This window comes from Pseudomonas sp. NPDC088368 (genome assembly GCF_044753445.1).
GTDB lineage: Bacteria > Pseudomonadota > Gammaproteobacteria > Pseudomonadales > Pseudomonadaceae > Aquipseudomonas > Aquipseudomonas bambusae.
This window is the reverse complement of record NZ_JBIVNG010000020.1, coordinates 1-56990: the sequence shown is the minus strand read 5'-3', so window position 1 is coordinate 56990 and position 56990 is coordinate 1. Positions and strand designations below refer to the sequence as shown.

Here is a 56990-nt window from a genome sequence, read left to right as displayed (position 1 = left end):
ACGTTGCTTACGGTGATGACGACTTTGCCGATCTGCGGCGTCGCACCACCAGGGGCATCGCTGTCAGCGATAGAAATGGTCTTGATCAGGCTGACGGCAGCGCCGCCTTCCACGAACGCGCCGGGCGTGAACTCGATGGTAGGTGCTGCGTTGGTGTCAACGGGACTGGTCGGCCCGCCATTCAGCGTCACCTCAGTCTGTGCGGTGTTGGACGAGTGCTTGTCTTCATCAGTCGCGACGACACTGATCGTCCGGGTGCTTCCGGTCGTATCGGAGCTGCTGAAGGTGATGGAGTTGACTGCGTCTTGAAAGGCGGCTTTGGTCGCCGGCCCAACCAGGATGATGTGTGTATCGGTGCTGGCGGGGTCGAGGGTAATACCCGACGGCAGTGCGCCATGGCTAAGCAGGTCGCCTGCCTGGCTGCCTTTGCTGATGGTGATCTCGACACGCGAGAGATTGTCGCTGTCGGAGTCGACAATCGTCGCGCCTTTGGCGATCGCTACGGCAGGGTCGCTTCCGGTGTAGCTGAACGAATAGTTGTCGCCGGCCGAGGTGCCGTCCAGGTCAACATGCGGGGCAACCGGGTCCGGCGGAATAATGACCGGCGCATCATTATCCAGAATCGACGTAGTGACGCTGCCAGCGCTGCCGCTGACTGCCAGATTTTCAAAGTTGCCACCGGTGGCCGAGACGATCTTCACGATCACGTCGCGAGCGCCGTCCTCGATACCGTTCTCAAGCGTGGTCAGTGCGAAATTGGCGCTGCTGGCGTTCGCCGGAATGGTCACGGTTTTGACAGCGGTAAAATCTGTGCCGTCTTTGGCGGTGCCGGTGTAGCTGAGCGTCACATTGACGGTGGCGTGCGCCGGGTTGTCCAGCGAAAGGGTGTAAACCGCGGTGCCACCTTCAGTGACCGCCGAAGGGCCGGAAATGCTGATCGACGTGGTGTCGCGCACGTCGGTGACAGCGGTGCTGACCGGGGTGTTGCTGAAGGCCAGGTTTTCGTAGTTGCCGCCGCTGACGCCAGTGATTGCAGCTGTCACCGCGGGATGACCGACGTACACATCATTGGTGGCGACGGCGGTGGTGCTACCGCTGCTCTGGCCGACGCCGATGGTGATGGTTTTGCCGTTGTCCAGCGTGACGCTCACGGGGGAGCCGGTAACTGGGTTGGAAACGCTGGCGGTGTACGTGATGGTGCCGTTTTCAGCCACAGTGCTGGAAGCGGTCAGGGTCACGCGGGTGGTGTCGATGGAGTCGGCAATGGTGGTCGATGCGGCTTTGCCGTCGATTGCCAGTTGTTCGAAGTTGCCGCCCGACGCGCCGGTGATGGTCGCGTTGACCGTGGCGCTGGTCTTATAGACGTCGTTGGCCGGGGCATCGACTTTGATGGTGCCCACGGACTGGCCAGCAGCGATGTTGATGATCGCGCCGTTGGACAGGGTCACGGTGACGGCGGTCTGCGCGGCATTGGTCAGCGTCGCGGTGTAGGTGATCTGGCCGCCTTCAGTGGCAGCTGCGTCCGCAGAGAGGCTGACGGTGGTGGTGTCAATCGTGTCCGTGACCTGGGTGTTGGCCGGTTGCGGATCAATGGTGATTGCAATGCCGTCGCCGCCCGTGGTGCCGGTGACCGTGGTGCTGATCTGGCTCGGGTTGAGGTAGACGTCGTTGATGCTGTTCATCGGCACGTTGACGCTGCCGCTCAACTGGCCGGCGTCGATATTGATGATCGCGCCATTGGACAGAGTGACGGTGATGGCCGACTGCGCCGCGACGGTCAGGGTCGCGGTGTAAACGAGTACGCCACCGGCTTCGGTAATGGTCGGCGTGCCAGTCAGGGAGAGCGTGGACGGTGTCCGGGTGTTGGACGGGTCATCGAGCGCGGTACGTTGTGTGTCGGTGGCGGCTCCCGAGCCGATAGGGCCGGTAGGGTAACCAATGGTGGGATCTACCACGCCTGCCGTTTCAGTCAGCATGACGACGCTGTGCCCGCCGCCCGCGTTGCCGCCGTCGGTGCTGCCGGTGGTCTGGCCCGCAGCGGTGGCTTCAAGGTCTTGCGTCGGGTCAGCGCCCGCAGCGATGGCTTGTTGCAATTCGGCGACCGACGGTGCGGCCTGCGCGGTGGCTTCTGCCAGGTCAGTAGTAGAGCTGGACGCCGGAGTGTCTGCACTCCATTGCGTGTCACGGCCCAGGTCGAGGTGACGACCGTCCGCCAGTTCAAGCGTGACCGCGCCTCCCGGGCCTGTCAGGACCTGTTCACCGGCCAGCAGCCGGTCACCCTCGATGAGTACACGGCGAATCCCTTCAGCGGAGACTGCGACTACTTGGCCAACAATGCTTTTGACGATGGCAACAACACTGCTCATGGGGTGACTCTCCGGATCTACGTCTGTGGACTCCTTCATCGGCCATCTGGCGCTGGAATGAAGGGTCCGAATGTTTGATTTTTTTTACTTAAACACTAACTACTTGATTTTCTTGATGCTGGTTATTTGACGCCAATTTCAAAACTGCTACTTATCCGGTTTTGAATTAACTTTACGCCAAACTATTGACCTATTTCGCGCCATCCTAAACAATCGCACCCGTAATGTCACATTGATATTTTAAGAGATCGACAAATTCTGCTGTACGGCCTCAAGCGTGCTCAGAACACTCCGATAACCCACACATCAATGGTCATTTTCTACGACGCGGCAGTGCCCCTTTTGCCGCGTTTGAACCCAGTCCGTTTTCGGGAAGTCACGAGCATGCGCCTGCCTTTTTACACCGCTGTACCTTTCGCTCTTTCAATCGGTTTCGTACAGGCACAAACCTTGCCAGAAGCCATGCAGAAGGCCATGGACGTGCATCCCGAGGTACAGGCAGGCGTCAACGCCCGTATCGCGCAGGACTACAACGTTCGGGCTGCGAAGGGTGGCTACCTGCCACGTGTCGACGTTCTGGCGGGGTATGGCCGCGAAGGCTCCGACAACCCGACCACGCGTGCCTCTGGCCGCAATAACGACTGGCAAACTTCGAACCGCGGCGAGTCCAGTGTTCGTTTGCGCCAAATGCTGTTTGATGGTTTTCAAACAACTAACGAAGTTGGGCGTCAACAAGCCACCGCCAATTCTCGGGCGTATTCTTTGTTGAATACTTCAGAGCGAACTGCGCTGACAGTTGCGCAGGTATATATCGATGTAATGACGCAACGTGAAATGGTCCGTCTGGCCGAGGAAAACCTCAAAAGCCACGAACGCATTTACGACCAGATCAAACTGCGCACCAGCCGGGGTGTGGGTCGCATGGCCGACATGGACCAGGCCGATGCCCGTCTGGCCCAGGCGCGCAACAACCTGATCACGGAACAGACCAACCTGGCCGATGCCCAGACCAACTTCCTCAGCGCCGTCGGCGACATGCCCGATCAGCTGGAAAGACCTGCTCCGTTCGCGCTGATGCCGGCCACGCTGGACGAAGCTCGGCGCCAGATGCTGGACAACAGCCCGGTGCTGCGTTCGGCCGAGTCGGACATCGCCGCTGCCGAGAAGCAGTACGAGACCGCCAAGTCCACCTTCTACCCGCGCTTCGATGCCGAGCTGGGCCGCAACGCCGACAACAACGTCGGTGGCGACCAAGGCCACAACAATGGCTGGGAAGCGATGGTGCGCATGCAGTTCAACCTGTACGCCGGTGGCAGCAACAAGGCTGACCTGAGCTCCAAGTCCTATCAGACCTCGCAGGCACTGGACATCCGCAACAACGCCCTGCGTCAACTGAATGAAGAGCTGGGCCTGGCCTGGAACGCCTATAACAACGCCACCGCCCAGGTGCCTATCGCGCAGCAATACGTTGATCGGGCCACCAGTGTCCGTACGTCGTATCAGCAGCAATTCAGTCTGGGAGAGCGTACTCTGCTCGACCTTCTCGACAGTGAGAACGAGCTGTTCACCGCGCAACAGCGTCTGGTGCAGCTGCAGAGCCTGAAAACCTACACCCAATACCGGATTCAGTCCGACATGGGCACCCTGCTGAAAAGTCAGGGCGTCGTGGCGCCGCTGGCATCAGTTGTGCAAAACGATATAAAGCCGTCGGTCAAACTGCCGGGTATGAACTGATTCTTGACGGAGCAAGCTTCCGTTAGGGCCCAGCTTCTTTTAACTGCTTAACGAAAGAGAGTGTCAGCGTGGATTTGGAATTACCTTCGGCTCAATTAGGTCATGATCCCCGCAGCCAGCATGATGACCCGTTGCTGGACGGCCTGCTGACACTCTGCGCCCTGCATCACAAACCGGCGAGCCGGGCGATGCTGACCACCGGCTTGCCCTTGCCGGACCAGCGCCTCAGCCCGGATTTGCTGCCCCGCGCGGCAGCCCGGGCCGGTTTGCAGGGGCGTCTGCTGGTGCGCAGGCTCGACCAGATTCCGACCATCGCGCTGCCTGCGATGGTGCTGCTCAAGGAAGGCCGCAGCGCTGTGTTGCTCGGTTGGGAAGGCGACCTCGCGCGTCTGTTGATCAGCGAAAGCGACGGCGGCGAAGTCCGCGTCGAGCGCGACGTGCTGGCAAAGGATTACGGCGGCAAGGTGTTCTTCGCACAGCCGCAACATAAATTTGACGTAACCAAAGGCTCGCTCATCCCACGGGCGCGCTCCTGGTTCAAAGACACCCTCAAGCTGTCGCGCTGGCTGTATGCCGATGCGATTGCCGCCAGTTTCGTGATCAACCTGATCGCGCTGGCCGCTCCACTGTTCGTGATGAACGTCTACGACCGCGTCGTGCCGAACCAGGCCACCGCGACCCTTTGGGTGCTGGCGACCGGTATTTGTGGCGCGTACCTGTTCGACCTGTTGCTCAAGGGCCTGCGCAGTCTGTGTCTGGACCTTGCCGGCAAAAAAACCGACCTGATCATCTCCGCCACGCTGTTCGAACGCATCGTCGGCATGGCGATGAAGTTTCGCCCGGCGCGGGTCGGCAGTTTCGCCCAGAACATTCATGAGTTTCAGGGCATGCGCGACTTTTTGACGTCGCTGACCCTGACCAGCCTGATCGATCTGCCATTCACCCTCATCATTCTGTTGGTGATCGCGCTGTTGGGTGGGCATCTGGTGTGGATTCCCGTCGTGGCGTTCCCGTTGGCACTGGGCATCGGTCACTTCCTGCAAAAGCCGCTGACCGCGACCCTCGAACGCACCATGGCGCTGGGTGCCGAGCGTCAGTCGAGCCTGATCGAAACCCTCTCCGGGCTGGACGCGGTGAAGGTGAACAACGCCGAGAGCGAGCGTCAATACCACTGGGAACACACCATCGGCACCCTCAGCCGTCTCGAATTGCGGGTCAAGATTCTCTCCGGTCTGGCCATGAACATCACGTTGCTGATCCAGCAACTGGCGGGCGTGGCGATGATCTGCTTTGGCGTGTACATGATCATCGACGGCAACCTCAGCATGGGTGGCCTGGTGGCGTGCTACATGCTCAGCGGCCGAGCGCTGGGCCCATTGGCCGCGCTATCCGGTCTGTTGACCCGTTATCAACAGGCGAAGGTCACCATGGTGTCCGTGGATCAAATGATGGAGCTGCCGCAGGAGCGCAACTTCGACGAGCGCCCGCTTAGCCGTCAGGTGCTGCAGGGCGCCATGGAGTTCCGCAATCTGGAATTCACGTACCCGAATCAACAGAACCTCGCGCTGAAGAACATCAATCTGGTGGTCCGCCCTGGCGAGAAGATCGGCATCATTGGCCGCAGTGGCTCGGGCAAAAGCTCGCTGGCCAAGTTGCTGGTGGGGTTGTATCAACCGGATGAAGGTTCGTTGCTGGTGGATGGCGTGGACATTCGCCAGATCGACGTGAGCGAGCTGCGCCACAACATCGGTTACGTCGCACAAGACATTCAACTGTTGGCGGGCACACTCCGTGACAACCTCGTGTCCGGCGCGCGGTACGTCGATGACGAAATGGTCCTTCAAGCCGCCGAGCTGGCAGGCGTTCACGAGTTTGCCCGTCTTCACCCTCAAGGCTACGAGCTGCAGGTGGGCGAGCGCGGGCAGAACCTGTCGGGCGGCCAGCGTCAGAACGTGGCACTGGCCCGGGCCTTGTTGCTCGACCCGCCGATTCTGCTGCTCGACGAACCCACCAGCGCCATGGACAACACCGGCGAAGAGCGCTTGAAGCAGCGCCTGCAAGCCGTTATCGAGAAAAAGACAGTGATTCTTGTGACACACCGGGCCTCGCTGCTCTCTCTGGTCGACCGCCTGCTGGTGATCGACCGTGGCCAGATTCTTGCCGACGGCCCGAAAGCCGCCGTGATGGAAGCGTTGAAGAAGGGGCAGATCAGTGTTGCTTAAATCGGGTCCAAATTCCGGCGGTGGTCTGTTCGGCTATTTCAAAGGTTCGCCTTCCCTGGAAGGGCAGCCGATGCCCGAGGTGGAAAAGGCGCTGGTCGATGACGCGCCGCGCATCGTTCGGCTGACCATCTGGGCCGTCATCCTGTTCTTCACCTTTCTTGTGCTGTGGGCCAACTTCGCGGTCATCGACGAAGTGACCAAGGGTGAGGGCAAGGCGATCCCTTCGACCAAAATTCAGAAAATCCAGAACCTGGAAGGCGGCATCGTCGCGCAGATCTACGCCCGCGATGGGCAGATCGTGGACGCCGGTGCGCCGCTGATACGTCTGGACGACACCCGCTTTGCCTCCAACGTCGGGGAAACCGAGGCGGATCGCGTGGCGATGGAACTGCGTGTCGAACGTTTGAGCGCAGAGGTCGATGATCGCCCGCTGAACCTCAGCCCTGAAGCACGCAAGTCGGCTGCCAATCAGGCCGCCAACGAAGAGTCTCTTTATAAGAGTCGTCGTCAGCAATTGGCGGATGAAATTGGCGGGTTGCAACAGCAGTTGATTCAGCGTCAGCAAGAACTGCGGGAGTTCGGTTCCAAGCAGGAGCAGTACCGCAACAGCTTGAACCTGCTGCGTCAGGAGATCGGCATGTCCGAGCCGCTGGTGGCGCAGGGCGCCGTTTCGCCGGTGGACATCCTCCGCTTGAAACGCTCCGAAGTTGAAACACGCGGTCAACTGGACGGCACCAGCCTGGCGATTCCTCGCGCTCAGGCCGCCATTGCCGAAGTGCAACGCAAGATCGACGAGACCCGCGGCAAATTCCGCAGCGACGCGTTGACTCAATTGAACGAGGCGCGGACCAATCTCTCAAAGGCGCAGTCCACCGCCAAAGGCCTGGAAGACCGGGTCAACCGCACCATGGTCACCTCGCCGGTGCGCGGCGTCGTCAAGCAGATGCTGGTGAACACCGTGGGTGGCGTGATTCAACCGGGCAGCGACATCGCTGAAATCGTGCCCCTGGATGACACGCTGTTGGTGGAAGCGCGGATTCGTCCGCAAGACATCGCGTTCCTGCATCCGGGTCAGGAAGCCATGATCAAATTCACGGCCTATGACTACACCATTTACGGTGGCCTCAAGGGCAAGCTGGAACAGATCGGTGCCGACACCATTCAGGACGAAGAAAAGAAGAACACCTTCTATGTGATCAAGCTGCGCACCGACCGCAGCCATCTGGGCACCGATGAGCACCCACTGTTGATCATCCCCGGCATGGTGGCCTCCGTGGACATCATCACCGGCAAGAAGAGCATTCTCAGCTACTTGCTCAAGCCTGTGCTCAAGGCTCGCGCCGAGGCGTTGCACGAGCGTTGATCTAAACAGCCGGCCCCATCGTTTCGGGTCGGCTCTCTAATCCTGCGCCGTTCTTTGAGAGATGCGGCGGGTCAGGGAAAGCGGCATTGTCAGATTTTACTGCCGCTGCGCGCCAGATCGTAGGCAAGCCAACTCCCACGGCCTTTGGCCAGAATCAACAGCCTGAACTGCGCTGCACATTTGCTTCTGCCGAAGGCGTGGGAGCGTTGCTTGCTCGCGATCTGCTGCGTAGCGGCAGCAAATTCGGTGCATGCGGTGCGTCAGGCGGAAAAGCGTCGTCAGGTTCTACTGCCGCTGCGCGCCAGATCGTAGGCAAGCCAACTCCCACGGCCTCCGGCCAGAATCAAAAGCCTGAACAACGCTGCACATTTGCTTCTCCCACGGCCTTTGGCCAGAATCAAAAGCCTGAACTGCGCTGCACATTTGCTTCTGCCGAAGGCGTGGGAGCGTTGCTTGCTCGCGATCTGCTGCGTAGCGGCAGCAAATTCGGTGCATGCGGTGTGTCAGGCGGAAAAGCGTCGTCAGGTTCTACCGCCGCTGCGCGCCAGATCGTAGGCAAGCCAACTCCCACGGCCTCCGGCCAGAATCCAAAAGCCTGAACTGCGCTGCACATTTGCTTCTGCCGAAGGCGTGGGAGCGTTGCTTGCTCGCGATCTGCTGCGTAGCGGCAGCAATTTCGGTGCATGCGGTGTCTCAGGCGAGAAAGCGTCGTCAGGTTCTACTGCCGCTGCTCGCCAGATCGTAGGCAAGCCAACTCCCACGGCCTCCGGCCAGAATCAAAAACTCTAACTGCGCCGCGAATCTGCTTCTGCCGTAGGCGTGGGAGCGTTGCTTGCTCGCGATCTGCTGCGTAGCGGCAGCAAATCCGGTGCATGCGGTGCATGCGGTGCGTCAGGCGGAAAAGCGTCGTCAGGTTCTACTGCCGCTGCGCGCCAGATCGTAGGCAAGCCAACTCCCACGGCCTTTGGCCAGAATCAACAGCCTGAACTGCGCTGCACATTTGCTTCTGCCGAAGGCGTGGGAGCGTTGCTTGCTCGCGATCTGCTGCGTAGCGGCAGCAAATCCGGTGCATGCGGTGCATGCGGTGCGTCAGGCGGAAAAGCGTCGTCAGGTTCTACTGCCGCTGCGCGCCAGATCGTAGGCGAGCCAACTCCCACGGCCTCCGGCCAGAATCAAAAGCCTGAACAACGCTGCACATTTGCTTCTCCCACGGCCTTTGGCCAGAATCAAAAGCCTGAACAACGCTGCACATTTGCTTCTGCCGAAGGCGTGGGAGCGTTGCTTGCTCGCGATCTGCTGCGTAGCGGCAGCAATTCGGTGCATGCGGTGCGTCAGGCGGAAAAGCGTCGTCAGGTTCTACCGCCGCTGCGCGCCAGATCGTAGGCAAGCCAACTCCCACGGCCTTTGGCCAGAATCAACAGCCTGAACTGCGCTGCACATTTGCTTCTGCCGAAGGCGTGGGAGCGTTGCTTGCTCGCGATCTGCTGCGTAGCGGCAGCAAATTCGGTGCATGCGGTGCGTCAGGCGGAAAAGCGTCGTCAGGTTCTACCGCCGCTGCGCGCCAGATCGTAGGCAAGCCAACTCCTACGGCCTCCGGCCAGAATCAACAGCCTGAACACAGCCTTTGATCTGAATCTGGCTGGAAAGCATTAATAAAATCGATACAGGCGATCCTCCCATCATCCCTGTCAATCATGCCGCCGCTCTGGCATATTGCGCCTGTAATTTATCTTACATCTCCCCTAAAGATATGCGCGAAGTCAGCGATACGGTTATCTGAATCCTCCATTTAGATGACCGCAGCTGAGTAATGGCTTGCCGTCTTTCTATCAATAAAAATGATACTTCCGCCTACAAGGACGCCGACGTGACGTTGAACCTACGCCGTAAGGTCATTCTGCTTGCCATCATTCCGAGCCTTTTATTGGCTGCGGTCATCAGCTGCATCACGTGGGTGGTCCTGCAAAAGCTGGCCACGCAGGAAGTCGAACAGACCCGCGCGCTGCTGCTCGAAGAGCGCAAATTGTCGCTGAAGAACTATCAGCAGATCGGCGAAGCGGCGATCAAGCCGATCTACGACGCTTCTGCACCGGGCGACATGGACGCTCGCGACCGCGCCCTCAAAGTGCTGAAGAGCCTGCAATACGACAAGGCCAGTTACTTCTTTGGCTACAACTCGCAATACGTGCGCGTGTTCTGGGCCGACAAGGACCTGGATATCGGCAAGAATTTCTCCGACGCCAAAGACGCCAACGGTGTTTTCGTGATCCGCGGTCTGGTGGACCGGGCCAAAGACGGCACTCATTTCTTCCGCTACGACTGGCCAACGCCGGGCAGCGACAAGCCGATTCCGAAGCTGGGATACACCAACTACCTCGCGAAGTGGGACCTCGCATTCGGCACCCAAGCCAACCTCGACGACATCGACACGCAAGTCGCGGCCATCGAGGCATCGACACAGGGTCGCATTGGTTCTTCAGCGGCGTTGATCGTCGCCGTCGTTGCAATCCTGTTGATCATCGTCGCGCTGATTGGGGTGTTCTTCGGCAACGGACTGGTCAAGCCGGTGCTGGTGATCAAACAGAACCTGGACGACATCGCAGCCGGTGACGGCGACCTCACCCGTCGTCTCCCGGAAACCAGCAATGACGAACTGGGCGCCCTGGCGAAATCCTTCAACTTGTTCGTCGAGAAAATTCACGGGTTGGTGCGGCAGATCGCCGAAATGACCAGTCAGCTGAACGGCCTGGTCAGTGATATGTCGGCTCAGGCCCAGCGCTCGGAACAGGCCATGGGGCGTCAGCGTCAGGAAACCGATCAGGTCGCGACAGCGATTCATGAAATGTCGTCGGCGGCGCATCAGGTGTCCATCAGCGCTCAAGGCGCTTCCCAAGCCGCTCGCAAGACGAGTGACGTCGGGCTGGACGCGAAAAACGTGGTGAACAAGAGCATCGACAGCATTCATGCGCTGATTGGCGAGATTGGCGACAGCAGCTCGTCCCTCGATCACCTGCGCAAGGACGTGCAATCCATTGCGACCGTGGTGGACGTGATTCGGTCGGTGGCTGAACAGACCAACCTGTTGGCCTTGAACGCAGCGATCGAAGCGGCCCGAGCCGGGGATGCCGGTCGGGGTTTCGCGGTCGTCGCCGACGAGGTTCGCGCCCTGGCCAGCCGCACGCAGCAGAGCACTCAGGAAATCCACGACATGATTAACTCGCTGCAACGCGGTGCCGAACAGGCGGTCGTGGCGATGAGTCGTTCCAGCGACACAGGCAAAACCACCGGTGAACTGGCGAATGAGGCGGGCACGTCACTGGACGCCATCGGACAGTTGATCGAGACCATCAACGACATGAACGCGCAGATCGCCAGCGCCTCGGAAGAACAGACCGCCGTGGCCGAAGAAATCAGCCGCAGCATGACCCAGATCGCCCAGGCCGTGGACACCGTGGCGGATGACGCACAAAGCGGCGCCTACACCGCACGCAGCCTGACGGAGTTGGGGGATCGGTTGGGTGGGTTGGTGAAGCAGTTCAGGATTTGAGGGCAGCGATCGCGTGTAACGACGCGATCTCCTGTGGGAGCGAATTCATTCGCGAAAGGTGTTTCAGGCGATCGAGATGTGTCGGTTGTACGTCCTCATCGCGAATGAATTCGCTCCCACAGGTTCGAGTGCAGCATGGGAGACGGTGGCGTCGTTGAAATCGCTGCCGCTGGCAAGCCGTGCTGTCACAGAGCTGTGTCAGGCCATGGGTTCATCACCGACGCGATCTCCTGTGGGAGCGAATTCATTCGCGAAAGGTGGTTCAGGCGATGGGGATGTGTCGGTTGTGCGTCCGTCTCGCGAATGAATTCGCTCCTACAGATTCGGTGGAGCGTGAACGATGGACGCAGGGCTCAATTCCCCCGCTTGCTATCAATCCTCACCAACCGCCCACCTTCGAAACGAAGGTACTGATACATCCCGCTGTTCGGACCGTAGACCCATTCCTGGACCTGCACCTGATCGACCTGGCGGAAATGGTTGACGGTTTCTTTGTAGCCGACGATGTCCTGGCTGACCGGCTGGCCGCATTTCTGCTGCACTTCGAACATCCGGTCACCGACGCTGATCAACTGGCTGCCACAACGCAACGTATCGGCCTGGCTCAGACCACTCAACGCCGCCAGACCGATAATGGCCACGGTCTTGGTGAACACACTCTTCAAAAGTCTTTACTCGCTGTCCAGATGCAAGGGGCTGATGACGCGTCCGTCTTTTTCCGGCTGACCGAGGGAGGCGTCCACGAAATAGACCCGATCATCCGCCAATTGTCCCTTGTCCACCAGATAGTCCTTGATGCTGCCTGCCCGGGCCTGACCCAATTGGCGCAGCAGTAAAGCGCTGGAACTCCAGGATTTGAGCACGGCCTCGCGCAGCTTGTTTTGACGTTCTTCCTTGCCCAGGTCCACCCATTCCGCCGGTGGTTGCTGTTTGAGGCGTGTGCGATAAATGCCTTCGAGCATCGGCGCTTTCTCGTCATCAGGCACCTTCAGATCGCCTGCCTGCGCTGGCACCTTATCGCCGCGTCGCTGGAGAATCTTGTAGTACGTGCTCTGGTATTCGCGCTCCAGACGCTGTTGCGCAATGAGCGGCCCATCGCTGGCCTCGGCGCTGGTCCCTTCGATTTCCAGGCGCAGGGCAGGGCGCTCTTTCAGGGCAGCGGCCAGCTTGTCCAGCGACGCCTGCGCCTCCCCACTCAAGTCGTCCGAACCGGGGGCGAACGCCACGGTGCCCAAATCTTCCGAACCGCCACCGCTGATCAAACCGCCGATGAACTTGAACGGCGCGGCGGCAGCCTTGACCACCAGGTTGCGCAGGGTCTGCCAGACAATCGGCATCACGCTGAACTGCGGATTGTTCAGGTCGCCGGTCACGGGCAGTTCGATGGAAATCTTGCCGTCCACATCCTTGAGCAGCGCAATCGCCAGTTTGAGAGGCAGGTTCACGGCGTCGGGACTGTCGACCTTCTCACCCAGCTGCAATTGCTCGACCACCACCTTGTTCTCGGCCTTGAGCTGGCCTTTGGTGATCAGGTAATGCAGGTCCAGATTCAGCCGACCCTTGCGAATGCGGTAGCCCGCGAACTTGCCGGAGTAGGGCGTCAATGTCGTCAGCTCAACACGCTTGAAGCTGGTGGCGATGTCCAAACTGGCCAGCGGGTTGAACGGGTTGAGCGCGCCCTTGATGGTGACCGGCGCGTAGCGGTCGACCTTGCCCTGAATGTCCACCGGGGCCGGTTTGTCCTGTCGGTTATCAAGGGTGCCGATCTTACCGTTGAGCTGTTGCACGGCGGTCGCAAAGTTCGGCGTAAGACTGAAGTCAGCGAAGTTGGCCGAGCCGTTGTTGATGTTCACCTCGCCGATATGAATGCCCATGGGTTTCTCGGCAGACGCGGTCTTGGCTTTCGGTGCGGGTTTCGCCTCGGCTTTGGTCGTAGCAGGTGCCCCGTCGGTAGGCTGCGGAATCAGCAAGTCGTCGATGTTGGTGGTGCGGTCGTCAGCGATCACGAAACGCGCATAGGGCTGTTCAATGTTGATCTTGGCGATGCTCAGGCTGTCGCCGAGCTGGAAGTTCAGGCCCTCAACGTTCAGTTGCTGCCATTTCACGAAATCCCGGGATTTGAGCGTATCCAGCGTGTGCAACTGGTCGACCTGCGCTTTGCCTGTGATGCCCAGCGCCAACGGCTCGGTGCTTTTAAGATCAACGGCCAGGTCGGTGTTGAGCATGCCGCTGCGCACTTCCAGGCGAATGAACGGCGTGACGTAGGACTGCGCGAGACGCAGGTCGATGTCGCGGGTCGTCACGTTGAGCTTGGCGCGCACGGGGTCAAGATTGACTTCGCCTTCCGCCGTCAGCTTGCCCTGTTTGCCCAGGCCGGTGTCGAGTTTGATGTTGAAAGGCGATTTGTTGAGGCTGTCGAAGTTCGTCAGGTCCAGATTGAGCGGGCCAACTTCCAGCGCGACCGGTTCCTTGGGCACTTTGTCGGCCAGGTGCACGCGGTAATCGCGCAGTTGAGTGTCGCGCAACAGCACTTGCCACGGCTTGTTCGGCGCAGCAGGTTTTGCGCTGGCGGTGGTTTCGGCGCCTGATGCTGTCGCGGGTTGCTGCTTTTCAGCGTCGGCTTTCTTCTGTTCGGTCTTCGAGGGCTGGCTGGCGAACAGCTTCTGCCAGTCGAGTTGGCCATCGGATTCGCGAGCGGCCCAGGTTTCCAGGCCCTGGCTACGAATCTTCCCGACGGTGACCAGCTGCTTCGCCAGATCAAGCGATGTGTCGCTGACTTCCAGATTTTTCAGGCGCACCAACGGGCGACCGTCCGGTGCATCGATTGCGAAAGGCGCGACTTTGAGTGACGTGTTGTCCAGACGCAGCTCGGTTTCTTTGGCCAGATTGAGCGTGTAATGGGTGCTGAGGTTGAGCACGCCATCCTTGAGCACCAGTGGCAAGGCGTCGCGCACGTAGGGCCACCAGACTTTCATTTTGCCGTCGGTGACTTTCAGCGTGCCTTCGGAGCTGATCGGCACCAGGCTGATTTTGCCCACCCAGTCAATCTGACCGCCTTCGGGACCTGCGGCGACCAAGGTCATGTCGGCGTTGTCTTCGGGCAAAGTGCTGAGGTTTTTCAGTTCGAAATTCAGGGCGTCGTAGAGGAATTCGATGGGCTCGCTGGGGCGCTGGTCCTGGAAATGCACGAAGCCGTCAGACAGTTTGATCTCGCCGATGCGCAGCGGGAACGGCTTGCTCGGCGGTTCGTCAGGTTTGGCGGGTTCGCTGGGTGGCAGCTTGAACAGACCGGCCAGATTGAGTTTGCCGTCCTTGGAAAACAGCAACTCGGTCTTGGGTTTGTCGAGCTTCACGGCCTGAAGGTGCAGGGCCTTGGTCCACAGGCTGTCGATCTGCAGGTTGGCGTAAAGCCGTTCGAAGCCGACCTGTTCCTTGCCCGGTGCGCCGATGTTCAGGCCCCACAGGGTTACTTCCAGGGTGTAGGGATTGAGTTCGAGGCGGTCCAGCCTGGCGGGCACCGTGGCGTAATTCGCCAGTTGCTGGTTGATCACCCGCAACGCAATGCCGGGCAGGATAAGGAACCCCAGCACGCTGTAAATGGCGAAGACGGCCAGCAAGGCGCCGATGGCGCGTTTCAATCCTTTGGGCATGTAGGTCGCCAACTCTCTCGGTCTGAGGTGCCTTTGAGTATGGCACGCCAATCTGGTTCCGAAGTCGCGGCTCTGCATTCCTTGTGGGAAATTTCCCTACAGCGGGTGGGAGATCAAAGCTGCAAGATCAAGGTCTTGAGTGGGGGCTGCTGATCCATCGACGGAAAATCGACGCCGGGCGTCATCACCTGCCAGTCGCGAACAGGCCGACCGAGCTTGTTGGCGCAGCGCAATACTTGTTCGCGCCATTCTTCCATGCTGACCTTTGCCAGATTATTGCAGCAGATCAGCACGCCGTTTTCGGCGGTCGCCAGCAGCGCGGGCTTGAGCAGGCTTTGGTAGTCGCGCAGCAAGTCGACGGTACCGAAGGCGCTCTTCGCCCAAGCCGGCGGATCGAGCAGTACGAGGTCAAACTGACGTTGATCCAGGCGCACATAGCTGGGGAGTTTCTGGCCACGACGGGAGGCAATCGGCAGGCCCGCCAGTTGGCGAATGGCCGGGAAATAGTCGGACTGGATGAACTGCATCTCCGGCAATTGCGGGTTCAACTGGCCGTTCTCGCGACCGACGGCGAGGTTGCCTTCGGCGAAGTCCAGATTGCAGACCTCCCGCGCGCCGCCCGCTGCTGCGCTCAAGCCGACGCCGCAGGTGTAAGCGAACAGGTTCAGCACGCTTTTATCCTTGGCGTGAGCCTTGACCCAGCCGCGGGTGTTGCGCAGGTCGAGAAACAGCAGAGGGTCCTGACCGGCATGACGGCCGCGCACTCGATAATTCAGGCCCCACTCGTGACCGATCAAATCTTCCAGCGCGGCGTCGTCGGCTTTATAGACAGCGTCTGTGCGATCAATCCGCGAGTTGCCGTGGGAGCGGTCGTTGTAGACCAGCATCAAGTCCAGGCCCAAGCGGGCATTGATCGTGGCGTGGGCCGCCAGCAAGGTGTCGCGGTCCAGGCTGGTGTGGAAACTCTGTACCAGCAGTTGCGGACCATATCGGTCGATGGTCAGTCCGCTCGCGCCTTCCTGGCTGCCATGGAACAGGCGATAGCAGTCGGTGCCTTGAGCATGCAGCTCGGCGAGCAGGGCTTGACGGTTGTCGAGGGCGACGCTGAGCGCCTGATTCAAGGAAGACATGCTCGGCGCCTTGGGGCAGGAATAAGGCGCGCGAGTTTAACAGTTCGGCCAATGGCAGTGTTGCAGCTGGCGCTTGCCAGTGAGGCGACACGGAACCCTGTGGGAGCGAATTCATTCGCGAATGATCGGTCAGGCGACAGCGATGTGTCGACCTTACTGACGCCTCGCGAATGAATTCGCTCCCACAGGGTTCGGCGGCGGCCGTATTGAGGCGTCGTACATTCCCATAGGACGAGTCCCGCACGATGGCCGCGTCGCCTGTAGGAAACGCCCATCCTGAACCTTCCCTGAAGCCCCGCGCAATAGTCTCGGCAGGCTCCGTGATGGCGGTTTACTCTCATAAAAGCCGGGCGTATTCTTCGCCCGTTTTCAACAGATGCGGAGACCCACAGTGGGTACTTGTTCGAGTGACAGACGTCAGCCGGTCTTGACGACCGGCCAATCCTCGGCGAGATAACGCGCAGTCTTTTCACTGCCGTTATCTCGCTGACAAACGCGAGAAACGGCAGGCGATTCTTTTTCCTGTCCTTCCCTGACGCCCAGGCACCGCGCGCCGTTTTTCGGTCGCGCGGGCTTATCGTTGTGCGCCGTTCACACGTGAACAGCGCGCAGTGCGCTCGGCTGTGCCTCCTGAGTCTCCATGAGTAGTAGCCCTTCAGTCCAGGGGAAACAGCCATGAAATTCAACACTCTGAAAGAGTTCTTCGCAGGCTTCCTGCGCACTCGCCATTTCGCCCGGCACTTCCGTCGGCTGGCGATGCTCGACAGCCTGACCGACGCCACCGTCAGCCGCGAAGTCCCGCCCACTCTGGCGCAAACCCTCACCCGGGGTGCCAGCAGCGACGTGCCTGAATTGCTCGCACGCCTGCACACCCACCACGAAGGCCTGAGCGAAGACGAAGCCTTGGCCTTGCGTCAGCAACATGGCCTCAACGAAGTCGAACACGAGCAACCGCTGCCTTGGTGGGTGCACCTGTGGCACTGCTACAAAAACCCGTTCAACCTGCTGCTGACCTTGCTGGCCTTCATCTCGTGGCTGACCGAGGACATGAAAGCCGCCACCGTGATCTTCTCCATGGTGGTGCTCTCGACCCTGCTGCGTTTCTGGCAGGAAACCCGTTCCAACCAGGCGGCCGACGCACTCAAGGCGATGGTCAGCAACACCGCGACCGTGCTGCGTCGTCAGGAAACCAAGTCGCAGCGTATCGAGCTGCCGATCAAACAACTGGTGCCGGGTGATCTGATCGTGCTCTCGGCTGGCGACATGATTCCCGCCGACTGCCGCGTGCTGAGCGCCAAGGACCTGTTCGTCAGCCAGGCGGCGATGACCGGAGAATCAATGCCGGTGGAGAAATTCGCCCGCCGTCAGGAAGTCGATACCGGCAATCCGCTGGACCTGGAAAACATCCTGTTCATGGGCACCAACGTGGTCTCCGGTGCAGCGACCGGGGTGATTCTCGCCACCGGCAACCACACCTATTTCGGCGCACTGGCTCAGCGGGTCAGCGCCACCGACCGCGCACCCACTTCGTTTCAGGCCGGGGTCAATAAAGTCAGCTGGCTGTTGATCCGTTTCATGTTTGTGATGGCGCCGCTGGTGTTGTTCATCAACGGTTTCACCAAAGGCGACTGGATGGAAGCGCTGCTGTTCGCGCTGTCCATCGCCGTGGGCCTGACCCCGGAAATGCTGCCGATGATCGTCACCTCGACGCTGGCCAAAGGCGCGGTGTTCCTGTCGCGCAAAAAAGTCATCGTCAAACGTCTGGACGCGATCCAGAACTTCGGCGCCATGGACGTGCTGTGCACTGACAAAACCGGGACGCTGACCCAAGACAAAATCTTCCTCGCCCGCCATGTGGACGTGTGGGGCGACGAATCCGACGACGTGCTGGAAATGGCCTACCTGAACAGCTACTACCAGACCGGCCTGAAAAACCTGTTGGACGTCGCGGTGCTGGAACACGTGGAAATCCACCGCGAACTGCAAGTCGGCACGGCGTTCAGCAAGGTCGACGAAGTGCCGTTCGACTTCAACCGTCGGCGCATGTCAGTGGTGGTGCAGGAGCAAGGCCAGCCCCATCTGCTGATCTGCAAAGGCGCGCTGGAAGAAGTGCTGGGCGTGTGCAACCGCGTGCGTCACGGCGAGGCGGATGAAGCGCTGACCCCGGAACTGCTGGAGCGCATCCTGCAAGTCACGGCTGAATTCAACGAAGAAGGCTTGCGTGTCGTGGCTGTGGCTGCGCGTGCGATGGACGCGGGGCGTGACACTTATGGCCTGGCCGATGAAAGCGACCTGACCCTGATCGGTTACGTGGCCTTCCTCGACCCGCCCAAAGAAAGCACCGCGCCTGCACTGAAGGCGTTGGCTGAACACGGCGTGGCAGTGAAAGTGCTAACCGGCGACAACGAGCGTGTCACCGCGAAGATCTGCCGTGAAGTGGGGCTGGAACGCCAGGGCCTGCTTCTGGGCGGCGACGTCGAACGCATGAGCGATGCTGAACTGGCGGTGGCTGTCGAAACCACCAATGTGTTCGCCAAACTGACGCCTTCCCACAAGGAGCGCATTGTGCGGCTGCTCAAGGCCAACGGCCACGTTGTCGGTTTCATGGGCGATGGCATCAACGACGCGCCTGCGCTGCGCACCGCTGACATCGGCATTTCCGTGGACAGCGCGGTAGACATCGCCAAGGAAGCGGCCGACATCATCCTGCTGGAAAAAAGCCTGATGGTGCTGGAGGAGGGCGTGCTGGAAGGGCGTCGCACCTTCGCCAACATGCTCAAGTACATCAAAATGACCGCCAGCTCTAACTTCGGCAACGTGTTCTCAGTGCTGGTGGCCAGTGCGTTCATTCCGTTCCTGCCGATGCTGCCGATGCATCTGCTGGTGCAGAACCTGCTGTACGACATTTCGCAGATCGCCATTCCGTTCGATAACGTCGATGAGGAGCTGCTGAAAAAACCGCAACGCTGGCAGCCTGCGGACGTGGGGCGTTTCATGGTGTTCTTCGGGCCGATCAGCTCGATCTTCGACATCACCACTTTTGCGGTGATGTGGTACGTGTTCGGCGCCAACACGCCTGAACATCAAACCCTGTTCCAGTCGGGCTGGTTTGTGGTGGGGCTGCTGACTCAGACGCTGATCGTGCACATGATCCGCACCCCGAAAATCCCGTTCCTGCAAAGCCGTGCGGCCATGCCGTTGATGGTGATGACCGGAGTGATCATGGCCGTGGGCGTGTTCCTGCCGATGGGGCCGCTGGCGCACTACTTCAAACTGCAGGCACTGCCACCGCTGTACTTCGTCATCCTGCCGGTGATTTTGCTGGCGTACGTAGGGCTGACTCAGGCGGTGAAGGGGTTCTACGTGCGCAAGTTTGGGTGGCAATGAGGTAAAGCCGATGCCTACGGCGGGCTGAAAACGACTGTGGGAGCGAATTCATTCGCGAGGCATTGGTTCTACCAACACATCTGCGTCGGTTGAACCATTTTTCGCGAATGAATTCGCTCCCACAGGGGGAGTTGCGGTGTGGGTGAAATTACCGCGCCAGCGCCAACGCCACGCCCTGACCGCCACCGATGCACAGGGTCGCCAGACCCTTCTTCGCATCGCGCTTGATCATTTCATGCAGCAGGGTCACCAGCACACGGCAACCCGACGCACCGATCGGGTGGCCGATGGCGATGGCGCCGCCGTTGACGTTGACCTTCTCCATGTCCCAACCCAACTCTTTGCCCACCGACAGCGATTGCGCGGCAAACGCTTCGTTGGCTTCGATCAGGTCCAGCTCGTCCAGCGACCAGCCTGCTTTGTCCAGGCAACGACGGGTGGCGCTGACCGGGCCGATGCCCATGATCGCCGGGTCGACACCGGCGTTGGCGTAAGCGGCAATGCGCGCCAGCACCGGCAAGCCCAGTTCTTCAGCCTTCTTCGCGCTCATCAGGATGACCGCAGCGGCACCATCATTCAGCGACGAGGCATTACCGGCGGTCACGGTGCCGTCTTTCTTGAAGGCCGGCTTGAGTTTGCCCAGGGATTCGGCGGTGGTGCCTGCACGGGGTTGCTCGTCGGTCGCGAAGGAAATCGGATCGCCCTTGCGCTGAGGGATCAGGATCGGGGTGATTTCATCGACGAAACGCCCGGCTTCGATGGCCGCAGCGGCTTTCTGTTGCGAGGCGGCGGCGAAGGCGTCCTGCGCCTCACGGCTGATGTCGTATTTTTCCGACAGGTTCTCGGCGGTGATGCCCATGTGGTAATCGTTGAACGCATCCCACAGGCCGTCGCTGATCATGGTGTCGACCATAGTCGCGTGGCCCATGCGCAGACCGGTACGCGCACCCGGCATGACATAGTTGGCCAGGCTCATGCTTTCCTGACCGCCCGCAATGATCACGTCAGCGTCGCCGCAACGGATCGCCTGAGTACCCAAGTGCAGGGCCTTGAGGCCCGAACCGCACACCTTGTTCAGGGTCATCGCTGGCACCGCGAACGGCAGCCCCGCCTTGATCGACGCTTGACGCGCCGGGTTCTGACCGGCACCTGCGGTAAGGACTTGCCCCATGATCACCTCATCGACCTGCGCCGGGTCCAGACCGGTTTGCGCCAGCAACTGACGAATCACCGCTGCGCCCAGATCAACAGCCGACACATTCGCCAACGAACCCTGAAAACTGCCGACCGCAGTGCGGGTGGCGGCAACGATTACGACGTCTTGCATGGTACGAATCCTCACGGTTGGGGGTGTAACGCCCGGGCCTGGAGACAAAGCTGAAAAGGGAGGCCCGTGGTCGGGAAAACAAGGGGGCACATGGTGGCATGAATGACGGTGGTAATTTAAGCGTTTTCTTGATTGAGCTGACTCGTGGGAGGGGATGGTCTGACGCGATCTGCTCTTGATTCTGGCCAAAAGCCGTGGGCGGTGGCTTGCCTGCGATCTACCACGCCTTCGGCAGAATCTTGCCCAGCTCTTGGACTTGGGCGCAGGCAGCGTTCAAACCACCCCCATTCTGCGCCGCGCCCGATGCACCGACGCATTGCGCACGGCCCATCTCAAGATCGGTGCGGTCCGGTTAACCCCCAAGCGGATCATTTGGCGTTTGAAATTCCCCATCCGGATATCGAACATCCCGCTCGCCCATTCCGGCATCAATTCAACCCCGGCCTGCATCATCAGCCGCCCCATCGGCTTGGCCATGCGGCTGGGTGCCGGGGCATTCTGCAGGACGCTGAACACCTCACGCGCCCGGTCATCACACACCAGCTGCGGGCGCATTCGTTGCAGGTAAGCGTCGATGTCAGCGGCGGAACGCGGAATGTCGCGCGCACCAAGACGCTCCGCCACGAGCGCGGTTTCGGCGTAGTAGCGGTCTTGAGCGTCGAGGGACAGATCAGGATTGAGGTATTGCAAATGTGCGGCCATGAAACTGCTGACTTCGGCCACATGCACCCACGTCAGCAGCGCCGGATCATCGGCCTTGTACGGGCTGCCGTCCGGGGCGATCCCGCTGATCTGCGAATGGATGCTCAGCACCTTGTCGATCAGCCAATTGGCGTCGTGGGTCGAACCAAACGTGGTGCCGGAGATGAACTGCCCGGTTCGCCGCAGCCGCCCGAGCAGGTCTTCACGAAAATTGGAATGGTCCCACACCCCTGCCAGTACGCGAGGGTGGAGCATTTGCAGCATCAATGCGCAAATGCCGCCGATCATCATGCTCGGGAAATCGCCGTGCACCTGCCAGCACACCGCCTGCGGCCCGAACAGACCCGGATCGCCCTTGGGGTTCTCCATGTCCAGTTGGCCAAGGGCCAGGCCGGTCATGCTCATGACCTGGGTTTCGATGCGGGTGCGGATGAATTCCATGGGTGTCCGAATGCAATGGCTGACTCGCCTCGGTCCTGTGGGAGCCAGCTTGCTGGCCCCCACAGATCAGCGATTGGCGTGAGATCAGTGCTACTGGTTAAGGCGCTTCTCGATCAACCCCTCCACGACACTCGAATCCGCGAGGGTCGAGATATCCCCCAAACTGTCGATTTCGTTGCAGGCGATCTTGCGCAGGATGCGCCGCATGATCTTCCCGGAACGGGTTTTCGGCAGGGCCGGGGCCCACTGGATCAGCTCCGGTTTGGCGAAACTGCCGATTTCCTTGCTGACCAGCGTCAACAGTTCCTTCTGCAACGCCTCGTCCGGCTCGATCCCGGCCATGGTGGTCACGAATGCATAAATGCCCATGCCTTTCACGTCATGGGGGTAACCCACCACCGCTGCCTCGGCCACGCTGTCATGCAATACCAACGCGCTCTCGACCTCCGCCGTGCCGATGCGATGCCCGGACACGTTGATCACGTCGTCCACCCGCCCGGTGATCCAGTAATGCCCGTCCTGATCCCGACGCGCGCCATCCCCCGTGAAGTAATAACCGGGGTAGGGTTTGAAGTAGGTGTCGATCATGCGTTGCTGATCGCCATACACGCTGCGAATCTGCCCGGGCCAACTGGCCTTGATCGCCAATAAACCGCTGGTCGCGCCCTCAAGCTCATTGCCTTTTTCGTCGAGCAGCACGGGCTGTACGCCAAACATCGGCTGAGTGGCGCAGCCCGGTTTCAGGGGCGTTGTGCTGATCAGCGGGGTGAGCATCGTGCCGCCGGTTTCGGTCTGCCACCACGTGTCGACGATAGGGCACCGATCTTTTCCGACTTTATGGAAATACCATTCCCACGCTTCCGGGTTAATGGGCTCACCGACCGTGCCGAGAATGCGCAGGCTTTCCCGGCTCGTGTTCTCAAGCGGCTTAGGCCCCTCACGCATCAGTGCTCGCAACGCCGTTGGCGCGGTGTAGAAGATATTGACGTGGTGCTTGTCGATCACCTGCCAGAAACGCGAGGTGTCGGGGTAATTCGGCACGCCTTCGAAAATCAGCGTGGTGGCACCGTTGGCCAGCGGGCCGTAGACGATGTACGTGTGCCCGGTGACCCAGCCGACGTCGGCGGAGCACCAGAAAATCTCGCCATCGCGATAATCGAAGACATGTTGATGGGTCATCGCCGCTTGCAGCAGGTAACCGCCGGTGGTGTGCAGCACCCCCTTTGGTTTGCCGGTGCTGCCCGAGGTGTAGAGGATGAACAGCGGGTCTTCGGCGTCCATCGGTTCGGGTGGGCAATCGTCGCTGATGCCGTGCAGCGCTTCGTGATACCAGATGTCGCGGCCTTCGACCCACTCGACCTGGCCTTCGGTGCGCTTGACCACCAGCACCGTGCTAACGTTCGGGCAGCTTTGCAGGGCCTTGTCGACGTTCTGTTTCAACGGCACGTATTTGCCGCCGCGCACACCTTCGTCGGCGGTGATGACGGTGTGGCAATCAGCGTCGAGAATCCGGTCACGCAGCGCGTCAGGGGAAAAGCCGCCGAACACCACCGAATGAATCGCGCCGATGCGGGTGCAGGCCAGCATTGCGTAGGCCGCTTCCGGAATCATCGGCATGTAAATGCACACCCGGTCGCCTTTCTTCACGCCGCGCTGCTTCAGCACATTCGCCAGATGGGCAACGTTGTGGTGCAGCTTCTTGTAGGTGATTTCGGCGGACTCCGAAGGATTGTCGCCTTCCCAAATGATCGCCACTTGGTCGCCGCGCTTTTCCAGATGACGGTCGATGCAGTTGTAACTCACATTCAACTTGCCACCTTTGAACCACTGCGCGCTGCCGGTCTTGATGTCGCACTGCTGGACCTGATCCCACGGCGAGAACCAGTGGAGAAATTTTTTCGCCTGCTCGGCCCAGAAGGTGTCGGGCTGTTCGATGGATTGCCGGTACAGACGCTGATAGTCATCGGCACTGAGTTGAGCGGCTTTGCGCGTCGCGTCGGCGTGTGGGAAATCGCTGATATTGAACATGGCGTCTCCTGTTTTTCTTGTGATGTTGTGTAGCCACAATAGGACATCAGAGTCGATCGTGTCGGCAGGGTTCAGGAGGGTCGCGTCTGGTTGAGTTCGCTTTGATTCTGTCCGGAGGGCGTAGGAGCTGGCTTGCCTGCGATCTGGCGCGAAGCGGCAGTAGAATCAGTGACCGCGCCGTGTCAGGCAGATTGAGTCGTTAGATGTCGCTGTCGCTTCGCAACAGATCGCAGGCAAGCCAGCTCCTACGCCTTCGGCAGAAGCGGAATCTCGGAGCGCCGTTTGGTACGGCGCTCACCTTTGATCGATGAGCCAAACGCACAAAACCCGCCGCCTCTTGCGAGGGGGCGGGTTTCGGGTGTTGCGCTAAGGCGGTATCAGCCGCGGTGACGACCGCGGAAGTAATTGATCAAGCCTTGAGTGGATGCATCTTCAGCAACGGTTTCTTCCGTACCGACGAGGCGGCTGTAAACGCCTTTGCCCAGTTCTTTGCCCAGCTCGACGCCCCACTGGTCGAAGGCGTTGGTGCCCCAGACCACGCTTTGGACGAAGACTTTGTGCTCGTACATCGCGACCAGCGCACCCAGACGACGCGGGCTGATGCGCTCGACGACGATGGTGTTGCTCGGACGGTTGCCCGGCACGACCTTGTGCGGCGCGACACGCTGCACTTCGTCTTCCGACAGGCCTTTGGCACGCAGTTCGGCTTCGGCCTCGGCGCGAGTCTTGCCGAGCATGAGAGCCTGGCTCTGCGACAGGCAGTTGGCGTACAGCCATTGGTGGTGGTCGGACACCGGGTTGAAGCTGACAATCGGCACGATGAAGTCGGCCGGAATCAGTTGGGTGCCTTGGTGCAGCAGCTGGTGATACGCGTGCTGACCGTTGCAACCCACGCCACCCCAGATCACCGGACCGGTGTCGGTCTTCACTGGCACGCCGTCCTGACGAACGCTCTTGCCGTTGGATTCCATGTCCAGCTGTTGCAAATGCTTGGTGATGTTACGCAGATAGTGGTCGTACGGCAGGATCGCGTGACTTTGCGCGCCCCAGAAGTTGCCGTACCACACGCCGAGCAGACCCAGCAGCGCGGGCATGTTTTGCTCGAACGGTGCGTTCAGGAAATGCTGGTCCATGGTGTAGGCACCGGACAGCAATTCCTTGAAGTTGGACATGCCCACGGCCAAAGCGATTGGAAGACCGATGGCCGACCACAGCGAGTAACGACCGCCGACCCAGTCCCACATCGGGAAGATATTCTCTTCACGGATGCCGAACGCCACCGCAGCGGCGTTGTTGCTCGACACCGCGATGAAGTGACGGTACAGCTCAGCCTCGGAGCCGCCCTGAGCCAGATACCAGGCGCGTGCTGCGGTGGCGTTTTTCAGGGTTTCGAGGGTGCTGAAGGTCTTGGAGGAGACGATGAACAGCGTGGTTTCCGCACGCAGCTTACTGGTCAGTTCGTGCAGCTCGGTGCCGTCGATGTTCGCCAGGTAGTGGCAGCGAACGCCTTTCTGCGCGTAGGACAACAGCGCTTCGGACACCAGCTCAGGGCCGAGGAACGAGCCACCGATGCCGATGTTGACCACGTCAGTGATCGGCTTCTCGGTGTAACCACGCCACAGACCGTCGTGAATGCGGCCCACCAGGTCGGTGATCTGGTTCAGCACCTTGTGCACTTCGGGCATCACGTTGACGCCGTTCACCAACAGCTTGTCGCCCACTGGACGACGCAGCGCGGTGTGCAGGGCCGGGCGGCCTTCCGAGGCGTTGACCAGTTCGCCGTCGTATTGCGCTTTGATTGCGTCTTTCAGGCCCACTTCGTTGGCCAGATTGACCAACAGCTGACGGGTTTCGGCGGTGATCAGGTTCTTCGAGTAGTCGAGAAATAGCCCGGCGCTGCTGAGGGTGAATTCGTTGAAACGCTGCGGGTCTTCGTTGAACGCGTCGCGCATGCTGAAATTCTGCATCGCTTTGCGGTGGTCGGAGAGCGCCTGCCAGGCGGGCAGGGTGGTGACGTCATGAGGGGTGCGGTAGTACGCCATCGCTGCGGGTTTCCTTGTACTTGAACTGCCTTTGGACGTTGAAAAGCCAGGGGCGGGTCGAATGCGTGCGTTCTCCGAAGCCTAATCCTCGGACGCGCCGATGTCTGCGCCTCGCTTTACCTTTGCTCGGTACTTTTTCTCACAAGGTAGTGTCGCCCGTGTGGGGCGACCTGTACCGGTATGGCATTGCGGGTGTGGCTAAGTTCATTGCCCGGAACCAGATAGAGCCTGCGCGGGCTGAAGTTTCATGAAACATTCCGGGACTGAGCATAGTTGCGAATCCCGAGACCATGGCCCTCCGTTTACGGCGCCGTGGTCAGGTGCAGATTGTCGATCAGGCGTGTCTTGCCCAGGAACGCGGCGCCGAGCACCACCAGGTCCTGATCGCCCGGGGTCGCGGGGCGCAGGGTCACGGCCTGGCGGATTTCCAGATAGTCCGGACGGAAACCCGCGCTTTCGAGGGCCTTCCTGCCGTCATCCAGCAATTGTTCGTGGTTCTGCTCGCCATTGTGCAGCGCGTCACCGATCTGTTTGATGACACGGTACAGCGCAGGGGCGGTTGCACGTTCCGCTTCGGTCAGGTAACCGTTGCGCGAAGACAGCGCCAGGCCATCGGCCGCACGGACGGTGGGCTCGCCAATGATCTGGATCGGCATGTTCAAGTCACGCACCAACGCACTGACCACGGCCAGCTGTTGAAAGTCTTTCTGGCCGAAGATCGCGATGTCCGGCTGAACCATGTTGAACAACTTGCTCACGACCGTGGACACGCCGTCGAAATGGCCGGGGCGACTGCCGCCACACAAGCCTTCAGACACGACGGGCACGCGCACGATGGTCTGGTCGGCCATGCCGTGGGGGTACATTTCTTCGACCGTGGGCGTGAACAGCAGATGGCAACCGGCTTGCAGCAGCTTCTCCTGATCGGCCGCCAGCGTGCGTGGGTAGGTGGCCAAGTCCTCTGTAGGACCGAACTGCAAAGGGTTGACGAAAATGCTCGCCACCACGAAATCGGCACGCTGCGCAGCCTTGGTCACCAGCGCGGTATGACCGCTGTGCAGGTTGCCCATGGTCGGGACCAGCGCGATACGTTTGCCTTCGCTGCGGGCGCGGGCCACGGCGGCGCGCAGTTCACGCACGGTTTTTACAGTGTTCATGCCGAGAATCCGTGTTCAGGGGCCGGGAAGCTGACGTCTTTTACAGCGCTGACGTAGGCGGCGATGGCCGATTGAATGTCAGGCTGGCCGATCATGAAGTTCTTCACGAACTTGGGCACGCGCCCGGTGATGGACAGACCCAGCATGTCGTGCAGGACCAGCACCTGGCCATCGACGGCGCTGCCCGCGCCGATGCCGATCACCGGAATCTTCACCGCCTGGGTAATTTCCTGCGCCAGCTCGCCAGGCACGCATTCCAGCAGCAGCATCGCGGCACCGGCTTGTTCAAGGGCGATGGCGTCGGCGCGGATCTGTCTCGCCTGCGCTTCCTGACGGCCCTGCACTTTATAGCCGCCCAGTACGTTGACGGTCTGCGGCGTCAGGCCCATGTGTGCGCACACCGGAACGCCCCTTTCAGCCAGCAAACGAATGGACTCGGCCAGCCAGCCCGCGCCCTCAATCTTGAGCATATGCGCGCCCGCCTGCATCAACGTCGCGCTGCTGGCGAATAGCTGTTCCGGGGTGGCGTAGGACATGAACGGGAGGTCGGCGAGGATGAGTGCACCCTGATTGCCGCGTTTGACGCTGGCTACGTGGTAGGCCATGTCGGCGTTCGTCACGGGGAGGGTGCTGTCGTGACCCTGCAAAACCATCCCCAGCGAGTCGCCCACCAACAGGATTTCAACGCCTGCCTGTGAAGCCGCATGGGCGAAGGTTGCGTCGTAAGCCGTGAGCATGGTGATTTTTTCACCTTTCTGCTTCAGGCCCAGCAGGGACGTCACGGTGATATCTGGCATGAAAAAGTCCTCATTACAGGCGCTGTGAATACGACGGCGAGCAACGCGTGATTCATTCTGCAAACGCAGGCACATCGTCGTTTCGCGATGTTTGAAAAAGCCTGTCTGGCACCTGGCAAGCCGGTCGTCCGGCTTTGGGACGCTTATCTTCGTGAGGAGGGGGCGGGAAGTCAATTCCGGGTGTTACCGGTTGGCTTGAGATGTTACCGGCGGGATGTAACTGCCATCTGGCAGACGCCCTATTTGCTTTTGATTATGCCCGGAGGGCGTGGGAGTCCAGCTTGCTGACGATCGGGCGGGAACCGGCCGCAGCCTCCGGATACACGAAGTACCTGATACACGGTGGATGCCGGGTTTGCTGCCGCTTCGCGATAGATCGCGAGCAAGCTGCGCTCCCACGCCCTACGGCCAGAGGCTAGATCCGCTCCAGCCCTTCAAACGGGCAGTCGGCCAGCAGGTCATCCAGCGCGCGGCCATCAGCGAAGGTAATCCCGGCTGCCAGCTCGGCCAAGGGATACAACACGAACGCCCGCGCCTGCATGTGATAGTGCGGGACTTTGAGACGGGCCTCGTCGATCAGCCGGTCACCGAACAACAGAATGTCCAGGTCCAGCGTCCTCGGCCCCCAGCGCTCAAGCCGCTCGCGCCCTTGACCGTTCTCGATGCCTTGCAAGGCATCCAGCAGGGCCAGTGGCTCCAGTGTGGTATCTAGGGCGGCGACGGCGTTGGTGTAGCGCGGCTGACCGGGCAGCAACGAATCGCTCACGTAAAAAGAAGAAACGCCTGACAGGCTGGTATGAGGCAATTGGCTCAGCGCCTTGATCGCCTCACGTAACTGCTCGGCAGGGTCAGCGAGGTTGCTGCCCATGCCGATGTAGACCCGTTCCATCACCATCACTCCGATGCATCGGCGCCAGCGCGTTTGCGCTTGCCGCCACCGCTACGGCGACGCTTGCGCGGGCCTTGGCCGGTGGCGTCGGATTTACTGCCCAGATCACGAATCATGTCGCGGCGACCGGATTCGTTGGCGTCCTGATAATCGGTCCACCATTCGCCCAGGCCGTCGGTTTCCTCGCCCGCGGTTTCGCGCAGCAGCAGGAAGTCGTAACCGGCACGGAAGCGCGGATTGTCCAGCAACAGGTCGGCACGTTTGCCCGAGCGACGTGGCAGACGCTCCTGCATGTCCCAGATCTCGCGGATCGGCATGGTGAAACGTTTTGGAATGGCGATGCGCTGACACTGCTCGGCGATCAGTTCATGCGCGGCTTCCTGCATGGCCGGGATCGGTGGCATGCCACGCTCTTGCAGGCGCAGAACGCGAGCGGGCAAGGCGGGCCACAACAGCGCAGCGAACAGGAACGCTGGCGTCACTGGCTTGTTCTGCTGCACGCGCAAATCGGTGTTGGCCAGGGCCTCGCTGATGAGCGTGTGCGTGTAGGTCGGGGTGTATTCCAGCGCCTTGGCGCTGGCCGGGAACAGCGGGTCGAACAACTCCAGATCCACCAGCATCTCGAACGTTGGTTCGGCGTAACCCGACAGGAACAGCTTGAGGACTTCTTCGAACAGGCGCGCTGCCGGAATATCGCGGAGCATTGGGGCCAGCGGGCGAATCGGCGTGGCGCTGTGCTTTTCAATGCCGAAATCCAGCTTGGCGGCGAAGCGCACCGCACGCAGCATCCGCACCGGGTCTTCTTTATAACGCTGCTGAGGGTCGCCGATCAGGCGGATCAATCGATTACGAATGTCGTGTACGCCGTTGGCGTAATCCAGCACACGTTCACTGACGGGATCGTAATACAGCGCGTTGATGGTGAAGTCGCGACGCTGGGCGTCTTCTTCCAGCGTGCCGTAAACGTTGTCCCGCAGAATCCGGCCGCTCTCGTTGCGCGACGACTGATTGCTGTCTTCTTCCTCGTCATCTTGAGGGTGATTGGCGCGGAACGTGGCCACTTCGATGATTTCGCGACCGAAGTGGATGTGAACCAGCTTGAAGCGGCGGCCGATGATGCGCGCATTGCGAAATTCTGCCCGGACTTGCTCAGGCGTGGCGCTGGTGGCGACGTCGAAGTCCTTGGGGGTGATGCCCAGCATCAGGTCCCGCACGCAACCGCCGACCAGATAGGCCTGATAGCCCGCGTTCTGCAAACGCTCGACGATGTTCACCGCGTAACGGCTGAATTGAGCGCGTTGCAACGAGTGTTGGCTGCTGCTGAGCACTTCAGGCGTGGTGCGCGTATGTTGCTGCGGCTTGCGCAGGGGAGTACGGAATGACTGGAACAGCTTCTTCAGCATGGGATGCACTGTTTGAAGGAATATTCGGCCAATGACAAAGAATGACCGCATGATGGGCGGGGATTCTAGCATTTAGTCGAGGGATGGTGTAGGACGCAGCGCGAACGGGCTCTGGAGGCAGGTATGGCGGGGCTGAAACGGCTGTTACGAAGAGTTTGGAGCGGTTTTTGGCGAACGCTACCGGAAAAGTGCTTTGTTTCGGAAGCTACTGGGGGAGCCGAAGCTCCCCCAAAGTGCGTGCTCTTATTTTTATTGTCTGTCGGGCTTTTTGTTTTTGTTGAGCGCCCAATTCACGGCTTTCGCCTGTGAAACCTCCCAATCGGGAGTCAAGAGCAAACGGATTGCTTTGGTCGCTGTGCTGCAGTGATCAATCGATCCAACCAGTTCAGGCGCTACCTTGAGGTAGTTTTTTGTTGTTCTCAGCCTGGTTGCGGGACAAGTCCCAAATGCAACGCCTCTCCAAAAGAATCAGTTAGCTGCGCCTCCGCCGTGTTGTTTTTATTATGCGTGAGTCGATACGTCTTATTTTTATTATGGTGTTTTGCGGGTGACTGATTTTTGTTGTTCTTGTACTAAGGCTATAGCAGAACGCGTGCCAACTTTTGTCGAAACGGCTACAGCCCTTTAAATCCGGGGGTGTGGCAAATCGACGCTATTTTTGTGTAGCCAAAAAAAACCGGGACTACGTTACCGTACGCCCCGGCTTTTGTTACGTGTCGCTGATGAGGTAACAGTTTTTTCACAAGTCCCGGAAGGCGCGTGCCAGAGCCTCGCGCCTGCTCCAAAGGTCAGGTTTCGCTGGCTACACCGGTTTTGCGACGCGGGATGCCCAGCCTTTGACGACGCTCCCACAGGCATTTACGGCTGACGCCAAGCTTGCGGGCCAGTTCTGTCTCAGTCATGTGGTCCTGATGCTCAAGCACGAAGTGCTGGAAGTAGTCCTCCAGGGACAAGTCTTCCGTAGGTTCATGAGCCGTTGAGCTGGATGAAGGCTGCTGCGGCGCCAGGCCGATGAACTCCTCGACGTCCAGATCGCTCAGCTCGATGTCGATGCCCAAGAGGTCGGCGGAAATTTCCGGGCTCTCACAGAGGATGACGGCACGCTCAACGGCGTTTTCCAGTTCGCGGACATTACCCGGCCACGAGTAATGGCGGATCGCCTGTTCGGCGTCCGGTCCGAAGCGCAAGTCGGTACGGCCAGCTTTGGCGCTTTGGCGAGCCAGGAACGCATTGGCGATTTCGTTCACGTCCGAGCCACGCTCGCGCAGGGCGGGCAGCTTCAAGGCAATTACGTGCAGACGGTAATAAAGGTCTTCACGGAACTGCCCGACTTTGGCGAGGCTTTTCAGGTCCCGGTGGGTCGCGGCAATCAGGCGCACATCAACCTTCTGCGACTGTACCGAGCCAACCCGACGAATCTCGCCTTCCTGAAGCACACGCAACAGACGGGCTTGAGCTTCGAGGGGCAATTCGCCAATTTCATCGAGAAACAGGGTTCCGCCGTCGGCGGCTTCAACCAGCCCCGCACGACCGGCGCTGGCGCCGGTGAACGCGCCTTTTTCGTGGCCGAACAGCTCGGACTCGATCAGCGTTTCAGGGATGGCGGCACAGTTCACCGAAATCATAGGTGCTTTGGCGCGGCGGGACAGGTTATGCAGCGCTCGGGCGACCAACTCTTTACCCGTGCCTGATTCACCTTGGACCAGCACGTTGGAGTCAGTCGGGGCGACCTTACGGATCTTGTTGTAAAGGTCTTGCATCGGCGGGCAAGAACCGATGATCCCGATCTCGCCATTGCTGTTGTCAGCGGCTGATTTGTCGGACCCCGACGCCTTGCCAGCCGACGCCACGCGTTCAGCCTGAATGCTTTGCACGGTCTGTCGGTCTCGCAAGATACGCGACACGGCTTGCAGCATTTCGTCGTGGTCGAAGGGCTTGGCGATGTAATCCACCGCGCCCATTTTCATCGAGTCCACGGCCGAGCGGAGGCTGGCGTAGCTGGTCATGATCAGCACCGGTTTGCCTTGTCCGAGCCGGATCAGCTCGGTACCGGGGGCGCCGGGCAGGCGCAAATCGCTGACGATCAGGTCGAACGAGGGGATGCTGAAACGTTCCTGAGCTTCCTGCACGGAGCCGGCTTCACTGACCTGGTACTGATTACGTTCCAGCAGGCGACGCAAGGCAGAGCGGATAATAGTTTCGTCTTCGACGATCAGAATGTGCGGCATTGATTCGATACTCTCGACGGTCTCAGTTCACAGCGGACGTCGCTTCGACATGTCGCGGTAGGGTCACCCGAATGCGGGTTCCGCGCTGTTGCTCGGGGTCAGCCGGGCTGTCGATGGTGATTTGTCCATAATGCTCTTCAACGATGGAATAGACCAGTGCGAGCCCCAGTCCTGTCCCTTCCCCCGGGTCCTTGGTGGTGAAGAACGGTTCGAACAAGCGGTCCATGATTGCTTTCGGAATTCCAGTGCCTTCGTCTTCGACGATCAAATCGACCGTATGTTCGGACGCTTCGCTCTTCACCCGCACCGCGCTGCCTGCAGGCGAGGCGTCACGGGCGTTGGAGAGCAGGTTGATCAATACCTGAGCCAACCGTTGCGGATCGCCATCGACCCAGTGGTTCGGGTTGCACAGGTTATAGAATTGCACTTCGAAGTTGCGGCGATTCAGCGCGAGCAGACCAATGGCATCCTGAGCGACCTCGGCCAGACAGACGGCTTCGTCGGCATGCTGGTGACCACCGGCGTGGGCGAAGCTCATCAGCGACTGAACGATGCGCGACACGCGCTTGGTCTGTTCGATGATCTGGCTGCTGATTTCAGTGAGTTCGCCGTCCTCTTCGCGCTCCTCGCGCAGATTTTGCGCGAGACAGGCGATACCGGTGATCGGGTTGCCGATTTCGTGGGCCACCCCGGCTGCCAGGCGTCCAATGCTCGCCAGGCGCTCGGAGTGCACCAGCTTGTCTTCCAGCATCTGAGTGTCGGTGAGGTCTTCCACCAGAATCACCAAACCACTGTTGCCAGGTGCCAAGGGCTCGTCGATGGCTGCTTTGTGCAGGTTTAGCCAGCGCGTTTGTCCGTCCAGCGCCAGGCGCTGTTTGTGCAAATGCTCATCCGGCACGTTGATGAAACCGAGCAGTAACTGACGCCATGGATCGGCGATGGTCTCCAGGCGAGACCCCACCACACGCTGGGCCCCGATGCCGGTGAGTTCTTCCATCGCCTTGTTCCACATCAGGATTTCCTGATCCTTGGCGAGCGAGCAGACGCCCATTGGTAGCTCCTGCAACGTCTGGCGGTGGTAGCGGCGCAGGGCGTCCAGCTCGGCGGCCAGCCCGGTGAGGCGCGAGTGGTAGTCCTCAAGGCGGCTTTCGATGAAGTGAATGTCTTCGGTGACGTAGTTCTCGCTGCCCGATTTGTACGGCAGGAAGGTTTCCACCATGTCCTGAGCAACGCTGGGGCCCATGAGGCCGGACAGGTTGGCCTCGATCCGGTCACGCAAACGGCGCAGTGCGTAGGGGCGGCGCTCGTCAAACGGCAGGTACAGATCGCGCAGGGCCTGTTCGACTTCCTTCTGCGCGGCTTTGGCACCCAGTGGCTTGGCCAGTTGCGTCGCGAACTCCTGCGGAGAAACGGCGTGCAACTCCCGACGCTGCGGTCGACGCACGTTGTCCACCGCGCAGGCTTCGGCGGCGCTCGCCTCTTCAGGGCTGGGGTTGCTGAACAGCGAAATCAGGGTGAACACCAGCACGTTGGCGGCGAGCGAAGCAATGGCTGCCATGTGCCAGCTGGTGTCGTCGAGCACGTAGATCATGTTCAGCAGGGGGATGTAGAAGCCCTGGAAATTGCCGATCAGCGGGAACAGCATGCTGACCATCCAGACCACGATCCCGGCGATCAGGCCCGCCATGAAGCCCCGACGGTTGGCCGCTGGCCAGTACAGCACCGACAGGACGCCTGGCAGGAACTGCAAAGTGGCGACGAACGCGACGATGCCGAGGTTGGCCAAATCCTGCTTGGCGCCCAGCAGCAGGTAGAAACCGTATCCCGCCATGATGATCGCGACGATCAGGGCGCGACGGGTCCACTTCAACCAACGATAGATATTGCCCTCGGCGGGCGGCTGGTAGAGCGGCAGCACCAGATGGTTGAGTGCCATGCCCGAGAGGGCGAGTGTCGTGACGATGATTAGCCCGCTGGCCGCCGAAAGGCCGCCTACATAGGCCAGCAATGCCAACGCCGGGTTGTGCGCCGCGATGCCGATGCCGAGGGTGAAGTATTCGGGGCTGGTGGTGGCGCCCAGTTTCAGTCCGGCCCACAGCACCAGCGGAACGGCGAGGCTCATCAGCAGCAAAAACAGCGGCAAGCCCCAACTGGCGCTGACCAGCGAACGAGGGTTGAGGTTTTCGGTGAAGGTCATGTGATACATGTGCGGCATGACGATGGCCGAGGCGAAAAACACCAACAGCAGCGTGCGCCAGGGGCCTTCCTGCAACGGGGTATGCAACGCCGCGAGCGCGCTTTGATTCTGTAGCAGCCATTGTTCAAGGCTCGCCGGACCGTCGAATACGCCGTACAGCGAATAAATGCCGATACCGCCGATGGCCACCAGCTTGATGACCGACTCGAACGCGATGGCGAACACCAGCCCTTCGTGTTTCTCCCGCGTGGCGATATGCCGGGAGCCGAAGAAGATGGTGAACAGTGTGATCAGGATGCAGAACGCCAGCGCGACGTAATTGCGTACCGGCTCGCGAGTGAGGATCCCGATGGAATCCGCTACCGCCTGGATTTGCAGGGCCAACAGGGGTAACACCCCGATCAGCATGAAAATGGTCGTCAGCGCTCCGGCCCATGTGCTGCGAAAGCGGAAGGCAAACAGGTCGGCGAGGGACGAAAGCTGATAGGTGCGGGTGATTTTCAGAATCGGGTACAGCAGCACCGGCGCCAGCAAAAATGCGCCGGACACCCCCAGATAACTGGAGAGGAAGCCGTAACCGTATTCGTACGCGAGGCCGACAGTCCCGTAAAACGCCCAGGCACTGGCATAGACGCCCAGCGAAAGGGTGTACGTCAGCGGGTGGCGAATGATCCATCGCGGAATGAGCCCGCGCTCGCTGACCCATGCAACGCTGAACAGCGCCAGCAAGTAGGCGGCGCTGACCAGAATCATCTGGGTCAGGCTAAAGCTCATCGGCATCTCGTTGGCTCTGCAGAATGAAGGTCACCACGATCAGGATCAGCCACAGCATGTATGGCCGATACCAAGCGCCTGTCGCGTCAATCCACCAGTCCATGATGGCTGGGGAAAAAAGGTAGATGCCTACCACCAGTAGCAGGACCAATCGATAAATGTACATTTGGCCTCCTGGGTTGACTGACGCCGGGTGAAGGAGCGGCATGGTAACGGATGGCTATCAGGCTGCAAGCGACGTTTCGGCCACCTTCATGCCGCTATTGGCCTCAACCGCTCTGGCTCAGTCTATTCGAGCTTCTTCGATGCTGGCGACCCGTGGAATCAAATCGGCACTCCAGTGAGCGATTCCCCAGTTCAGAACCTCTCTCGGCGTACCGAACGAAAGGTCTTCCGGTGCCGGCTGGCCCAACGCCCGCAATGCCCGAAGCAGCAAAGGCGTAGCCTGATCGACGGGCAGGGGCGGGGAGCGGTAGGACTTGCCCAGCTTGTGCCCGTTCGGCTGAGTGATCAGCGGCACATGCAGATAGCGTGGTTGTGGCAGGCCCAACAATTCCTGGAGATAGAGCTGACGAGGCGTGGAGTCCAGCAAGTCAGCGCCCCGCACAATGTCGGTGATGCCTTGCCAGCCATCGTCGAGGATGACCGCCAGCTGGTAGGCGTAAAGGCCATCACGGCGTCGAATCACGAAATCGCCGACATCACGGCCCAAGTGCTGGCGAAAGGTCCCCTGAACCCGATCTTCGAAACGGTATTCCAGCTCCGGGACGCGAATACGGATCGCGGCGTTTTCAGGCGAGTGGCCCGCATTGCGGCAAAAACCGGGGTAGATGCCCTGGAAATCTTCCAGCTGCTTACGTGAACAGGTGCAGGCGTACGCAAGCCCATAGCTGAACCAGCGGTTGATGATGTCCTGATAGGCGTCGTGACGATCGCTTTGCCTCACACATTCGCCATCCCACTCAAAGCCGTAGGTTTCCAGTGTATTGAGGATGGCGGCTTGTGCACCCGGTTCTTCCCGTGGCGGGTCCAGGTCTTCCATGCGCATCAACCACTGGCCACCGGCGGAGCGGGCATCGAGATACGACGCCAGCGCGGCGACTAGCGAGCCGAAGTGCAGATAACCGCTGGGGGTTGGCGCAAAGCGCCCTATATAAGAAGGGGATTTCATGGGGGATGATGGTACTGGAAATGATATGTACGAAAAACCGGATGATGCTTCGGTTCGTGTAGGACACCGCTGCCGGTGAACGATGCTCTGGCCGTGTGGGAGCGAATTCATTCGCGAAATAGATCAGGCGATGAAGATGCATCGCTCCTGTCGGCGTTTTCGCGAATGAATTCGCTCCCACAGGTGCGTGTGTGTTGTCTGGATCAACGCTGCTGCCGGAAAGCCGTGCGTCTACTGCGGTGATGGCCCTGTCCATAAACAACAAAAGACGCCGAAGCGTCTTTTGTCTTACTCGAAAAGCAGGATCATTTACCGATCTGTTTTTCTTTGATTTCTGCCAGCGTCTTGCAGTCGATGCACAGGTCGGCAGTCGGGCGGGCTTCCAGACGGCGCAAGCCAATCTCGATGCCGCAGGATTCGCACCAACCGTATTCTTCGTCTTCGATCAGTTGCAGCGTTTTGTCGATCTTCTTGATCAACTTGCGCTCACGGTCACGAGCACGAAGTTCCAGCGCGAATTCCTCTTCCTGACTTGCACGGTCAGCAGGGTCAGGAAAGTTAGCCGCTTCGTCCTTCATGTGATCAACAGTACGGTCGACTTCCTGCATCAAGTCCTGTTTCCACTTGTTCAGGATCTTGGTGAAGTGAGCACGCATGGGCTTGCCCATGTACTCCTCGTCCTTCGTCGGGACGTAAGGTTCGAACCCGCTAATCGTTTGTGTGCTTTTTTGCTTTTCTTCGGTGGGCATGAACGGACCGCCTCTCACTCTTCTAAGCCATTGCGCAGGGTAAAGATCCATCGCCGACACCTGCCGGCCCTGCGGCTGCAAGCGGGCGAACTTACCAGATCGTATCGGAGCGCGCTACTCCCGGTTGTCGAGCATGGCCCGGCAACGCGCCCGTGAACTATGACCACGGCCAAAGCGCCCGGTTTTATATTATTTTGCAGTGCCATCAGTCTAGCCCCTCCTGCGACATCATTCGTTTTTGCGGATCACCGGCATCAATCGTGCGCCGAACGATAAATCTGTAGCGGCGAAAGCGGTTGGGTAGAATCGGCCGATCGTTTCCGACACTGCTATTAAAGGAAGACTCATGCCTCAGCCTTACAGTGCGCGCAGTCGCGCCATCGAACCTTTTCATGTCATGGCGCTGCTGGCCCGTGCCAATGAATTGCAGGCGGCGGGGCACGACGTCATCCACCTGGAAATCGGCGAGCCGGATTTCACCACCGCTGAGCCCATCATCAAGGCCGGTCAAGCAGCGTTGGCAGCCGGAAAAACCCGCTACACCGCCGCTCGCGGCTTGCCGGAACTGCGCGAGGCGATCTCGGGTTTCTACCAACAGCGCTACGGTCTGAGCATTGATCCGGGGCGGATTCTGATCACGCCGGGAGGCTCCGGTGCGTTGCTGTTGGCGACGGGTCTGTTGGTCGATCCCGGCAAACACTGGCTGCTCGCCGACCCAGGTTATCCGTGCAATCGGCACTTCCTGAGACTGGTGGAAGGTGCCGCGCAACTGGTGCCGGTTGGACCCGACGTACGTTACCAGTTGACCCCCGATCTGATCGCTCAACACTGGAATCAGGACAGCGTTGGCGCCTTGGTCGCGTCGCCCGCTAACCCGACCGGCACGCTGTTGCATCGGGACGAACTGGCGGCGCTGTCGGCTTCGCTCAAGGCCCACGACGGTCATTTGGTGGTGGACGAGATTTATCACGGCCTAACCTACGGCACCGACGCGGCCAGCGTGCTCGAAGTGGATAACGATGCGTTCGTGCTGAATAGTTTTTCAAAGTATTTCGGCATGACCGGTTGGCGCCTCGGCTGGCTGGTTGCACCCGAGGCGGCGGTCGGTGATCTGGAGAAGCTGGCGCAGAACCTTTACATCAGCGCGCCGAGCATGGCGCAAAGTGCGGCGCTTGCCTGCTTCGAGCCGCAAACCCTGGAAATCCTCGAACAGCGTCGCGCCGAGTTCGGCAAACGCCGGGATTTTTTGCTGCCCGCGCTGCGTGAGCTGGGCTTCAATATCGCCGTCGAGCCGGAGGGCGCCTTCTATTTGTATGCGGACATCAGCGCTTTCGGCGGTGATGCGTTCGCATTCTGCCGACATTTTCTTGAAACCGAGCACGTTGCCTTCACGCCAGGCCTGGACTTCGGTCGTCATCAGGCGGGGCATCACGTGCGTTTCGCTTACACCCAAAGCCTGCCGCGCTTACAAGAAGCGGTTGAGCGTATCGGTCGTGGGCTGCGGAGCTGGCAAAGCTGATGCGCTTTTCTCCCGAACTCGAAGAAGGACGCCTGCTGCAGCGCTACAAGCGGTTTCTGGCCGACATCGAAACGGCCAGCGGTGAGCGCCTGACCATCCATTGCCCCAACACCGGCTCGATGTTCAATTGCATGATGCCGGGTGGGCGCGTCTGGTTCAGCCGCTCCACCGACCCGAAACGCAAGCTGCCCGGCACGTGGGAAATCAGCGAAACGCCGCAAGGCCGATTCGCTTGTGTCAATACTGGCCGCGCCAACAAGCTGGTCGAAGAGGCGCTGCTGGCGGGTGTGATCACCGAGCTGAACGGCTTCACGGCGCTCAAGCGGGAAGTGCCGTATGGGCAGGAAAACAGCCGCGTCGATTTTCGCCTCGACTACCCGGCAGGCCCGCTGTTTCTGGAAGTGAAGAGCGTCACCCTGGGTTTCGACGACAGTGCTGTCGCCGCCTTTCCCGATGCCGTTACTCAGCGCGGCGCGAAACATTTGCGTGAATTGGCAGCGTTGGCGCGGGAGGGCGTGCGCGCGGTGCTGCTGTATTGCGTCAATTTGACGGGCATCGAGGCCGTTCGACCTGCGGAAGAAATCGACGCTGCCTACGCCGAAGCGCTCAGAGATGCCGTCGCCGCAGGTGTCGAAGTACTGGCGTATGGCGTGCAGCTGACACCTGAAGAGGTGCGGGTTGATCGGCGGCTTGAGATTCACCTGACCCAAAAGCGTCCGGTCAGTCCTGAATGGGCAGATTGATCCAGACTCCCTGAGCATCTTCGCGAGTTTCAACGGTGCTCAGGAATTTGCCCTCGCAGGGACCCGCGATGCATTCGCCGCTTTCGATCAGAAACAGCGCGCCGTGCGTTGCGCATTGAATCAGGCTGGCGCTGGCGTCGAGGAACTGATCGGGGTGCCATTCCAGCGGCACATTCCGATGGGGGCAGCGGTTCTGGTAGGTGTAGACCTGCCCCGCGCGTCGCACCGCCAGCAACCGAACGCCATCAACGTCGAAACCCCGGCTCATGCCTTCACGAAGATCGGTTTTTTCACACAGGTATTTCAGCGGAGTCTCCTTGCTGCTTGACGGGTAAATGCAAATAATTATCAAATTGCCCGGCTGTTGTAAGCGGCTCAGTTTGACAGCTCCGCCATTGACGCGTCGATCCAACTGATCGCCTTTCCAGCGGATTCAGCTGACGCGCTTCTTCTATATAAAGGACTCCTCCCCCATGCGTTTTCTCGCCAAGCTGGCTGGCATCCTGATCGGGCTCTCATTCACTCACGTGGTATCGGCAGACACGCAGCGCTGGGTCAGCGCGGGCGGCGCGCTGACCGAGTGGGTCGTGGCGCTGGGGGGTGAGGCGAACCTGGTGGGCATCGACAGTACCAGTCAGCACCCGCCGTCCATCAAATCGCTGCCGAGTATTGGCTACCAACGACAGTTGTCGTCTGAAGGCATCCTCAGTCTGCGTCCGAATGTTCTGGTGGGAACGGAAGAAATGGGGCCGCCTCCCGTGCTGGATCAATTGCGTGCAGCGGGAGTGAAGGTCGAGGTGTTTTCCGCCGGTGCTGACGTGAGTGCGCTTCAAAGCAACCTGCGAAAGCTGGGGGTCTTGCTCGACAAACAGGTGCAGGCGAATGAACTGAGCGAGCAGTATGCAAAGCGTCTGGACGTCCAGCAAAACTGGGTGGCTCGGGCGCAGCAGCATCAACCTGTGCCAGGCGTGTTGCTGTTGGTCAGCCATGCGGGCGCCGCGCCGATGGTGGCGGGAACGGGGACGGTCGGGGACTGGCTGATCAAACAGGCAGGCGGTCGGAATCTGGCGACCCATGCGGGCTACAAGGTTTTTTCTGCAGAAGCGATGGCTGGACTCAGCCCTGACGTGTTGGTGTTCACAGACCGCGCGCAAAACGGCGCGTCGTCTCGGGAGGCGCTGCTTCGGGAAAACCCGCTGTTAGGCGCTACCCGTGCCGTTCAGCAGAATCGCCTGATTGAAGTGGACCCGACGTTGCTGGTGGGCGGTCTGGGGCCACGCCTTCCCGAGGCAATGCAGACCCTCGGCAAAGCGTTTTACACCACGGATACCGACCTCAAGGCCAAGGTCTCGCCCGCTCAATGAGGGTCATTCTGCAACCCCGCGCGTTGTTCGTCGCCCTGAGCGTCGTCTGTGTGGTAGCGATATGGCTGTCTCTCTCGCTCGGGCCGATCAGCCTGCCACTCATGGACACCCTGCGTGCCGGGTTACGCCTGTTGGGCTTTCCCGTGGAGGGCGAGAATCTGCAACAGGCCGAACTGATCCTCGGTCAGATTCGCGTGCCCCGGACCTTGCTGGGCCTGGCAGTGGGGGCGGTGCTGGCACTGTCAGGCGTGGCCATGCAGGGCCTGTTTCGCAACCCACTGGCCGACCCCGGTTTGGTCGGCGTGTCCAGCGGTGCCGCGTTGGGAGCAGCGGTCGCGATCGTCGCGGGTGCGTCACTGGGCGGTTTACCGGAAGCACTCGCCCCTTATCTGTTGTCGATCTGTGCCTTCGCAGGTGGACTTATCGTGACAGGTATCGTCTATCGCCTCGGTCGTCGGGACGGTCAGACCAGCGTCGGCGTCATGCTGCTGGCAGGTGTGGCAATGACCGCGCTGGCCGGCTCGATCATCGGTCTGTTCACCTATCTGGCAGATGACGCGGCATTGCGCACTCTGACGTTCTGGAACCTGGGCACGCTCAACGGTGCAAGTTACGCGAGGCTATGGCCGTTGCTGCTGGTCTGTGGGCTCGTCATCGCCTGGCTGCCGCGCCGGGCAAAAGCCTTGAATGCGCTGCTGCTCGGGGAGTCGGAAGCCCGTCATTTGGGGATCGAGGTCGAACGGCTGAAGCGCGAGCTCATCCTCTGCATCGCGCTAGGGGTGGGCGCCGCCGTCGCTGCAGCTGGCCTCATTGGTTTCGTCGGGTTGATCGTGCCGCATCTGGTGCGGCTGATCGCGGGGCCTGATCATCGGGTCGTACTGCCCGCGTCGGCGCTCGCAGGGGCAAGTCTCTTGTTGCTCGCCGACGTGTTTGCCCGTCTGGTGCTGGCACCGGCTGAATTGCCGATTGGTATCGTGACCGTTTTCATCGGGGCACCGTTCTTTCTGTTTCTGCTGGTGAGAGGGCGCGCCTGATGATGAGAGCCGAAAATATCAGCGTGCATCGCGATGGAAAATGCGTGTTGGCCGATGTTGATTTGACGATCAAGCCCGGCGAAATGCTAGGCGTACTGGGACCCAACGGTGCAGGGAAAAGCACATTGCTCAGCGCACTGTGCGGCGAGCTGAAAACGACGCAGGGGCAACTGTGGCTCGATGATCAGCCATTGTCGTACTGGACGGGACAGCAGCGCGCTCGGCGTCTGGCGGTATTGCCGCAAAGTTCGACGCTGAGCTTTGCGTTCAGTGTTCGGGATGTGGTGGCCATGGGCCGATTGCCTCATGACACCGGCCGGCAACGGGATGCCGAAATTGTTCGGGGTTCTCTCGAAGCCGCCGACGCCTTGCACCTGATGGATCGCAGTTACCTTGCCCTGTCCGGAGGTGAACGTCAGCGGGTGCATTTATCTCGGGTGCTGGCGCAGTTATGGCCCGGAGAGGGAGGGCAAACGTTGTTGCTGGATGAGCCGACCTCAATGCTCGACCCGTTGCATCAGCACACCACGTTGCAGGCCGTGCGCGGATTCGCGGATCGCGGTGGCGCGGTGATGGTGATCCTGCATGACCTCAACCTGGCTGCACGTTATTGCGACAGATTGTTAATGCTCGAATCAGGTCGCCCTTTTGCTCTGGGCACTCCGGACGAGGTGCTGGTGCCGGACGCATTGAGGGCAGTGTTTGGCCTTGAGGTCTTGGTGCAACGGCACCCCGAACGTGGGCACCCACTGATCATCGCTCGATGACGTGTAGCCTTACGATCCCACTTCTTTTGAAGGCAATTTCCTTAAGATATTTCTGATAGTCGCGTAGGTCCGCTCTCTGGCACGCGCATGGCCGTTCACGCGGCCTTCGACTGGATTATCGTCGCTACCTGGAGTTCGCAGGTTGTCGAGGAGTGCGTGATGGATCGGGTGTATGAGAGTGACGAAGCCGTTGCTCAGAAAGCGATAGGCCTGCTGGAACTGACGTCGTTGAATATCGATGACACGACGGAACGCATCGTCGCGTTGTGTGAACGGGCGCTGACGCCTGTAGGGAATGTTGCCGCTGTCTCCGTGCTGCCTCGATTTGCCGGGCTGGCACGACGGACGCTCGACAGCCTGCTGGCGCGGGAAGTCAAAGTCGTGGCAGCGGTCAACTTCCCGAATGGCGGCGCTTCGGTCAGTGCTGTCGAGTCGGAAACACATTCAGCCATGCTCACCGGCGCCGACGAGATCGATCTGGTGTACCCCTTCCACGCCCAATTGAGTGGTGACAAAACGGTCGGGGCCGAGATGATCGCTGCGTGCAGGGCCAAGTGTGGGCAACGTGGATTGCTGACGATTACGTTGGAGACCGGCGTTTTGCGTGATCCGCAAATCATCCATCAGGTGTGTCGCACGGCTATTCGAGAGGGGGCGTCATTCCTTAAGACGAGCACCGGCAAGCAGGCAGCGGGCACCACGTCGCAAGCCGCCCGGATACTCATCGAAGCCATTGCCGAGATGGGCGCACAGGTGGGATTCAAGGCGTCCGGAAATGTTCGTACGCTTGAAGAGGCTCGGACATATCTGGATGTCGTTCAACGGAAGTTTGGCCCGTTCTGGGCTGAGCCCACACGAGTTCGGCTGAGTGGCGCAAGCCTGCTGGATGATCTTTTGGCGTACCTGGGGGTCCGGTCTTGAAAGGCTGGGCAACACGAGTCGTCGGCCACGAACGGCCCAAACGGATGGCAAAAAAAGACCCGGCAAAAAGCCGGGTCAAAAACCGTGATTAGCCTGATGAGGAGATAATCTGAGAGTCCGAACCAAGGAGCCTTTCAGGTTACCAGCCAGTCTCGCGACCGGATGTGATAATCATAGTGATTCTCATTTGTAAGTCAACAGGCAATCTCAAACAATTTTCAGGTTTGGCAATCTGCGTTCTTCGGATTGGGGCAGAGTCTGCTCAGTTCTCCATCCAGCCGGGCTTTGTCTGCTTGGGTGAGATCACGCCAATCCAGGTCGTTCAGTGCGCCTGCAATGTAGTACAGCAGGGCTTTGGACGTTCGAAAGTCGCGGGCTTTGACAGCTCTGTAGGCGAGGATGGGGCCGAGTCGGCGAAGGTCGGCAGCGTTGTGAATGCCCGCGGCGTGTAGCCATTGGGCGGAGGTTTTGCCCAGATTTTTCATCTGTAGCAGCTCGTCTTCCATGATGCCTCCTGCGGGTGTCGCTCCGTGTGTACAGCTCCCTTTGGGTACCTCCTGGTCTTGTAAAAACTGCAGATGCAAGACATGGAATGAGTGTAGATCCACTCAGCGCGTTGCTCGAATCGGGCGAGCGAAATTCGCGGTTCAGCCGCCGAACGGTAGCGTGAGGTGACAGTGCGCCAGCGCGGGCCCGGCATGTCTGTGCATGCAGGGCAGGGACAGGTGAGTCGTTTGAAGCGTGCCGAATGTGTCAGCGAGTGCGATACCGCAGGCGAGTACCAAAGTTGACAGACATCAGTATCTCGTCAGCGCTCAATTCGGCGGGGAAATAAGCGCCTGAGATTTGTGCGTGGGCAATGCTGGCGCCTTCCAGCGACGCAGTGCGGAAATCGACACCGCGCAAATCTGCGGAACGGAAGTAGGCGTCGCTGAAGTCGATTTCCTCGGCGTTGAGTTCACGCAAATCCAGCCCACGGAAATCACCGCCCGCGAGGTCGATAGGACCGCCTTTCGGGCGTTGAAGGTTAAAGGCATTGACATCATCTTTCCGCAGAAGCGCGAAAAGCGGCGAGTCGAGCTGCTTGGGCTGGTTCATGTTGGCGTCACCTTGTTGGAATTCTGACGCCATTATAATGCCACTATCATCGAGCCGTGAAGTGACAGACTTCACGATTCGATGACTGGTGGCTCGGCGGCTTACAAGCCCGGCAGGTATTGGCGGATGTCATCCACCAACTTATCCAGATCACCACTCAGGTTGGTTTCGACGTGGCGACTACGAAGCGTTTCGTCGGCGGTCAATGGCTCACGATTCGCCAACTGAGCCTCAATGATTTCCATCGTTGCGTCGGAAGGGTCGCTGTTCTGTGCCTGACGTTGCGCGAGCCAGCCCTGAATGACGGCTTTCGGTGCGGCGCAGTCGAGGATCAGGAACGGCGCGCCGGTGGCTTCGGCCACTTTTGCGGTTGCCTGGCGTTGGTCGAGTTTGAGGAACGTGGCATCGATCACTACCGGGAAGCCTGCATGCAGGACGACCGCAGCCAGTTCGTTCAAACGCTGGTAGGTCTTTCTGCTGACATCTGCCGAATACAGATCCTGGCTGTCGCCGAAGAGGCGTTTGCGCTCCACGTCCGAACGCAGGCGAACGGCGCCGAGCGCTTCGACCAGGCGCATCGCCACGTGGCTTTTGCCGACGGCCGAAACGCCGTGAGTGATGGCCAGGAAGTTCGACGGGATCGCGCTGTAGCTTTCCGCCAGATTGGCGTAGTTGCGGTACTGGCGCAGGGTAGTGGCGCGCTGCACATGATCGGCATCCGCAGACAGGCTGAACAGAGCCACTTTCGCCCGAACGAGTGCGCGGTATGCCTTGTAGAAATTAAGCAGCTCCAGACCTTCGTAATCGCCGGTGTGTTCGAGGTACTGGCTGATGAGGCGACGTGACAGGCTTTTCAGACCTCGATCTTCCAGGTCCATGGCGAGGAAACCGATGTCGGCATATACGTCGGTCATGCGGAACGGTTCGTTGAATTCGATGCAGTCGAAGATCACGACCTTGCCGTCGATCAACGTGATGTTGCCGAGGTGAATGTCGCCATGGCATTCGCGGATGAAACCGTCGGTCTTGCGGCGGCCCATCAACGGCTTCAGACGCTCGTAGCTGGCATTCGCCCAGGCTTCCAGTGCATTCAATTGAATGAGGTCAGCTTTCTCGGTGAGAAACGGCAGGATCTGTTCGAAGTTCTGAGTGACGGGGGCCATCGCATATTCAGGCGACCCCAGCGGGTTTTCCGACAGCACACGGGGGGTGCTCATGTGGAACTCGGCGATCTGGCGAGCGATGTCGTCAATGTGTGCCGTCGTCAGTTCGCCCTTGGCCTGCAGGGTGCTGAGCAGGCCATCCTGCGGGAATTGGCGGATCTTCAAGGCGAATTCGATAGCTTCACCTTCGCCGCCCAATTGCGGCGCGTCGGCGGTCCCGGTGATGGGTAACACGTCCAGATACAAATCATTGGTCAGGCGTTGATTGAGCTTCAGCTCCTGTTGGCAGAAGTGTTCGCGCGCCGACAGAGTGGTGAAATCGAGGAAACCGAAATTCATCGGTTTCTTGATCTTGTAAACGTAGGGGCCAGTGAGCAGCACCCAGGAAATATGCGTCTCGATGACCTGAAATTGCTCCACAGGGTGGGGGAACAGGGCAGGATTTTGAAGCGCGGCAATCAGTGTCTGGCTCACGGACGATCCTTGAAAGATGATAAGTCGAAAATGATGTGACTAAAGGTGGCCATTATGGCCGCTCGGCGCATTGCTGCAAACCGCCGCGAGGGTGGTCTGCCGGTGGCTTTGAAAGTGCGTATAATCCGCCGCCATGACTCGATCCCGCGCTTCGAAAAAATCCCCCAAACCCACCAACAGCCGCTTGCGCAGCCTGTTGGGCTGGGCTCTGAAACTCAGTCTTGTCGGGCTGGTGGTGCTTGCCTGCTTCGCTGTTTATCTCGATTCCATCGTTCAGGAAAAATTCTCCGGCAAGCGCTGGACGATCCCGGCCAAGGTTTACGCCCGTCCGCTGGAGCTGTTCGTCGGCCAGAAATTGTCTCGCGACGATTTCCTGATCGAGCTTGATGCCTTGGGCTACCGGCGCGAAAGCGTCGCCAATGGTCCGGGCGCTGCGTCGGTCAATGGCAATAACGTCGATCTGAATACCCGTGGTTTTCAGTTTTATGAAGGTGCGGACCCTGCACAGCAGATTCACGTGCGATTCTATGGCGATTATGTCGCCGACCTGACCGCTGCCAACGGCTCCAAGCTGGCCGTGGCACGGCTCGAGCCACTGTTGATCGGCGGCCTGTACCCGAAAAACCTCGAAGACCGGATCTTGATCAAGCTCGATCAGGCGCCGCCTTATCTGCTCGATACCTTGGTGACGGTGGAAGACCGGGATTTCTACCACCACTTCGGTGTGTCGCCCAAGTCCATCGCCCGCGCGTTCTGGGTCAATGCCTCGGCAGGACAGATGCGCCAGGGTGGCTCGACGCTGACGCAACAGTTGGTCAAGAACTTCTACCTGACCAACGAACGCAGCATCACCCGCAAGCTGACCGAAGCGATGATGGCGATCCTGTTGGAGATCCATTACAGCAAGCAGGAAATTCTCGAGGCGTACCTCAACGAAGTCTTCGTCGGTCAGGATGGCCAGCGCGCGGTGCACGGTTTCGGCCTCGCCAGTCAGTATTTCTTCAGCCAGCCGCTGTCGGAGCTGAAGCTGCATCAGGTCGCGTTGCTGGTAGGGTTAGTCAAAGGTCCTTCCTATTACAACCCGCGCCGCAACCCGGATCGTGCGCTGGAGCGCCGTAATCTGGTGCTCGACCTGCTTGAGCAGCAGGGTGTCGCGTCTGCCGAAGCCGTCGCTGCTGCGAAGAAAATGCCACTGGGTGTGACCAAAAACGGCTCGCTGGCCGACAGCTCGTTCCCGGACTTCCTCGATCTGGTCAAACGCCAGTTGCGTCAGGACTACCGTGACGAAGACTTGACCGAAGAAGGCCTGCGCATTTTCACCAGTTTCGACCCGATTCTGCAGATGAAGTCCGAGGCCGCCGTTCGCGAGAGCTTCGCCAGGATTTCGGGCCGCAAGGGCGCGGACGACATGGAAACGGCGATGGTCGTGACCAACCCGGAAACGGGCGAAGTGCAAGCGCTGATCGGCAGTCGTCAGGCCGGGTTCGCGGGTTTCAACCGCGCACTGGACGCCGTTCGCCCGATTGGCTCGCTGGTCAAACCAGCGATTTACCTGACCGCGCTCGAACGTCCGCAGCAATACACACTGACCAGTTGGGTGCCTGACGAGCCGTTTCAGGTCAAGGGTGCAGACGGCCAGATATGGAAGCCGCAGAACTTCGACCATAAGGCTCACGGCAACATTTTCCTGTATCAGGGGTTGGCGCATTCCTACAACCTGTCCAGCGCCAAGCTGGGTCTGGACCTGGGCGTGCCGAATGTCTTCAAGACCCTGACCAAATTGGGTGTCACCCGCGACTGGCCGGCGTTCCCGTCGATGTTGCTAGGGGCGGGCGCCTTGAGTCCAATCGAAGTGGCGACGATGTACCAGACCATCGCCAGCGGAGGGTTCAATACGCCGTTGCGCGGCATCCGCAGTGTCCTGACAGCCGAGGGCGAGCCGCTCAAGCGTTATCCGTTTCAGATCCAGCAGCGTTTCGATCCCGGCTCCATTTATCTGCTGCAAAATGCCATGCAGCGCGTGATGCGCGAAGGCACGGGCAAGTCGGTGTACAACGTGTTGCCGAGTACGCTGAACCTGGCGGGCAAGTCAGGGACGACCAACGATTCCCGTGACAGCTGGTTCGCCGGTTTCAGTCAGGATCTGCTGGCGATTGTCTGGATGGGCCGCGATGACAACGGCAAGACGCCATTCACCGGTGCTACCGGTGCATTGCAGATATGGACCAGTTTCATGAAAAAGGCCGACCCGCTCCCGCTGGACATGGCCATGCCGGACAACGTGGTACAGGCGTGGGTCAACGCATCTACTGGCCAAGGCACCGATGCCAGCTGCCCGGGTGCCGTGCAGATGCCGTATATTCGTGGCAGTGAGCCGCAACCAGGCCCAACGTGCGGCGGGCCGACAGCGCCTGCCGAATCGGTGATGGACTGGGTCAAAGGCTGGTTGAACTAAGCGAAGAGGATGTGAAGTGAACAAGTGGTGGATTCCGGCTTTAACGGCTCTGGCTTTGCTCAATGGTTGCGCGACTCAAACGCGCGGCAATATCCCGGTGGTGGACTCGGGTTCCCGTGTGTCCAACAGCGAGCGAGTCTCAGCCAATCGCAATGCGGCGTATCGCGCTCCAGTGCAGGCCCCGACGCAAACGCAGTCGATCCAAGAGGATTCCGGCGTGACGGTGATGGTGCCGGGCGGTGCCAACGCCAGCGCCGCGCCGATTTCGACGTTTGTCCCGCCAACGTCGGCGCCGATCAATTCGGCACCGATCGACACGTCTCCCGTCAATCAGGCGCCCATCAACACCGCGCCGGTTAACAACACCTACACCGCGCCGGCTGCAACCAGTAACACCTACAACATGCCGTCGTCCGCGCCCACCGGCATTCCGTCGGCGTCCAGCGGTGGCTTGTCAGCGGATGAGCAACTGGACGGCCCGGTTCTCGCGCTGCTGACCACCGCTCAGCAACAGCAAAGCAGCGGTGACCTGAACGGCGCGTCGTCGAGTCTGGAGCGCGCTCAGCGCGTTGCCCCTCGCGAACCGCAAGTGCTTTACAAATTGGCGCAGGTTCGTCTGGCCCAGGGGGACGCGCCTCAGGCGGAACAGCTGGCTCGCCGTGGCCTGACCTATGCGAATGGTCGTGCGAGTTTGCAGGCCAGTCTTTGGGGATTGATCGCTCAAGCACGTGAGAAGCAAGGCGACGCAGCGGGTGCCGCGCTGGCCCGGCAGAAGGCCAATGGATAAACGCTTCCCGAAGATCGCCGATCAGTTGTTGCTGATCGAGCGCGAATTGCGTGTGCTGGGATGGTGGAAAGAAATGCCGCCCAGCGACGAGGCGTTATCGAGCCGCGAGCCGTTCTGTGTCGATACACTGGATTTCGATCAGTGGCTGCAATGGATTTTCCTGCCGCGAATGAAGGTCATTCTGGAGCAGGACCTCGCACTGCCAAACGCTTCGGGCATTCTGGAGATGGCGCAGATGGTTTACGCCAGCCGTGCTCAGGAAGCGCGAAACCTGCAAGCGCTGCTGGCGCAATTCGACCGACTGATCACCGAGTCGGTCTGACGCTCAATTACACGTGTCGTCGATGGATTTCTTGACCTCGGCGATACGTGCCTGGCGCTCTTCTTCAGTGAAGCGCCTGAACTCACCGTTCACTTCCTCACGCACCCGCGGGTTGTTCTGCAACTGAGCCAGGTTGGTGCGCTGTGTCTCGCAGTATTCCTTGCGCTTGGCTTCCTGAGCCGCGATTTGTTTCTTGACCTTCGCGTCGACCGTTTGCTGTTCTTGCGAGGGCTGGTTGCCAACGGGGGACGGGGGTGGTGGCGTCACGGCTTTTTGCGTTTCGAGTTCCTGGGCGGATTGCCCGACCGGAGGCTGCGCATCAAAGTGCGTCACGCCCTGTGCGTCGACCCATTTATAGATCTGGGCGGCCTGACTGGCGGTCGAACCGGCTGCCAGCGTCAGTGTGGCGGCAAGAATCATCCAGCGCATACTGCTTCCTTAGAACTTCGTTTGCTGTACGGGTGAAACCTACCACAAGCCGACCGCAACGACCTCATTCGGTGCTTTTTCATAGGCTGTGAGTGAAGAAAGCGCATCGATGACTTGACTTGAGAGGGACGAATCAGAACAATCCAAAGTTCGCTGTAGAGGGACTGCCAGAAGCAGACCGTCTCGGTAGATCATGAGGCGCACACCCGCGTCGACCTGTTACACCCGCAACGCGTTACCTCGCGCTGGGTGGGATGACCCCGAAACACTTAGGGGAGCTCCCAATACTTGCTCAGTCAGTGCTGACGTAGTCGGCGACCACCGTCGCTCATGCTCTGCTGGCAGTAAACCTATTAAGACCCGTCTTCTCCTGTGTGGACGGTATTCTGGCGTTTTAGAGGTGAACAACGTGGAGCTTTTATCTGGCGCTGAAATGGTCGTCCGCTTTTTGCGTGACGAAGGCGTTGAGCATATCTATGGGTACCCCGGCGGTGCCCTCCTGCATATTTACGACGCGCTGTTCAAAGAACCGGCCGTGAGCCATATCCTCGTTCGTCACGAACAGGCTGCCACTCACATGGCCGACGGTTATGCACGTGCGACCGGCAAAGCTGGCGTTGTATTGGTGACCTCGGGTCCGGGTGCGACCAACGCCATCACCGGTATCGCGACCGCCTACATGGACTCCATCCCGATGGTCGTCCTGTCGGGCCAGGTCCCGAGCACCATGGTCGGCACCGACGCGTTCCAGGAAACCGACATGATCGGTATCTCCCGGCCGATCGTGAAGCACAGCTTCATGATCAAGCACCCGTCCGAAATCCCGGAAGTCCTGAAAAAGGCTTTCTACCTCGCGCAGTCCGGTCGTCCTGGTCCTGTCGTGGTCGATATCCCGAAAGACATGACCAACCCGGCCGAGAAGTTCGAATACGTTTTCCCGAAAAAAGCCAAGCTGCGTTCCTACAGCCCGGCGGTTCGCGGGCACTCGGGTCAGATTCGCAAGGCCGTGGAAATGCTCCTCGCGGGCAAGCGTCCGATCATCTACGCCGGTGGCGGTGTGGTCATGGGTAACGGTTCTGCGCCGCTGACCGAGCTGGCGCAACTGCTGAACGCGCCTGTGACCAACACGCTGATGGGCCTCGGTTCGTACCCGGGCACGGACCGTCAGTTCGTCGGCATGCTCGGCATGCACGGCAGCTACACCGCCAACCTGGCGATGCACCACTCTGATGTGATCCTGGCCGTCGGTGCACGCTTCGATGACCGTGTCATTAACGGCGCTTCGCGTTTCTGCCCGGGCGCCAAGATCATCCACATCGACATCGATCCGGCGTCGATCTCCAAGACCATCAAGGCCGACGTGCCAATCGTTGGACCTGTGGAGAGCGTGCTGACCGAAATGGTCGCGACCCTCAAGGAAATCGGCGAGACCCCTAACAAGGAATCGGTGGCGACCTGGTGGAAGCAGATCGATGAGTGGCGTGCCGGCGGCGACCTGTTCCCGTACAACCGCGGCGATGGAAGCCTGATCAAGCCGCAGACCGTGATCGAAACCCTGTGCGAAGTCACCAAAGGGGACGCTTACGTGTCCTCTGACGTGGGTCAGCACCAGATGTTCGCGGCGCAGTATTACCGCTTCAACAAGCCTAACCGTTGGATCAACTCCGGTGGTCTGGGCACCATGGGCTTCGGTCTTCCGGCCGCCATGGGCGTTGCGCTGAGCTTCCCGGATGCGCACGTTGCCTGCGTCACGGGCGAAGGCAGCATCCAGATGAACATCCAGGAGCTGTCGACCTGCCTGCAGTACAACCTGCCGGTCAAGATCATCCTGCTTAACAACGGCGTGCTCGGCATGGTCCGTCAGTGGCAGGACATGAGCTACAGCGGCCGTCACTCGCACTCCTACATGGAGTCGCTGCCTGACTTCGTGAAGCTGGTCGAAGCCTACGGTCATGTCGGCATGAAGATCACCGATCTCAAAGACTTGAAGCCGAAGATGGAAGAAGCGTTCGCCATGAAGGATCGTCTGGTGTTCCTCGACATCCAGGTCGACGTTGCCGAGCACGTCTATCCGATGCAAATCAGAGACGGCTCGATGCGCGACATGTGGCTGAGCAAGACGGAGCGTACCTAATATGCGGCACATCATTTCGCTATTGCTGGAAAACGAACCGGGTGCCTTGTCTCGCGTCGTTGGCCTGTTTTCGCAGCGCAACTACAACATCGAAAGCCTGACCGTGGCGCCAACCGAAGACCCGACCCTGTCGCGTCTGACGCTGACCACCGTCGGCCATGATGAGGTGATCGAGCAGATCACCAAAAACCTCAACAAGCTGGTTGAAGTGGTCAAACTGGTCGATCTGTCGGAAAGTGCTCACATCGAGCGCGAACTGATGCTGATCAAGGTCAAGGCCACTGGCGCCCAGCGCGCCGAGATCAAGCGCACCACGGACATTTTCCGTGGCCAGATCGTTGATGTTTCCAGCAGTGTCTACACCGTGCAGCTGACAGGGACGAGCGACAAACTGGATAGCTTTATTCAGGCCATTGGCACCACCGCCATCCTGGAAACCGTACGCAGCGGCGTCACGGGCATTGCCCGCGGCGACAAAGTGCTGAGCATCTAACCTACATACATTTAGCGAATGGCCTGAACAGCCAAGATAACAGGGGAATTTCATGAAAGTTTATTACGACAAAGACTGCGACCTTTCGATCATCCAGGGCAAAAAAGTGGCCATCATCGGTTACGGTTCTCAAGGCCACGCTCAAGCGTGCAACCTGAAAGACTCCGGCGTTGACGTCACCGTTGGCCTGCGTAAAGGTTCGGCTACTGTCGCCAAGGCTGAGGCGCACGGCCTGAAAGTGACTGACGTTGCTTCCGCCGTCGCTGCTGCCGACCTGGTCATGATCCTGACCCCGGACGAGTTCCAGTCCTCGCTGTACAAGAACGAAATCGAGCCGAACATCAAGAAGGGCGCCACCCTGGCCTTCTCCCACGGTTTCGCGATTCACTACAACCAGGTCGTGCCACGCGCTGACCTGGACGTGATCATGATCGCGCCAAAAGCGCCAGGTCACACCGTTCGTACCGAATTCGTCAAGGGCGGCGGTATCCCTGACCTGATCGCTATCTACCAGGACGCTTCGGGCAACGCCAAGAACGTTGCGCTGTCCTACGCCTCGGGCGTTGGCGGTGGCCGTACCGGTATCATCGAAACCACATTCAAAGACGAAACCGAAACTGACCTGTTCGGCGAACAAGCCGTACTGTGCGGCGGTACCGTTGAGCTGGTCAAAGCCGGTTTCGAAACGCTGGTCGAAGCGGGCTACGCGCCAGAAATGGCTTACTTCGAGTGCCTGCACGAACTGAAACTGATCGTTGACCTCATGTACGAAGGCGGTATCGCCAACATGAACTACTCGATCTCCAACAACGCCGAGTACGGCGAGTACGTGACCGGCCCTGAAGTCATCAACGCCGAATCCCGTCAGGCTATGCGCAACGCTCTGAAGCGCATCCAGGACGGCGAATACGCGAAGATGTTCATCGCTGAAGGCGCGAGCAACTACCCATCGATGACTGCCAAGCGCCGTAACAACAAGGCCCACGGCATCGAAATCATCGGCGAGCAACTGCGTTCGATGATGCCTTGGATCGCCAAGAACAAAATCGTTGACCAGACCAAGAACTAAGTTTCTGTAGTCTGATTACGGTTTACGAAAAGCGCGGCCTTCGGGTCGCGCTTTTTCGTTATGGGGGCTCATCTGGTATAAAGCTGCATCGTTTGCTGGCGCAACGGCGCCACGAACACCTGTCGAAAATTCATAGCTGCAAGGTATTGTCCATGAGCGAACGTCCCGAAGAGCCGAATCAGGCCTCTGACGCCGAAAGCCTGCTACCGATCGATGAGCACATAGAAGAAGGGCACGATGCCGAAGGGCGCAAAGTCCGCCATCGTGGGATTTATCTGTTGCCCAACCTCTTCACCACCGCCAACCTGTTTGCCGGCTTCTACGCCATCATCAGTGCCATGAGTGCGCAAAGCGCGATGAGCGCAGGCGATGCGGCCGGGGCGAGCAAGTATTTCGCGTTTTCAGCCATCGCCATCTTCGTCGCTATGGTGCTCGACGGCCTTGATGGGCGCGTCGCGCGGATGACCAACACCCAGAGCGCATTTGGCGCTGAGTACGATTCCCTCTCAGACATGGTCGCTTTTGGCGTTGCCCCTGCGTTGTTGGCGTTCGGCTGGGCATTGGGCGACATGGGAAAAGTCGGCTGGATGGTCGCCTTTATCTATGTTGCCGGCGCGGCACTGCGTCTCGCGCGTTTCAACACACAAGTGGGCAAGGCTGACAAACGCTACTTTATTGGCTTGGCCAGTCCGGCTGCGGCGGGCGTCGTGGCCGGGACGGTATGGGCGTTCAGCGACTACGGCATCCAGGGCTCCAAGCTGTCGTTCCTTGTCGCGTTGTTGGTAGCGGCTGCCGGGATGCTTATGGTCAGCAACATCAAATACAACAGCTTCAAGGAGCTGGACCTCAAAGGTCGCGTGCCTTTCGTGGCAATCCTGGCGGTCGTGTTGGTGTTTGCGGTCGTGTTCAGTGATCCGCCACGCATCCTGCTGCTGATTTTCCTCGCCTATGCCGCGTCGGGTCCTGTTCAGTACCTGCTGCGCCTGCGTCGTCATAAATAGCACTATAGATTCATTTCACACCGCACTCCGCAGCCTATAAGGTTGAGCCATTCACCTTGGCTGCGGAGTTACCATGCTTATCAAGACACCTTCCGCGTCCGTCTGCAAAGAGTCGGATGTCACGCCCGAATCGGTCTATCTCTCACGTCGTGCGATGCTCGGCGCCTCACTGGCCGGGCTCGCGATCAGTACGTTGCCGTCATGGGCACAAGCTGCCGACGCCTCACAATACGCCGGGGTTGAGGCTGGAAATGCGCCCCATTGGTACAGTGACAAACTGCCTTCGACAAAATGGCAGGCGATAACGGTTCAGAACGAAGCCATTACGCCGTTCAAGGACGCCACGCATTACAACAATTTCTACGAGTTCGGCACCGACAAGGGGGACCCGGCTCAAAATGCAGGCTCGTTGAAGACCGAACCCTGGACTGTTGTAATCGACGGTGAGGTCGGAAAGCCGGGTCGTTATGCGCTCGAAGATTTCATCAAGCCTTATCAGTTGGAAGAGCGTATCTACCGTTTGCGCTGTGTAGAGGCGTGGTCGATGGTGATTCCGTGGATTGGCTTTCCTATTGCTGATTTGCTCAAGCAGGTCGAACCCTCGGCAAAAGCAAAGTACATCCGGTTCGAAACGCTGCAGGACCCCAAGACCATGCCAGGGCAACGGTCCGGTTTCGCGCTGATCGACTGGCCCTACGTAGAAGGGCTGCGACTGGATGAGGCGATGAATCCTTTGGCGATTCTTGCGGTAGGGATGTATGGCCGCGAACTGCCGAATCAGAATGGGGCGCCGCTACGGCTAGTGGTGCCGTGGAAGTATGGGTTCAAGAGCGTGAAGTCGATCGTGCGCATCAGTCTGGTCAGCGAGCAGCCGAAAACCACTTGGCAAAGCATCGCCGCCGATGAATACGGCTTCTACGCTAACGTCAATCCCACGGTCGATCACCCTCGTTGGACTCAGGCTCGTGAGCGACGACTGCCTAGTGGGTTGTTCAGCCCGAATATCCGGCCCACTGAAATGTTCAACGGTTATGGGGAAGACGTCGCCTCTCTTTATACAGGCATGGATTTGCGGAAGAACTATTGATGCGTTATCTGCTTTGGCGCTTCGCCGTCTTCGTTGCTGTCTGTATTCCTCCGATTTACTGGTTGAACCGGGCTTGGGTTCTGGACTTGGGGCCTGATCCCGGAAAGGCGCTGGTGGATCTTTTTGGTCTGGGCACGTTGGTGCTGCTGCTGATCACGCTGGCGATGACGCCGCTTCAGCGTGTGACCGGTTGGGCGGGGTGGGTGCATGTCCGTCGCCAACTCGGGTTGTGGTGTTTCACCTATGCGTTGTTGCACATGCTGGGGTATGGCTTCTTTATCTTGGGATTCGATTGGGCGCAGCTGAGCGTCGAGCTGGTCAAGCGACCCTACATTATCGTTGGCAGCCTGGCATTTCTGTGCCTGCTGACGCTGGCGATCACCTCTAATCGTTATAGCCAGCGTCGGCTGGGGGCGCGATGGAAGAAGCTGCACCGTTTGGCTTATCTGATTCTCGGGCTTGGATTACTGCACATGCTGTGGATTGTGCGGGCCGATCTCAAAGAGTGGTCGATATATGCGGCTGTAGGGGTATTGCTGTTATTGCTAAGAATCCCCGTGATTGCGAGACGAATCCCGCGTCGCGTCCATAAAAAACCTCCTGTTGTAACAAAAGCTTAAATAAGTGCTTGACGTCCCTCTGGATGTGTCTATAATTCGCCCCACTTCCGGCGCAGTCGGAACCGAAAACTCCTTGAAGATCAACGAGTTACAGGTTCGAGATGACGAGGGAGTGCTTCGGTTCTGGTGTTTGAATCGACAGCGGTGAAAAAGGTGGTTGACAGCAGGTTGTAACGCTGTAGAATTCGCCTCCCGCTGACATGAGA

General features: G+C 59.6%; 44 protein-coding genes and 1 pseudogene. 23 read left to right on the top strand and 22 right to left on the bottom strand.

Features of this window, described 5'->3' with window-relative positions:
* Positions 1-2366: retention module-containing protein (locus tag ACIQAL_RS30630; RefSeq protein ID WP_401152236.1), on the bottom strand; the 2366-nt coding region annotated here is incomplete at its 3' end.
* A 384-nt stretch (positions 2367-2750) separates the two neighbouring features.
* On the opposite strand from ACIQAL_RS30630, the gene ACIQAL_RS30625 reads away from it, so the two are divergent.
* The 7 genes and pseudogenes from ACIQAL_RS30625 to ACIQAL_RS30595 all read left to right on the top strand — a co-directional run bounded on the left by ACIQAL_RS30625 (position 2751) and on the right by ACIQAL_RS30595 (position 11232).
* Positions 2751-4100, top strand: coding sequence for a TolC family outer membrane protein (locus tag ACIQAL_RS30625; RefSeq protein WP_341961915.1), 1350 nt, complete (start codon positions 2751-2753; stop codon positions 4098-4100).
* Between the two features lie 68 nt (positions 4101-4168).
* Positions 4169-6322 carry a type I secretion system permease/ATPase gene (locus ACIQAL_RS30620; protein ID WP_401152233.1) on the top strand — a complete coding sequence of 718 codons (2154 nt, stop codon included), beginning with the start codon at positions 4169-4171 and terminating at the stop codon, positions 6320-6322.
* Positions 6312-7685, top strand: a complete 1374-nt coding sequence (locus ACIQAL_RS30615; RefSeq protein ID WP_401152231.1) for an HlyD family type I secretion periplasmic adaptor subunit — start codon at positions 6312-6314, stop codon at positions 7683-7685. Before ACIQAL_RS30620 ends, ACIQAL_RS30615 begins: the two co-directional genes overlap by 11 nt.
* An 86-nt stretch (positions 7686-7771) precedes the next feature.
* Positions 7772-8284 carry a hypothetical protein gene (locus ACIQAL_RS30610; protein ID WP_401152228.1) on the top strand — a complete coding sequence of 171 codons (513 nt, stop codon included), beginning with the start codon at positions 7772-7774 and terminating at the stop codon, positions 8282-8284.
* Between the two features lie 229 nt (positions 8285-8513).
* Complete coding sequence (locus tag ACIQAL_RS30605; protein WP_401152226.1) at positions 8514-9068, top strand: hypothetical protein; 555 nt, start codon at positions 8514-8516, stop codon at positions 9066-9068.
* Positions 9069-9495: 427 nt separating this feature from the next.
* Positions 9496-10374, top strand: a pseudogene (locus ACIQAL_RS30600) (cache domain-containing protein); the annotation flags it as partial.
* Between the two features lie 36 nt (positions 10375-10410).
* Positions 10411-11232, top strand: coding sequence for a methyl-accepting chemotaxis protein (locus tag ACIQAL_RS30595; protein WP_401152249.1), 822 nt, complete (start codon positions 10411-10413; stop codon positions 11230-11232).
* Between the two features lie 353 nt (positions 11233-11585).
* Here ACIQAL_RS30595 and ACIQAL_RS30590 read toward each other — a convergent pair whose 3' ends face one another.
* The 3 genes from ACIQAL_RS30590 to ACIQAL_RS30580 all read right to left on the bottom strand — a co-directional run bounded on the left by ACIQAL_RS30590 (position 11586) and on the right by ACIQAL_RS30580 (position 16012).
* Positions 11586-11888, bottom strand: a complete 303-nt coding sequence (locus ACIQAL_RS30590) for a DUF2845 domain-containing protein (RefSeq protein ID WP_401152246.1) — start codon at positions 11886-11888, stop codon at positions 11586-11588.
* Between the two features lie 15 nt (positions 11889-11903).
* Complete coding sequence (locus ACIQAL_RS30585) at positions 11904-14882, bottom strand: DUF748 domain-containing protein (RefSeq protein ID WP_401152224.1); 2979 nt, start codon at positions 14880-14882, stop codon at positions 11904-11906.
* Between the two features lie 113 nt (positions 14883-14995).
* Positions 14996-16012 carry a class I SAM-dependent rRNA methyltransferase gene (locus ACIQAL_RS30580; RefSeq protein ID WP_401152221.1) on the bottom strand — a complete coding sequence of 339 codons (1017 nt, stop codon included), beginning with the start codon at positions 16010-16012 and terminating at the stop codon, positions 14996-14998.
* A gap of 675 nt (positions 16013-16687) precedes the next feature.
* On the opposite strand from ACIQAL_RS30580, the gene mgtA reads away from it, so the two are divergent.
* On the top strand, positions 16688-19399 hold the full coding sequence (gene mgtA, locus ACIQAL_RS30575; protein WP_401152218.1) for a magnesium-translocating P-type ATPase: 2712 nt from the start codon (positions 16688-16690) through the stop codon (positions 19397-19399).
* Between the two features lie 148 nt (positions 19400-19547).
* Here the strand turns inward: mgtA and ACIQAL_RS30570 are convergent, their stop codons facing one another.
* The 13 genes from ACIQAL_RS30570 to dksA form a co-directional block, all read right to left on the bottom strand.
* Complete coding sequence (locus ACIQAL_RS30570) at positions 19548-20726, bottom strand: acetyl-CoA C-acetyltransferase (protein ID WP_401152215.1); 1179 nt, start codon at positions 20724-20726, stop codon at positions 19548-19550.
* 273 nt (positions 20727-20999) lie between these two features.
* Positions 21000-21869 (bottom strand): oxygenase MpaB family protein, encoded by an 870-nt coding sequence (locus tag ACIQAL_RS30565; protein ID WP_401152212.1) that lies wholly within the window; start codon positions 21867-21869, stop codon positions 21000-21002.
* 90 nt (positions 21870-21959) lie between these two features.
* A complete protein-coding gene (gene acs / locus ACIQAL_RS30560; protein ID WP_401152210.1) occupies positions 21960-23897 on the bottom strand; it encodes an acetate--CoA ligase in 1938 nt (645 codons plus the stop codon).
* A gap of 377 nt (positions 23898-24274) precedes the next feature.
* Positions 24275-25939, bottom strand: a complete 1665-nt coding sequence (gene pgi, locus ACIQAL_RS30555; protein ID WP_401152207.1) for a glucose-6-phosphate isomerase — start codon at positions 25937-25939, stop codon at positions 24275-24277.
* Between the two features lie 302 nt (positions 25940-26241).
* On the bottom strand, positions 26242-27096 hold the full coding sequence (gene panC, locus ACIQAL_RS30550) for a pantoate--beta-alanine ligase (protein ID WP_341961956.1): 855 nt from the start codon (positions 27094-27096) through the stop codon (positions 26242-26244).
* Positions 27093-27893 carry a 3-methyl-2-oxobutanoate hydroxymethyltransferase gene (gene panB, locus ACIQAL_RS30545; protein ID WP_401152203.1) on the bottom strand — a complete coding sequence of 267 codons (801 nt, stop codon included), beginning with the start codon at positions 27891-27893 and terminating at the stop codon, positions 27093-27095. Before panB ends, panC begins: the two co-directional genes overlap by 4 nt.
* A gap of 415 nt (positions 27894-28308) precedes the next feature.
* Entirely contained in the window at positions 28309-28782 is a 474-nt protein-coding gene (folK, locus tag ACIQAL_RS30540) for a 2-amino-4-hydroxy-6-hydroxymethyldihydropteridine diphosphokinase (RefSeq protein ID WP_401152200.1), read from the bottom strand.
* Between the two features lie 5 nt (positions 28783-28787).
* Positions 28788-30185, bottom strand: coding sequence for a polynucleotide adenylyltransferase PcnB (locus ACIQAL_RS30535; RefSeq protein WP_401152196.1), 1398 nt, complete (start codon positions 30183-30185; stop codon positions 28788-28790).
* 788 nt (positions 30186-30973) lie between these two features.
* Positions 30974-32413, bottom strand: a complete 1440-nt coding sequence (locus tag ACIQAL_RS30530; RefSeq protein ID WP_401152194.1) for a sigma-54-dependent transcriptional regulator — start codon at positions 32411-32413, stop codon at positions 30974-30976.
* 22 nt (positions 32414-32435) lie between these two features.
* Positions 32436-35390, bottom strand: coding sequence for a sensor histidine kinase (locus ACIQAL_RS30525; protein ID WP_166598281.1), 2955 nt, complete (start codon positions 35388-35390; stop codon positions 32436-32438).
* Positions 35374-35550 carry a hypothetical protein gene (locus ACIQAL_RS30520; protein ID WP_002552060.1) on the bottom strand — a complete coding sequence of 59 codons (177 nt, stop codon included), beginning with the start codon at positions 35548-35550 and terminating at the stop codon, positions 35374-35376. The genes ACIQAL_RS30525 and ACIQAL_RS30520 overlap by 17 nt, the downstream gene beginning before the upstream one ends.
* Positions 35551-35667: 117 nt before the next feature.
* A complete protein-coding gene (gluQRS, locus tag ACIQAL_RS30515; RefSeq protein ID WP_401152178.1) occupies positions 35668-36555 on the bottom strand; it encodes a tRNA glutamyl-Q(34) synthetase GluQRS in 888 nt (295 codons plus the stop codon).
* Between the two features lie 305 nt (positions 36556-36860).
* The gene (gene dksA / locus ACIQAL_RS30510; RefSeq protein WP_166598279.1) at positions 36861-37304 is read right to left on the bottom strand and encodes an RNA polymerase-binding protein DksA; all 444 of its coding nucleotides are present in this window, start codon (positions 37302-37304) and stop codon (positions 36861-36863) included.
* Positions 37305-37650: 346 nt separating this feature from the next.
* On the opposite strand from dksA, the gene ACIQAL_RS30505 reads away from it, so the two are divergent.
* Both ACIQAL_RS30505 and sfsA read left to right on the top strand, forming a co-directional pair.
* A complete protein-coding gene (locus ACIQAL_RS30505; protein ID WP_401152175.1) occupies positions 37651-38823 on the top strand; it encodes a pyridoxal phosphate-dependent aminotransferase in 1173 nt (390 codons plus the stop codon).
* On the top strand, positions 38823-39566 hold the full coding sequence (sfsA, locus tag ACIQAL_RS30500; RefSeq protein WP_401152173.1) for a DNA/RNA nuclease SfsA: 744 nt from the start codon (positions 38823-38825) through the stop codon (positions 39564-39566). Before ACIQAL_RS30505 ends, sfsA begins: the two co-directional genes overlap by 1 nt.
* Here the strand turns inward: sfsA and ACIQAL_RS30495 are convergent.
* Complete coding sequence (locus tag ACIQAL_RS30495; RefSeq protein ID WP_401152243.1) at positions 39544-39873, bottom strand: Rieske (2Fe-2S) protein; 330 nt, start codon at positions 39871-39873, stop codon at positions 39544-39546. The two genes, sfsA and ACIQAL_RS30495, sit on opposite strands and share 23 nt — an antisense overlap.
* Positions 39874-40039: 166 nt before the next feature.
* Here ACIQAL_RS30495 and ACIQAL_RS30490 point away from each other — a divergent pair, with 166 nt between their 5' ends.
* From ACIQAL_RS30490 to deoC, 4 genes are all read left to right on the top strand, one after another.
* Positions 40040-40930: a hemin ABC transporter substrate-binding protein gene (locus ACIQAL_RS30490; protein ID WP_401152170.1), complete on the top strand. Its 891-nt coding sequence runs from the start codon at positions 40040-40042 to the stop codon at positions 40928-40930.
* Between the two features lie 50 nt (positions 40931-40980).
* Positions 40981-41964, top strand: coding sequence for a FecCD family ABC transporter permease (locus ACIQAL_RS30485; RefSeq protein ID WP_401152241.1), 984 nt, complete (start codon positions 40981-40983; stop codon positions 41962-41964).
* On the top strand, positions 41964-42731 hold the full coding sequence (locus tag ACIQAL_RS30480) for a heme ABC transporter ATP-binding protein (protein WP_401152168.1): 768 nt from the start codon (positions 41964-41966) through the stop codon (positions 42729-42731). Before ACIQAL_RS30485 ends, ACIQAL_RS30480 begins: the two co-directional genes overlap by 1 nt.
* Positions 42732-42890: 159 nt before the next feature.
* Entirely contained in the window at positions 42891-43652 is a 762-nt protein-coding gene (deoC, locus tag ACIQAL_RS30475; protein ID WP_401152239.1) for a deoxyribose-phosphate aldolase, read from the top strand.
* 218 nt (positions 43653-43870) lie between these two features.
* Here deoC and ACIQAL_RS30470 read toward each other — a convergent pair whose 3' ends face one another.
* The 3 genes from ACIQAL_RS30470 to ACIQAL_RS30460 all read right to left on the bottom strand — a co-directional run bounded on the left by ACIQAL_RS30470 (position 43871) and on the right by ACIQAL_RS30460 (position 46387).
* On the bottom strand, positions 43871-44158 hold the full coding sequence (locus ACIQAL_RS30470) for a TfoX/Sxy family protein (RefSeq protein WP_401152165.1): 288 nt from the start codon (positions 44156-44158) through the stop codon (positions 43871-43873).
* 247 nt (positions 44159-44405) lie between these two features.
* On the bottom strand, positions 44406-44750 hold the full coding sequence (locus ACIQAL_RS30465) for a pentapeptide repeat-containing protein (RefSeq protein WP_166598273.1): 345 nt from the start codon (positions 44748-44750) through the stop codon (positions 44406-44408).
* A 101-nt stretch (positions 44751-44851) separates the two neighbouring features.
* Positions 44852-46387, bottom strand: a complete 1536-nt coding sequence (locus ACIQAL_RS30460; protein WP_401152163.1) for an AAA family ATPase — start codon at positions 46385-46387, stop codon at positions 44852-44854.
* Between the two features lie 133 nt (positions 46388-46520).
* On the opposite strand from ACIQAL_RS30460, the gene mrcB reads away from it, so the two are divergent.
* Genes mrcB through ACIQAL_RS30445 form a run of 3 tightly spaced genes read left to right on the top strand, consistent with a single transcriptional unit; the run spans position 46521 to position 49951 of the window.
* The gene (gene mrcB, locus ACIQAL_RS30455; RefSeq protein WP_401152160.1) at positions 46521-48842 is read left to right on the top strand and encodes a penicillin-binding protein 1B; all 2322 of its coding nucleotides are present in this window, start codon (positions 46521-46523) and stop codon (positions 48840-48842) included.
* A gap of 16 nt (positions 48843-48858) precedes the next feature.
* Positions 48859-49629 carry a tetratricopeptide repeat protein gene (locus tag ACIQAL_RS30450; protein WP_401152157.1) on the top strand — a complete coding sequence of 257 codons (771 nt, stop codon included), beginning with the start codon at positions 48859-48861 and terminating at the stop codon, positions 49627-49629.
* On the top strand, positions 49622-49951 hold the full coding sequence (locus ACIQAL_RS30445) for a YqcC family protein (protein ID WP_401152154.1): 330 nt from the start codon (positions 49622-49624) through the stop codon (positions 49949-49951). The genes ACIQAL_RS30450 and ACIQAL_RS30445 overlap by 8 nt, the downstream gene beginning before the upstream one ends.
* Positions 49952-49954: 3 nt before the next feature.
* On the opposite strand, the gene ACIQAL_RS30440 is transcribed toward ACIQAL_RS30445, so the two are convergent.
* Positions 49955-50380: a DUF4124 domain-containing protein gene (locus ACIQAL_RS30440; RefSeq protein WP_401152152.1), complete on the bottom strand. Its 426-nt coding sequence runs from the start codon at positions 50378-50380 to the stop codon at positions 49955-49957.
* A gap of 409 nt (positions 50381-50789) precedes the next feature.
* On the opposite strand from ACIQAL_RS30440, the gene ACIQAL_RS30435 reads away from it, so the two are divergent.
* From ACIQAL_RS30435 to msrQ, 6 genes are all read left to right on the top strand, one after another.
* Positions 50790-52514 (top strand): acetolactate synthase 3 large subunit, encoded by a 1725-nt coding sequence (locus ACIQAL_RS30435; protein WP_166598267.1) that lies wholly within the window; start codon positions 50790-50792, stop codon positions 52512-52514.
* Between the two features lies 1 nt (position 52515).
* Positions 52516-53007 carry an acetolactate synthase small subunit gene (ilvN, locus tag ACIQAL_RS30430; protein ID WP_093469284.1) on the top strand — a complete coding sequence of 164 codons (492 nt, stop codon included), beginning with the start codon at positions 52516-52518 and terminating at the stop codon, positions 53005-53007.
* Positions 53008-53059: 52 nt separating this feature from the next.
* Positions 53060-54076 carry a ketol-acid reductoisomerase gene (gene ilvC / locus ACIQAL_RS30425; protein ID WP_166598266.1) on the top strand — a complete coding sequence of 339 codons (1017 nt, stop codon included), beginning with the start codon at positions 53060-53062 and terminating at the stop codon, positions 54074-54076.
* Positions 54077-54228: 152 nt separating this feature from the next.
* Positions 54229-55077, top strand: a complete 849-nt coding sequence (pssA, locus tag ACIQAL_RS30420) for a CDP-diacylglycerol--serine O-phosphatidyltransferase (RefSeq protein WP_166598265.1) — start codon at positions 54229-54231, stop codon at positions 55075-55077.
* Between the two features lie 73 nt (positions 55078-55150).
* On the top strand, positions 55151-56164 hold the full coding sequence (gene msrP / locus ACIQAL_RS30415; RefSeq protein ID WP_401152147.1) for a protein-methionine-sulfoxide reductase catalytic subunit MsrP: 1014 nt from the start codon (positions 55151-55153) through the stop codon (positions 56162-56164).
* Positions 56164-56784, top strand: a complete 621-nt coding sequence (gene msrQ, locus ACIQAL_RS30410) for a protein-methionine-sulfoxide reductase heme-binding subunit MsrQ (RefSeq protein WP_401152145.1) — start codon at positions 56164-56166, stop codon at positions 56782-56784. Before msrP ends, msrQ begins: the two co-directional genes overlap by 1 nt.
* Positions 56785-56990 lie beyond the last annotated feature (206 nt).

Bases quoted from the DNA above. Each gene is read 5' to 3' on its own strand.
- ACIQAL_RS30580 (WP_401152221.1), bottom strand. From the start codon at position 16,012: ATGTCTTCCTTGAATCAGGCGCTCAGCGTCGCCCTCGACAACCGTCAA.
- ACIQAL_RS30530 (WP_401152194.1), bottom strand. From the start codon at position 32,413: ATGCCGCACATTCTGATCGTCGAAGACGAAACTATTATCCGCTCTGCC.
- acs (WP_401152210.1), bottom strand. From the start codon at position 23,897: ATGTTCAATATCAGCGATTTCCCACACGCCGACGCGACGCGCAAAGCC.
- panB (WP_401152203.1), bottom strand. From the start codon at position 27,893: ATGCCAGATATCACCGTGACGTCCCTGCTGGGCCTGAAGCAGAAAGGT.
- mgtA (WP_401152218.1), top strand. From the start codon at position 16,688: ATGAAATTCAACACTCTGAAAGAGTTCTTCGCAGGCTTCCTGCGCACT.
- pssA (WP_166598265.1), top strand. From the start codon at position 54,229: ATGAGCGAACGTCCCGAAGAGCCGAATCAGGCCTCTGACGCCGAAAGC.
- ACIQAL_RS30480 (WP_401152168.1), top strand. From the start codon at position 41,964: ATGATGAGAGCCGAAAATATCAGCGTGCATCGCGATGGAAAATGCGTG.
- dksA (WP_166598279.1), bottom strand. From the start codon at position 37,304: ATGCCCACCGAAGAAAAGCAAAAAAGCACACAAACGATTAGCGGGTTC.
- mrcB (WP_401152160.1), top strand. From the start codon at position 46,521: ATGACTCGATCCCGCGCTTCGAAAAAATCCCCCAAACCCACCAACAGC.
- ACIQAL_RS30565 (WP_401152212.1), bottom strand. From the start codon at position 21,869: ATGGAATTCATCCGCACCCGCATCGAAACCCAGGTCATGAGCATGACC.
- panC (WP_341961956.1), bottom strand. From the start codon at position 27,096: ATGAACACTGTAAAAACCGTGCGTGAACTGCGCGCCGCCGTGGCCCGC.
- ACIQAL_RS30570 (WP_401152215.1), bottom strand. From the start codon at position 20,726: ATGCAAGACGTCGTAATCGTTGCCGCCACCCGCACTGCGGTCGGCAGT.
- sfsA (WP_401152173.1), top strand. From the start codon at position 38,823: ATGCGCTTTTCTCCCGAACTCGAAGAAGGACGCCTGCTGCAGCGCTAC.
- ACIQAL_RS30465 (WP_166598273.1), bottom strand. From the start codon at position 44,750: ATGAACCAGCCCAAGCAGCTCGACTCGCCGCTTTTCGCGCTTCTGCGG.
- ACIQAL_RS30520 (WP_002552060.1), bottom strand. From the start codon at position 35,550: ATGTACATTTATCGATTGGTCCTGCTACTGGTGGTAGGCATCTACCTT.
- ACIQAL_RS30445 (WP_401152154.1), top strand. From the start codon at position 49,622: ATGGATAAACGCTTCCCGAAGATCGCCGATCAGTTGTTGCTGATCGAG.
- ACIQAL_RS30470 (WP_401152165.1), bottom strand. From the start codon at position 44,158: ATGGAAGACGAGCTGCTACAGATGAAAAATCTGGGCAAAACCTCCGCC.
- ilvC (WP_166598266.1), top strand. From the start codon at position 53,060: ATGAAAGTTTATTACGACAAAGACTGCGACCTTTCGATCATCCAGGGC.
- ACIQAL_RS30595 (WP_401152249.1), top strand. From the start codon at position 10,411: ATGACCAGTCAGCTGAACGGCCTGGTCAGTGATATGTCGGCTCAGGCC.
- msrP (WP_401152147.1), top strand. From the start codon at position 55,151: ATGCTTATCAAGACACCTTCCGCGTCCGTCTGCAAAGAGTCGGATGTC.
- ACIQAL_RS30585 (WP_401152224.1), bottom strand. From the start codon at position 14,882: ATGCCCAAAGGATTGAAACGCGCCATCGGCGCCTTGCTGGCCGTCTTC.
- ilvN (WP_093469284.1), top strand. From the start codon at position 52,516: ATGCGGCACATCATTTCGCTATTGCTGGAAAACGAACCGGGTGCCTTG.
- ACIQAL_RS30490 (WP_401152170.1), top strand. From the start codon at position 40,040: ATGCGTTTTCTCGCCAAGCTGGCTGGCATCCTGATCGGGCTCTCATTC.
- ACIQAL_RS30440 (WP_401152152.1), bottom strand. From the start codon at position 50,380: ATGCGCTGGATGATTCTTGCCGCCACACTGACGCTGGCAGCCGGTTCG.
- folK (WP_401152200.1), bottom strand. From the start codon at position 28,782: ATGGAACGGGTCTACATCGGCATGGGCAGCAACCTCGCTGACCCTGCC.
- ACIQAL_RS30535 (WP_401152196.1), bottom strand. From the start codon at position 30,185: ATGCTGAAGAAGCTGTTCCAGTCATTCCGTACTCCCCTGCGCAAGCCG.
- deoC (WP_401152239.1), top strand. From the start codon at position 42,891: ATGGATCGGGTGTATGAGAGTGACGAAGCCGTTGCTCAGAAAGCGATA.
- ACIQAL_RS30505 (WP_401152175.1), top strand. From the start codon at position 37,651: ATGCCTCAGCCTTACAGTGCGCGCAGTCGCGCCATCGAACCTTTTCAT.
- ACIQAL_RS30525 (WP_166598281.1), bottom strand. From the start codon at position 35,390: ATGCCGATGAGCTTTAGCCTGACCCAGATGATTCTGGTCAGCGCCGCC.
- ACIQAL_RS30625 (WP_341961915.1), top strand. From the start codon at position 2,751: ATGCGCCTGCCTTTTTACACCGCTGTACCTTTCGCTCTTTCAATCGGT.
- gluQRS (WP_401152178.1), bottom strand. From the start codon at position 36,555: ATGAAATCCCCTTCTTATATAGGGCGCTTTGCGCCAACCCCCAGCGGT.
- msrQ (WP_401152145.1), top strand. From the start codon at position 56,164: ATGCGTTATCTGCTTTGGCGCTTCGCCGTCTTCGTTGCTGTCTGTATT.
- pgi (WP_401152207.1), bottom strand. From the start codon at position 25,939: ATGGCGTACTACCGCACCCCTCATGACGTCACCACCCTGCCCGCCTGG.